Annotated in this window: 60 protein-coding genes, 2 tRNA genes and 1 other RNA gene (2 of these 63 running past the window's edge); 47 read left to right on the forward strand and 16 right to left on the reverse strand. The window is 36.1% G+C overall.

Features of this window, described 5'->3' with window-relative positions:
* The 10 genes from comGA to LACWKB8_RS03605 all read left to right on the forward strand — a co-directional run.
* Nucleotides 1-850 carry the 3' portion of a competence type IV pilus ATPase ComGA gene (comGA, locus tag LACWKB8_RS03565; RefSeq protein WP_038522085.1) on the forward strand. It extends 125 nt beyond the left edge of the window, so only the last 850 of its 975 coding nucleotides appear in the window; its start codon lies off the left edge, out of view; it ends in the stop codon at nt 848-850.
* Complete coding sequence (locus LACWKB8_RS03570; protein ID WP_038522088.1) at nt 816-1,820, forward strand: type II secretion system F family protein; 1,005 nt, start codon at nt 816-818, stop codon at nt 1,818-1,820. Before comGA ends, LACWKB8_RS03570 begins: the two co-directional genes overlap by 35 nt.
* Before the next feature lie 23 nt (nt 1,821-1,843).
* Nucleotides 1,844-2,191, forward strand: a complete 348-nt coding sequence (gene comGC / locus LACWKB8_RS03575) for a competence type IV pilus major pilin ComGC (RefSeq protein WP_038522091.1) — start codon at nt 1,844-1,846, stop codon at nt 2,189-2,191.
* On the forward strand, nt 2,184-2,600 hold the full coding sequence (locus tag LACWKB8_RS03580) for a type II secretion system protein (RefSeq protein WP_052059647.1): 417 nt from the start codon (nt 2,184-2,186) through the stop codon (nt 2,598-2,600). The genes comGC and LACWKB8_RS03580 overlap by 8 nt, the downstream gene beginning before the upstream one ends.
* Nucleotides 2,590-2,868 (forward strand): hypothetical protein, encoded by a 279-nt coding sequence (locus LACWKB8_RS03585; protein WP_052059648.1) that lies wholly within the window; start codon nt 2,590-2,592, stop codon nt 2,866-2,868. The genes LACWKB8_RS03580 and LACWKB8_RS03585 overlap by 11 nt, the downstream gene beginning before the upstream one ends.
* The gene (locus LACWKB8_RS03590; protein ID WP_082229331.1) at nt 2,828-3,349 is read left to right on the forward strand and encodes a ComGF family competence protein; all 522 of its coding nucleotides are present in this window, start codon (nt 2,828-2,830) and stop codon (nt 3,347-3,349) included. Before LACWKB8_RS03585 ends, LACWKB8_RS03590 begins: the two co-directional genes overlap by 41 nt.
* Before the next feature lie 183 nt (nt 3,350-3,532).
* Nucleotides 3,533-4,534 carry a class I SAM-dependent methyltransferase gene (locus tag LACWKB8_RS03595; protein ID WP_038522098.1) on the forward strand — a complete coding sequence of 334 codons (1,002 nt, stop codon included), beginning with the start codon at nt 3,533-3,535 and terminating at the stop codon, nt 4,532-4,534.
* A gap of 45 nt (nt 4,535-4,579) precedes the next feature.
* On the forward strand, nt 4,580-5,764 hold the full coding sequence (locus tag LACWKB8_RS03600) for an acetate/propionate family kinase (protein WP_038522100.1): 1,185 nt from the start codon (nt 4,580-4,582) through the stop codon (nt 5,762-5,764).
* Between the two features lie 193 nt (nt 5,765-5,957).
* Nucleotides 5,958-6,323, forward strand: a transfer-messenger RNA (tmRNA) gene (ssrA, locus tag LACWKB8_RS09125).
* A 373-nt stretch (nt 6,324-6,696) separates the two neighbouring features.
* Nucleotides 6,697-7,890 carry an MFS transporter gene (locus LACWKB8_RS03605; RefSeq protein ID WP_082229332.1) on the forward strand — a complete coding sequence of 398 codons (1,194 nt, stop codon included), beginning with the start codon at nt 6,697-6,699 and terminating at the stop codon, nt 7,888-7,890.
* Between the two features lie 62 nt (nt 7,891-7,952).
* On the opposite strand, the gene LACWKB8_RS03610 is transcribed toward LACWKB8_RS03605, so the two are convergent.
* Nucleotides 7,953-8,828 carry a LysR family transcriptional regulator gene (locus tag LACWKB8_RS03610; protein WP_082229333.1) on the reverse strand — a complete coding sequence of 292 codons (876 nt, stop codon included), beginning with the start codon at nt 8,826-8,828 and terminating at the stop codon, nt 7,953-7,955.
* A gap of 139 nt (nt 8,829-8,967) precedes the next feature.
* Between LACWKB8_RS03610 and glpK the strand changes: the two genes are divergently transcribed.
* The 6 genes from glpK (at nt 8,968) to LACWKB8_RS03640 (ending at nt 16,052) form a co-directional block, all read left to right on the forward strand.
* Complete coding sequence (gene glpK, locus LACWKB8_RS03615; RefSeq protein WP_038522105.1) at nt 8,968-10,479, forward strand: glycerol kinase GlpK; 1,512 nt, start codon at nt 8,968-8,970, stop codon at nt 10,477-10,479.
* A gap of 31 nt (nt 10,480-10,510) precedes the next feature.
* A complete protein-coding gene (locus tag LACWKB8_RS03620) occupies nt 10,511-12,256 on the forward strand; it encodes an FAD-dependent oxidoreductase (RefSeq protein ID WP_038522107.1) in 1,746 nt (581 codons plus the stop codon).
* Between the two features lie 231 nt (nt 12,257-12,487).
* Complete coding sequence (manA, locus tag LACWKB8_RS03625; RefSeq protein ID WP_038522110.1) at nt 12,488-13,456, forward strand: mannose-6-phosphate isomerase, class I; 969 nt, start codon at nt 12,488-12,490, stop codon at nt 13,454-13,456.
* Nucleotides 13,457-13,479: 23 nt separating this feature from the next.
* Entirely contained in the window at nt 13,480-13,875 is a 396-nt protein-coding gene (locus tag LACWKB8_RS03630; protein WP_038522113.1) for an SdpI family protein, read from the forward strand.
* On the forward strand, nt 13,872-14,591 hold the full coding sequence (locus LACWKB8_RS03635) for a response regulator transcription factor (protein ID WP_038522116.1): 720 nt from the start codon (nt 13,872-13,874) through the stop codon (nt 14,589-14,591). Before LACWKB8_RS03630 ends, LACWKB8_RS03635 begins: the two co-directional genes overlap by 4 nt.
* Nucleotides 14,592-14,600: 9 nt before the next feature.
* The gene (locus LACWKB8_RS03640) at nt 14,601-16,052 is read left to right on the forward strand and encodes a cell wall metabolism sensor histidine kinase WalK (RefSeq protein ID WP_038522119.1); all 1,452 of its coding nucleotides are present in this window, start codon (nt 14,601-14,603) and stop codon (nt 16,050-16,052) included.
* Between the two features lie 85 nt (nt 16,053-16,137).
* Here the strand turns inward: LACWKB8_RS03640 and LACWKB8_RS03645 are convergent, their stop codons facing one another.
* Both LACWKB8_RS03645 and LACWKB8_RS03650 read right to left on the reverse strand, forming a co-directional pair.
* Nucleotides 16,138-17,013 carry an SPFH domain-containing protein gene (locus LACWKB8_RS03645; protein WP_038522122.1) on the reverse strand — a complete coding sequence of 292 codons (876 nt, stop codon included), beginning with the start codon at nt 17,011-17,013 and terminating at the stop codon, nt 16,138-16,140.
* A gap of 39 nt (nt 17,014-17,052) precedes the next feature.
* Entirely contained in the window at nt 17,053-19,245 is a 2,193-nt protein-coding gene (locus tag LACWKB8_RS03650) for an LTA synthase family protein (protein WP_038522125.1), read from the reverse strand.
* A 144-nt stretch (nt 19,246-19,389) separates the two neighbouring features.
* Here LACWKB8_RS03650 and LACWKB8_RS03655 point away from each other — a divergent pair, with 144 nt between their 5' ends.
* The 6 genes from LACWKB8_RS03655 (at nt 19,390) to LACWKB8_RS09235 (ending at nt 26,573) form a co-directional block, all read left to right on the forward strand.
* Nucleotides 19,390-20,013: a VanZ family protein gene (locus LACWKB8_RS03655; protein ID WP_038522127.1), complete on the forward strand. Its 624-nt coding sequence runs from the start codon at nt 19,390-19,392 to the stop codon at nt 20,011-20,013.
* An 80-nt stretch (nt 20,014-20,093) separates the two neighbouring features.
* Nucleotides 20,094-21,443, forward strand: coding sequence for a glucose-6-phosphate isomerase (locus tag LACWKB8_RS03660; protein ID WP_038522130.1), 1,350 nt, complete (start codon nt 20,094-20,096; stop codon nt 21,441-21,443).
* A gap of 168 nt (nt 21,444-21,611) precedes the next feature.
* On the forward strand, nt 21,612-23,006 hold the full coding sequence (locus LACWKB8_RS03665) for an MFS transporter (protein ID WP_038522133.1): 1,395 nt from the start codon (nt 21,612-21,614) through the stop codon (nt 23,004-23,006).
* A 241-nt stretch (nt 23,007-23,247) separates the two neighbouring features.
* The gene (locus tag LACWKB8_RS03670; RefSeq protein ID WP_038522136.1) at nt 23,248-24,336 is read left to right on the forward strand and encodes a PTS sugar transporter subunit IIC; all 1,089 of its coding nucleotides are present in this window, start codon (nt 23,248-23,250) and stop codon (nt 24,334-24,336) included.
* A gap of 543 nt (nt 24,337-24,879) precedes the next feature.
* Nucleotides 24,880-25,890, forward strand: a complete 1,011-nt coding sequence (locus LACWKB8_RS03675) for an AraC family transcriptional regulator (RefSeq protein WP_038522139.1) — start codon at nt 24,880-24,882, stop codon at nt 25,888-25,890.
* 506 nt (nt 25,891-26,396) lie between these two features.
* Nucleotides 26,397-26,573 carry a hypothetical protein gene (locus LACWKB8_RS09235; RefSeq protein ID WP_162833769.1) on the forward strand — a complete coding sequence of 59 codons (177 nt, stop codon included), beginning with the start codon at nt 26,397-26,399 and terminating at the stop codon, nt 26,571-26,573.
* A 139-nt stretch (nt 26,574-26,712) separates the two neighbouring features.
* On the opposite strand, the gene LACWKB8_RS03680 is transcribed toward LACWKB8_RS09235, so the two are convergent.
* The 4 genes from LACWKB8_RS03680 to LACWKB8_RS03695 form a co-directional block, all read right to left on the reverse strand.
* Nucleotides 26,713-27,714: an SLAP domain-containing protein gene (locus LACWKB8_RS03680; RefSeq protein WP_038522142.1), complete on the reverse strand. Its 1,002-nt coding sequence runs from the start codon at nt 27,712-27,714 to the stop codon at nt 26,713-26,715.
* A 154-nt stretch (nt 27,715-27,868) separates the two neighbouring features.
* Entirely contained in the window at nt 27,869-28,879 is a 1,011-nt protein-coding gene (locus LACWKB8_RS03685; protein WP_038522144.1) for a serine hydrolase, read from the reverse strand.
* 135 nt (nt 28,880-29,014) lie between these two features.
* The gene (locus tag LACWKB8_RS03690; RefSeq protein ID WP_038522147.1) at nt 29,015-29,467 is read right to left on the reverse strand and encodes a DUF3021 domain-containing protein; all 453 of its coding nucleotides are present in this window, start codon (nt 29,465-29,467) and stop codon (nt 29,015-29,017) included.
* Nucleotides 29,464-29,907, reverse strand: a complete 444-nt coding sequence (locus LACWKB8_RS03695; RefSeq protein ID WP_052059649.1) for a LytTR family DNA-binding domain-containing protein — start codon at nt 29,905-29,907, stop codon at nt 29,464-29,466. The genes LACWKB8_RS03690 and LACWKB8_RS03695 overlap by 4 nt, the downstream gene beginning before the upstream one ends.
* Before the next feature lie 237 nt (nt 29,908-30,144).
* On the opposite strand from LACWKB8_RS03695, the gene LACWKB8_RS03700 reads away from it, so the two are divergent.
* The 3 genes from LACWKB8_RS03700 to LACWKB8_RS03710 all read left to right on the forward strand — a co-directional run bounded on the left by LACWKB8_RS03700 (nt 30,145) and on the right by LACWKB8_RS03710 (nt 31,029).
* Nucleotides 30,145-30,216: transfer RNA gene (locus LACWKB8_RS03700), tRNA-Glu, on the forward strand.
* Nucleotides 30,217-30,224: 8 nt separating this feature from the next.
* A tRNA-Gln gene (locus LACWKB8_RS03705) sits at nt 30,225-30,296 on the forward strand.
* A 349-nt stretch (nt 30,297-30,645) separates the two neighbouring features.
* A complete protein-coding gene (locus LACWKB8_RS03710; RefSeq protein ID WP_038522150.1) occupies nt 30,646-31,029 on the forward strand; it encodes a hypothetical protein in 384 nt (127 codons plus the stop codon).
* Between the two features lie 1,295 nt (nt 31,030-32,324).
* Here LACWKB8_RS03710 and LACWKB8_RS03715 read toward each other — a convergent pair.
* The 5 genes from LACWKB8_RS03715 to LACWKB8_RS03735 form a co-directional block, all read right to left on the reverse strand.
* Complete coding sequence (locus LACWKB8_RS03715; RefSeq protein WP_166484942.1) at nt 32,325-32,579, reverse strand: hypothetical protein; 255 nt, start codon at nt 32,577-32,579, stop codon at nt 32,325-32,327.
* 417 nt (nt 32,580-32,996) lie between these two features.
* Entirely contained in the window at nt 32,997-34,430 is a 1,434-nt protein-coding gene (locus LACWKB8_RS03720) for a phage/plasmid primase, P4 family (protein ID WP_038522156.1), read from the reverse strand.
* A 244-nt stretch (nt 34,431-34,674) separates the two neighbouring features.
* Nucleotides 34,675-34,941: a DNA-packaging protein gene (locus LACWKB8_RS03725; protein ID WP_038522159.1), complete on the reverse strand. Its 267-nt coding sequence runs from the start codon at nt 34,939-34,941 to the stop codon at nt 34,675-34,677.
* 3 nt (nt 34,942-34,944) lie between these two features.
* Nucleotides 34,945-35,196, reverse strand: coding sequence for a hypothetical protein (locus LACWKB8_RS03730; RefSeq protein ID WP_038522162.1), 252 nt, complete (start codon nt 35,194-35,196; stop codon nt 34,945-34,947).
* 10 nt (nt 35,197-35,206) lie between these two features.
* Nucleotides 35,207-35,407 (reverse strand): helix-turn-helix domain-containing protein, encoded by a 201-nt coding sequence (locus LACWKB8_RS03735; RefSeq protein ID WP_038522165.1) that lies wholly within the window; start codon nt 35,405-35,407, stop codon nt 35,207-35,209.
* 139 nt (nt 35,408-35,546) lie between these two features.
* On the opposite strand from LACWKB8_RS03735, the gene LACWKB8_RS08990 reads away from it, so the two are divergent.
* A complete protein-coding gene (locus tag LACWKB8_RS08990) occupies nt 35,547-36,218 on the forward strand; it encodes a helix-turn-helix domain-containing protein (protein ID WP_052059650.1) in 672 nt (223 codons plus the stop codon).
* A 117-nt stretch (nt 36,219-36,335) separates the two neighbouring features.
* The gene (locus tag LACWKB8_RS03745; protein WP_038522169.1) at nt 36,336-37,487 is read left to right on the forward strand and encodes a site-specific integrase; all 1,152 of its coding nucleotides are present in this window, start codon (nt 36,336-36,338) and stop codon (nt 37,485-37,487) included.
* Between the two features lie 402 nt (nt 37,488-37,889).
* On the opposite strand, the gene LACWKB8_RS03750 is transcribed toward LACWKB8_RS03745, so the two are convergent.
* The 3 genes from LACWKB8_RS03750 to LACWKB8_RS09240 form a co-directional block, all read right to left on the reverse strand.
* Nucleotides 37,890-38,774: a hypothetical protein gene (locus LACWKB8_RS03750; protein ID WP_038522172.1), complete on the reverse strand. Its 885-nt coding sequence runs from the start codon at nt 38,772-38,774 to the stop codon at nt 37,890-37,892.
* 255 nt (nt 38,775-39,029) lie between these two features.
* Nucleotides 39,030-39,482: a DUF3862 domain-containing protein gene (locus tag LACWKB8_RS08995; RefSeq protein ID WP_082229336.1), complete on the reverse strand. Its 453-nt coding sequence runs from the start codon at nt 39,480-39,482 to the stop codon at nt 39,030-39,032.
* Nucleotides 39,365-39,649, reverse strand: coding sequence for a hypothetical protein (locus LACWKB8_RS09240; RefSeq protein WP_052059652.1), 285 nt, complete (start codon nt 39,647-39,649; stop codon nt 39,365-39,367). The genes LACWKB8_RS08995 and LACWKB8_RS09240 overlap by 118 nt, the downstream gene beginning before the upstream one ends.
* Before the next feature lie 692 nt (nt 39,650-40,341).
* Here LACWKB8_RS09240 and LACWKB8_RS03760 point away from each other — a divergent pair.
* From LACWKB8_RS03760 to LACWKB8_RS03800, 9 genes are all read left to right on the forward strand, one after another.
* Nucleotides 40,342-42,366: a BglG family transcription antiterminator gene (locus tag LACWKB8_RS03760; protein ID WP_038522175.1), complete on the forward strand. Its 2,025-nt coding sequence runs from the start codon at nt 40,342-40,344 to the stop codon at nt 42,364-42,366.
* Between the two features lie 18 nt (nt 42,367-42,384).
* Entirely contained in the window at nt 42,385-42,873 is a 489-nt protein-coding gene (locus LACWKB8_RS03765) for a PTS sugar transporter subunit IIA (RefSeq protein ID WP_038522178.1), read from the forward strand.
* A complete protein-coding gene (locus LACWKB8_RS03770) occupies nt 42,866-43,174 on the forward strand; it encodes a PTS sugar transporter subunit IIB (protein ID WP_038522181.1) in 309 nt (102 codons plus the stop codon). The genes LACWKB8_RS03765 and LACWKB8_RS03770 overlap by 8 nt, the downstream gene beginning before the upstream one ends.
* A 4-nt stretch (nt 43,175-43,178) precedes the next feature.
* On the forward strand, nt 43,179-44,429 hold the full coding sequence (locus tag LACWKB8_RS03775; RefSeq protein ID WP_038522184.1) for a PTS transporter subunit IIC: 1,251 nt from the start codon (nt 43,179-43,181) through the stop codon (nt 44,427-44,429).
* Nucleotides 44,430-44,454: 25 nt separating this feature from the next.
* Nucleotides 44,455-45,102: a ribulose-phosphate 3-epimerase gene (gene rpe / locus LACWKB8_RS03780; RefSeq protein WP_038522186.1), complete on the forward strand. Its 648-nt coding sequence runs from the start codon at nt 44,455-44,457 to the stop codon at nt 45,100-45,102.
* A gap of 2 nt (nt 45,103-45,104) precedes the next feature.
* Complete coding sequence (gene hxlB, locus LACWKB8_RS03785; protein ID WP_038522189.1) at nt 45,105-45,674, forward strand: 6-phospho-3-hexuloisomerase; 570 nt, start codon at nt 45,105-45,107, stop codon at nt 45,672-45,674.
* Between the two features lie 17 nt (nt 45,675-45,691).
* Nucleotides 45,692-46,441 carry an SDR family NAD(P)-dependent oxidoreductase gene (locus LACWKB8_RS03790; protein ID WP_038522192.1) on the forward strand — a complete coding sequence of 250 codons (750 nt, stop codon included), beginning with the start codon at nt 45,692-45,694 and terminating at the stop codon, nt 46,439-46,441.
* Between the two features lie 266 nt (nt 46,442-46,707).
* Nucleotides 46,708-47,088: a YbgA family protein gene (locus tag LACWKB8_RS03795; RefSeq protein WP_038522194.1), complete on the forward strand. Its 381-nt coding sequence runs from the start codon at nt 46,708-46,710 to the stop codon at nt 47,086-47,088.
* A complete protein-coding gene (locus LACWKB8_RS03800; RefSeq protein ID WP_038522198.1) occupies nt 47,085-47,465 on the forward strand; it encodes a TIGR02328 family protein in 381 nt (126 codons plus the stop codon). Before LACWKB8_RS03795 ends, LACWKB8_RS03800 begins: the two co-directional genes overlap by 4 nt.
* A 93-nt stretch (nt 47,466-47,558) precedes the next feature.
* Here LACWKB8_RS03800 and LACWKB8_RS03805 read toward each other — a convergent pair whose 3' ends face one another.
* The gene (locus tag LACWKB8_RS03805) at nt 47,559-48,911 is read right to left on the reverse strand and encodes a Mur ligase family protein (RefSeq protein ID WP_038522201.1); all 1,353 of its coding nucleotides are present in this window, start codon (nt 48,909-48,911) and stop codon (nt 47,559-47,561) included.
* Nucleotides 48,912-49,057: 146 nt separating this feature from the next.
* On the opposite strand from LACWKB8_RS03805, the gene LACWKB8_RS03810 reads away from it, so the two are divergent.
* From LACWKB8_RS03810 to LACWKB8_RS03860, 11 genes are all read left to right on the forward strand, one after another.
* A complete protein-coding gene (locus tag LACWKB8_RS03810; RefSeq protein WP_038522204.1) occupies nt 49,058-49,657 on the forward strand; it encodes a thymidine kinase in 600 nt (199 codons plus the stop codon).
* Between the two features lie 17 nt (nt 49,658-49,674).
* Nucleotides 49,675-50,763, forward strand: coding sequence for a peptide chain release factor 1 (gene prfA / locus LACWKB8_RS03815; RefSeq protein WP_038522207.1), 1,089 nt, complete (start codon nt 49,675-49,677; stop codon nt 50,761-50,763).
* Complete coding sequence (gene prmC / locus LACWKB8_RS03820; protein ID WP_038522210.1) at nt 50,756-51,604, forward strand: peptide chain release factor N(5)-glutamine methyltransferase; 849 nt, start codon at nt 50,756-50,758, stop codon at nt 51,602-51,604. Before prfA ends, prmC begins: the two co-directional genes overlap by 8 nt.
* The gene (locus tag LACWKB8_RS03825) at nt 51,604-52,608 is read left to right on the forward strand and encodes an L-threonylcarbamoyladenylate synthase (protein WP_038522213.1); all 1,005 of its coding nucleotides are present in this window, start codon (nt 51,604-51,606) and stop codon (nt 52,606-52,608) included. The genes prmC and LACWKB8_RS03825 overlap by 1 nt, the downstream gene beginning before the upstream one ends.
* A gap of 84 nt (nt 52,609-52,692) precedes the next feature.
* The gene (gene upp / locus LACWKB8_RS03830) at nt 52,693-53,322 is read left to right on the forward strand and encodes a uracil phosphoribosyltransferase (protein WP_038522217.1); all 630 of its coding nucleotides are present in this window, start codon (nt 52,693-52,695) and stop codon (nt 53,320-53,322) included.
* Between the two features lie 117 nt (nt 53,323-53,439).
* On the forward strand, nt 53,440-54,153 hold the full coding sequence (atpB, locus tag LACWKB8_RS03835; protein WP_038522220.1) for a F0F1 ATP synthase subunit A: 714 nt from the start codon (nt 53,440-53,442) through the stop codon (nt 54,151-54,153).
* Nucleotides 54,154-54,171: 18 nt separating this feature from the next.
* Complete coding sequence (gene atpE / locus LACWKB8_RS03840) at nt 54,172-54,396, forward strand: F0F1 ATP synthase subunit C (RefSeq protein ID WP_034981200.1); 225 nt, start codon at nt 54,172-54,174, stop codon at nt 54,394-54,396.
* 42 nt (nt 54,397-54,438) lie between these two features.
* Nucleotides 54,439-54,951 carry a F0F1 ATP synthase subunit B gene (gene atpF, locus LACWKB8_RS03845; protein WP_038522228.1) on the forward strand — a complete coding sequence of 171 codons (513 nt, stop codon included), beginning with the start codon at nt 54,439-54,441 and terminating at the stop codon, nt 54,949-54,951.
* Nucleotides 54,951-55,499: an ATP synthase F1 subunit delta gene (gene atpH / locus LACWKB8_RS03850; protein ID WP_038522230.1), complete on the forward strand. Its 549-nt coding sequence runs from the start codon at nt 54,951-54,953 to the stop codon at nt 55,497-55,499. Before atpF ends, atpH begins: the two co-directional genes overlap by 1 nt.
* 14 nt (nt 55,500-55,513) lie before the next feature.
* On the forward strand, nt 55,514-57,025 hold the full coding sequence (gene atpA, locus LACWKB8_RS03855) for a F0F1 ATP synthase subunit alpha (protein WP_038522233.1): 1,512 nt from the start codon (nt 55,514-55,516) through the stop codon (nt 57,023-57,025).
* Between the two features lie 11 nt (nt 57,026-57,036).
* Nucleotides 57,037-57,671: the 5' portion of a F0F1 ATP synthase subunit gamma gene (locus LACWKB8_RS03860; protein ID WP_038522236.1), read on the forward strand. 328 nt of this gene lie beyond the right edge of the window; only the first 635 of its 963 coding nucleotides appear in the window; its start codon is at nt 57,037-57,039; its stop codon lies beyond the right edge, outside the window.

Below are 57,671 nucleotides of genomic sequence, written 5' to 3' on the forward strand. Positions count from 1 at the left end.
AAAGCATACCCAATATTCAGTAAATGAAGGAAAAGAACTAATCAATTTTTTAAAGTTCGCTGCACAAATGGATATTGCTGAGCATCGTAGACCACAAGTAGGTGCTTTTGAGTATGAATTTCAAGCTAAGACTTACTTTCTTCGGTTATCAAGTATTGGGGACTTTAACGACTGCGAGTCTTTAGTTATCAGAATTATCTATCAAATTGATAAGAGTAAGTACTTTTTTAACAGCCAGATTGATCAATTAAAAGCTTTAACTGAAAAAAGGGGACTATTAATTACTAGTGGCCCGACAGGATCGGGTAAAACTACAACAATGTATAATTTGGCTAAAATCGCTGGTCAAAATAAAGTTGTAATGACGATTGAAGATCCGGTGGAAATTCATGAAGCAAGCTTTATCCAAACTCAAGTGAACCTAACTGCGGATATTACTTACTCTGGACTACTCGAAGCAGCTTTAAGGCATAGACCTGATATTTTGATTATAGGGGAAATTAGGAATGCTAACACGGCAAGATTAGCTGTTGATGCTGCATTAAGTGGTCATCTTGTTTTGGCTACGGTTCATGCTAAAAGCACTTTGCAAACAATTTCAAGACTTGAGAGCTTAAATATCAGCACAGCAGATCTTTTTAATTGTCTGACGGCCGTTAGTTATCAACGGCTTTTACCGACCACCGACGGCTTTTCCTGCTTAATGGATATTGCTAGTGGTCCAGAACTTCAGGCAGACATCAATATGGCTAAGAGGGGCAATTACGTCGATTGGCACCAGAATTTAACCCAGCTGCAAAAGAAAGGAAAAATTAGTGCGCAAGTATGTTACCAATATCAGGAAGGATAAGTTAAATAATAAAGAACGGTTAGAATTTCTGGAATATCTTCAAAACAGTTTGGCAAACGGTTTTTCACTAAATGCCAGTCTGGAAATGATGCCGATAATATGGCCAAAACGTAAAAATTTGTTTGAGCAGTTGAATAAGCAAATTCAAGCAGGTAAAAAGTTGAGTACCGAAATGTTAAACTTGGGCTTTTCCAAAACAATTGCGACACAGATTGAATTATCTCTAGAACAGGGAAATTTGATTGAATGCTTGACACAAATTGCAACGCTAAATCGTTTGAAAAATGCGCAATTTAAAAAATTAAAATCTGAAATGACCTATCCATTTGTTTTAGTAATAATGATGATTTTTCTATTGCTATTTATGCAAACTTTTGTATCCAATCAATTTGCCGAATCAAACGAGCATACAGGGGACCTCATGCTTTTATTATTACTAGTATTTTGCCTGATCATACTTTATTTTATGAGTAAAATAATGATTTTATTAAGAAGACAGGATTATAGTGCTTTAGTTAAGCTTTCGCACTTTTTTCTTGTTGGTCCTCTAATCAGGATATACGTGAAATATATTTTGATTTATGACATAGGACTGCTATTAGCCAGCGGCTTTTCTCTACAAAAAATCTGTGATTATGCTGTTTCACAACTTGAGGGTTCTTTGCAGCATCATGTTGGATTAAAGGTAAGTAAACAGCTGGCTAAAGGAATGAGTCCGGATGAGATCATTAAAAAAGAGCAATTTTTACCTAATGAACTAATTTTATTAATAGAAGCAGGTTCAACAAAAGGCGACTTAAGCAAAAGATTTTTGCTGTTAGGTAGAGCACTTTTTAATGATTTAGCACAAAAAATTGAAAAGTTGATTGTTAATGTGCAACCAGTTTGTTTTATTTTGATTGGCTTATGTATTATTGGCATGTATTTAAAACTATTACTACCAATTTATGCCATGATGCAATCAATTTAAGATATTGAAATTAGGAGTAAATAATGAAAAATAAAAAAAGACGTAATTTTTTACGTTTAAATTTAGAAAATAGACAAGTACCAGGTTTTACCCTGATCGAAATGGTAGTAGTTGTTGCGATAATAGTTATGTTGCTAATTATCATAGCACCCAATTTGACCAAGCAAAAAGATAGCGCCAATGCGAAAACAAATGATGCTTTCAAAACGACTTTACAAACACAAGCTACTTTATATGAAGATGATAAGGATCGTGAAGGTAAGGAAATTACTTTCCAAAATATGTTTGAAGATGGCTATCTAACCAAAAAGCAATTTGCAAAATCAAAAAATTATACCGTAACAAATGGTGTGGTTAAAAAGAATGAATAAATACAAAGTTAAAGGGTTTACCTTAGTTGAAATGGTAATTACTTTAACTATTGTGGTCAGTCTAGTAATGCTGGGAACTATTGAAATCAAGCGGTATCGAGAAAAAATGATTTTAACTAATACCGCTCAAGAAGTTAAGAGTTCGATTGAACAAGCGGCTCGGATAGCCACAATTCGCCATGAAGCTGCCTATATTCGTTATTATCCGGGTTCAAAAAGCATCAGGATAACTAGCAAGGACTATTTACGCAGAATAAAAATCAATCCTCACCTTGAAATATATAATTTGTCAAATTTGGCAATATCAGCTAGCGGCTCTATGCCACCACATACAATTACGATTAGTGACCACAAAAATAGTAAAAGAATAAAATTACAAATGACGTGGGGTAGAGCAATTGCTGATTAATAAAAAAGTGAAAGGCTTCTTCATAGTGGAAAGCATGGTTGCCCTTATGCTTGCCTTAATGGGCGTTGCTACCTTAGCTTTAATTGTAGGTGAAAGCCGTCAAATTGAACGAAATATTGAGCATAAAACGGATTTTACTTATGCCTGGCATGTGATGCGCAAAAATAACTTAAAAAAGATCGTTGTACACGATCATGTTTATTATTTTACTGGAAAAATGAGCGTTTATGATGAAACTAATGAGAAGACATATCAAATTAGAAAATAAAGGGTTTTTACTTGCCGAGGCTTTATTTTCAGTTTTTGCCACTTTATTAGTAGTATTAATACTGCAGAATTTACTGAAAAGTACTACTTTAGCAAATAAAATAAATCATAAAACCGATGACGTGGTATTTTCATATGTTCAATTCAATCGTTTTCTTAAAAAACAAAAGTTCAAGTATTGTTACACCCAGCCCGCTGAATCTACGTTCAAAAATGCGGATTTTGAGATAATAAGCAAAAATAATGAACAAAAATTTTACTCTATCAATTTTTACAAAAACATGATTAGGGTTACTACCCCTGAAGGTGGACATATGCCTTTGTTAATTAATGTTTCCCGTGCTTCATTTTTTACTAAAGATGAGCAGATTAAAATTAAAGTGACTGAAAAGGATGGCAGGCAATCAGAAATATATTTAAAGTTTGATCCCAAACCGAAGAAAGAAAAGCGCAATGAGAAAAAGAAAATTGTTAAAAGCTAGTGCTTTATTAAGTAGTGTGCTGGTATTAACTACTTGTTTAATATTTTTGCAATTTTATCAGGAAATATATCGAAATAGTATGGAAAATGATTTTTTATTAATTGAATACCTACTTAATAATTGATTTCCTTGCTCTTAGGACCGTATTTCTATTAAAATATTTTAGAGATAAGGGGAATAAAAATGGATAAAATTGAAAATATTTTTAATAGTTTCTTGGACTGCGTTCAATGTTTACAGAAGGCGTTGAATGTATCTTTTGGGGATGCTCTGACAGAAACTTTTGATAATCTTGAAAATGGGCAGATTAAAGTTGAACTGGGGGCACCTGATAAAGAAACAGTCAAACAACTTAGTCAAAAATATGCCAAATTGAATTATGACAAACTGTCGAATAATACCAAATTACAAATATTCACTTATTTGACTTTGAAAGCAGTTACTGAAGATGAGCTTGATGCCAATCAAATGCCAACTCCACCAGCTATTTCTACTATAATTGCTATGTTTGTGCAAAAGCTGGTGCCTAAAGAGAAATTGGTAATCGCTGATCCTGCTATTGGCACAGGTAATTTATTGTTTTCTGTAATTCAGCAGCTAAAAAGCGCTAACCATTCAAAAACTAATTTTGAATTATATGGTATTGATAATGACGAAGAAATGCTGAGTTTAGCTGATATTGCAGCACATTTGAATAACATTGATATTGAAATGTTTTGTCAAGATGCACTGACTCCTTGGCTGTTTAAGAGCCCTAATGTTGTTATTAGTGATTTACCCGTTGGCTATTATCCTATTGATAAAAATGCTGCTAATTTTGCTACCAAATCGGAAAATGGTCACTCGTTTGCTCATCTTTTATTTATTGAACAGATTATTAAAAATCTCCAAGAAGGAGGCTTTGCTTTTCTTGTTGTACCAAAAGCAATTTTATCTGGAAAAGGTGGCAGTGACTTTATGCCATGGCTAACAGAGAAGGTTTTTCTGCGCGCAATTGTTGAACTTCCTGACAGTGCTTTTCAAAATAAATTTAATCAAAAAGCAATTTTAATTTTACAAAATCATGGCAAAAATATCGGAAATAGTGAAGTATTTCTCACAAAGTTGGACTCGTTTAAAAACGAAGATGACCTAATAAAGCTTAATGTTAAACTAAATGAGTGGTATACTAAAAACATTAATTGATTTGTGAAATAAATTTAAAGTGATATTTATGGAGGAATTACATATATGAAAAAAGTTTTAGCAATCAACTCAGGCAGTTCTTCATTTAAATATAAGTTGTTTGCTTTACCTGAAGAAAAAGTTTTAGCAGAAGGTATTGCTGACAGAGTAGGTATTGATGGTTCTTCTTTTGAAATTGAACTGGCAAATGGTGAAAAACACAGTGAAGATGTGGCAATTCCAGATCAAGAAACTGCAGTTAACTTATTACTGAAAGCTTTAAAACAATACCATGTGGTTGAAGATATTAATGAGATTGTAGGTGTAGGTCATAGAATAGTCGCTGGTGGTGAAGATTTTACTGACTCTGCGCTAATTGATAAAGAAAAACTACAAAAAATTTATGATTTAAAGGAATATGCCCCACTTCATAATCCTGCCGAAGGAAAAGGAATTGAGGCCTTTATGAAGCTTTTGCCTGGTGTACCCGAAGTGGGCGTTTTTGACACTTCATTTCACCAAACTTTAGATCCAGTTCACTATATGTATTCAATTCCTTATCATTATTATGAAAAATATGGTGTGCGTAAATATGGTGCACACGGGACATCGGTTCGCTACATTGTGGGTCGAGCTGCAGAAATGCTCGGTAAAGATGCCAAAGATTTAAAATTAATTGTTTGTCATTTGGGTTCTGGTGCTTCAATTACCGCTGTAAAAGGAGGTAAGTCCTACGATACTTCAATGGGCTTTACGCCACTGGCAGGTATCACCATGGGAACCCGCTCAGGCGATGTTGATCCATCAGTTTTGCAATATATCATGAATAAAGATCATATTGATATTAATGAAATGATTGAGATTCTCAATGATAAATCCGGCTTATTAGGTATTTCTGAGATTTCTTCTGATATGCGAGACCTAGAAAACAATTCTGATAAAAAAGCTGACCTTGCGCGTGCCATTTTTGTTAACCGTGTAAGGCAATATATTGGTGCCTACATGGTTGAAATGAAGGGTGCTGATGCTATTATTTTCACAGCTGGAGTTGGAGAACACGATTCAGGTATTCGTGAAAATGTAATGAAATCATTTGAATTTATAGGGTTAAAACCTGATTTAGAAGCTAATAAGACCAATGGTGAGAAGTTTATTACCAAACCAGATTCTAAAATTAAAGCTTTAGTTATTCCAACTGATGAAGAATTAATGATTGAACGTGATGTAGTTCGTTTGGCCCATTTGAATTAGTTTAAAACATAATTATTTTAAGCCGTTAAGATAACTTCTTAACGGCTTTTTTTCCTTAATTTAAACATTTATGTGCTTTTAAGCTGAGCCAATGTACTTTGGCAGCAATTGCACTTTAAAGCGGTTTAGGGTGAGGCTTCTTTAATATTAGTAAATATATCTATATTATGCTATAATTGTTTTTACCCAAAGCGGGGGTGTTTTGGGATTCGACAGGCGTAGATTCGCATTGACTGCGGTTCGTAGGTCACGGCTACGTAAAAACGTCACAGTTTTATAACTGCAAATAAAGAAAATTCTTACGCATTAGCTGCCTAATTTAGGCGCATGTGTTGCTTGTTTTCGGATTACTCACGTCTGAATCCAAGTATCAACTTAGTGAGTTACGTTTAACTACCTCATCTGAATAGTTAAAAAGAGTCATTCCAGGTTAGCTAGTCCATACTAGCCCTGTTATATGGCGTTTTGGACTAGTGAAGTTCAAATAATATAACTATGATCGTAGATGTTAGTGACGGAATGCGTTTGGACAGGGGTTCAATTCCCCTCACCTCCATAAATAAAAGCCTATAACCTTTGTGGTTATAGGCTTTTTTATTATTATTGGTCGCCGTTTGGTCGCCAACTTTATATTTAGCTATTTATGTTAGTTTTAGAAATGCTGCTATTAAGGCAATAATAAATATTTTTGCTATAAACTAGCTATAAATTTAGTATTTAATAAAATATATCAATAAAACCCTATGAATAAAGCATACATAGGGTTTTATTTTGCCTTCGCACGGCGTATGCACGGCATAAAAGGACCAAACTAATTTTATATAGGCATAATTCTAAGTTTTGCGTGATATTTATATATTTTCGATTAAGCCAATTTATCTGCGCTATAATAAATTTCATTAGGTATTAATAGATATAACAAAGAAATTACAATGAAAAATTTATCACAAAAAAACAAATTACTTTTAGGCTATGCTATTTCAGGAATAGGAGATCAGTTCTACACTTTTGCAATTCCGCTTTTAATGCTTTCTAGAACTCATTCATCAGTTATCATGGGACTTTTAACAGCAGTTGAATATTTGCCAACGGCGCTCTTTGGATTGACGATTGGACCACTTTTTGACATCTATTCCCGCAAGAAAATTATGATGTTGTCATTAGTCATGCAAATGGTTCTGATTGTCATTGCCCCATTTTTAGTAATAAAAAATTTTTCTATATATTGGCTTTTATTAGTAGTATTTCTGCTAGGCACATTTGATTTAATTACTTGGACTGGATATCAAATATTCATAGCTGAATCAGTTAAAAAAGAAGAACTATCATCTGTTTCTGGTCAAGTTGGTTTGATTTCTTCTTTACAAAAAACTTTTGGTCCTGGCATCGCTGCCATAGTCATTAATTTAATTAATTATCTCGGTGGCTTTTTACTCGATGCTTTAAGCTTCGGCTATTTGACCTATGTCGTTAAGGGCTATGAGCCATTACATAGGGAAAATAAGTTGCTGAAAAAGAGCAATTCGTTTATTAAGAGTGCTAGGAAGGGAATTTCTTTTTTATTTACTCATCACAATATTAAATGGTTAATTGCCAGCTTCTTTGTCGCTAATGTGGGTTTTCAAGCGGTCGTGCCTATGTTAACTTTTTTATTAAAGCAAAAAATGCAGGTTTCCGTTAATCTAGTTAGTATCTTTTTCACAGTCGCCGCTGTCGCCAGTATTATTGGCAACTCTGTCTATTTAAAAATAAATAAAAATCTGAAATTAGGTACACAAATGCTGATGATTGCTTCGCTGATAATGATTGGCTTTATAGTTATGCTTAATGTTCAGTCATATCTACTAGTTACTTTTGGTTATGCTTTAGTTTCGTTTGGTAGCGTCTGGTCACAAGCTAACTTTTTTACTGTAATTCAAGCAGAGACTCCAGACCGGTATAAAGGCACAATCACCTCAATTTCAACCTCTTTAACTAGAATAATTGGACCAATTATGTCGTTAATTAGCGGCTTTCTAATTAAGGCAGAAGTGCATGCAATATTTATTGTTGCCGCTATTTGCATGTTTGGCTCCATTTTGATTACTATATTCAGCGGTTTGAGCAAATTAGGCAAGGTGGAATAGTGAATATTTAATCATTGCCAAAAGTGCGATTGCAAAAATTAATTTATCATGATTAGAGTTTGCTAATCAGTTGCACGTTCCAAAATATTGGCGAGAGCCGGATTTTTATAAATAGCCACCACGTCATATTTCAGTTCAGGCAGTTGAGGTAAAAAGCAGAGACAATCATCATATTTTTTTGGTATTGATAATTCTCGCGGATAAATTGCCAGACCATGATTTAAAATAACATTCGATATTGCTGCGTCGAAACTGTCTAGATAAATGATTTGAGAGTAGTCAATGTGCATGTTACGCAGAATTATTTTAATTTTTGATTGCACGTCATTACTATCTGTAGCAGTCCATTTTTGTAAAAAAAGGGGCTGCCTTTTTATAGTCTTTTTGCTTATGTTGCCATTTTTAGTTAAAGAACTCTGATTAAGTAAAATGCTAAAATTGGCTGTTCCTATTTTTTTAACGTGAATATCTTTGATTTTGCTCACAGCCGTTGAAAAACCAATCAGAATGTCATAATCTCCTGCATCCAACTTTGTAAAACTTGTCGCAAAATTCTCTGTGTCTAATTGTAATTGTAATTTGGGGTTAGATGTTAACAAAGATTGTGCTAATTTGACTGTCCAAAAACCAAATCCATGAAGATAATGAATTTTTAAGATATTAAACGAATTATTTAACTGGGTTATTTTCTCACCAAATTCGTAATACTTATTTAAAAGAGGGATGGTGCAGTGATAGAGATTGCTACCTGCTAAAGTTACTTTAAAATGAGAAGTCGAACGGTCAATTAGCTGCACTCCAAGTTGCTTTTCCAAATTTTTAATTGCGTTGCTAATCGCGGTTTGAGAAACAAAATTTCTTTTGGCAGCCGGGGTAAATCCTTGAGTTTCAACTACATCAACAAAATATTTGTATGCTAACAAGCTGTATTTCATCATGTATCATCCTTTTCTTTATAACTTTAACTAATAAGTTATCACCATTATATGTTAGCGCTTACTAAAAAGCGAGGGTAAAATTGAGTTGTAACAACAGTTACCTATACTATTAGTTTTATGGCTAAAAGGAGAAAGTATAATGGCTGAAAAATATATTTTAGCGATTGATGAAGGTACTACTAGTACACGAGCAATTATTTTGGATCATGCAGGTAAAAAAGTAATTGACTCACGTAAAGAGTTTAATCAGTATTTTCCTAAACCAGGCTGGGTAGAACATGATGCCAATGAAATTTGGAATTCAGTGTTATCTACAATTGCCAACTCGTTTATTAATTCTGGGGTTAAACCAAATCAAATTGCGGCTATCGGTATCACCAATCAACGTGAAACCACTGTAATTTGGGATAAGAAAACAGGCTTGCCAATTTATCATGCGATTGTATGGCAATCACGTCAGACCTCTGATATTGCCGATAAAATCATTGCTGACGGCTATTCTGATATGATTCATGAAAAGACCGGTCTGATTCCAGATGCTTATTTCTCTGCAACCAAAATTCGCTGGATTCTTGACCATGTTCCGGGGGCTCAAGAAAGAGCAGAAAATGGTGAATTGCTATTTGGTACTATTGACTCTTGGTTGGTTTGGAAGTTAACCGGCGGCAAAGTTCATGTCACTGATTACACTAATGCCAGCCGGACAATGTTGTTTAACATTACTAAACTGGATTGGGATGATGAAATTCTCAAGTTATTAAACATTCCAAGAAAAATTTTGCCAGAAATTCGTTCTAACTCCGAAATATACGGTACTACAGCAGAATATCATTTCTATGGCAGTCAGGTTCCAATTGCCGGTATGGCTGGTGACCAGCAATCAGCTTTATTTGGTCAATTAGCTTTTGAACCGGGAATGGTTAAAAACACTTATGGTACCGGTGCGTTTACTGTGATGAACACTGGTGAAAAGCCAAAATTCTCGGCTAATAACTTGTTGACTACTGTGGCTTACGGCATCAATGGCAAAGTAAATTATGCTTTGGAAGGTAGTATTTATGTTGCTGGTTCGGCTATTCAATGGTTACGTGATCAATTAGGTATTATTGATGATGCTCCACAATCAGAAGAAGCAGCAAAGCGCTCAAAAGATAACAACGAAGTCTTTGTAGTTCCTGCTTTCACAGGTTTAGGTGCTCCATACTGGGATTCAAATGTCCGTGGTTCTGTCTTTGGTTTAACTAGAGGTACGACAAGGGATGACTTTACTAAGGCAACTTTGCAATCCTTAGCTTATGAGAGCCGTGACGTTATTGATACTATGCACGAAGATACTAAAATTAAAATCCCTAAGTTGAAAGTTGACGGTGGTGCTGCTAATAACGATTATTTGATGCAATTCCAAGCTGATATATTGGGCATCAAGATTGAACGTGCTGCTAACCTTGAAACAACGGCGATGGGTGCTGCCTTCCTTGCAGGATTAGCTATTGGCTTCTGGAAAGATGTCGATGAGATTAAGAAGATCCAAAAGGTAGGTAAGACCTTCGAGCCGCAAATGAGTAGTGCAGAAAGAGATCACTTATATGAAGGCTGGAAAGCTGCAGTTAAGGCCGCTCAAAGCTTTTCATACAAACCATATCAAAAGTAATTAATTTTATTAGAGAGAAAGAGGCTAAATCATGGCGTTCTCAATTAAAACGAGACAAGAAGAAATTGAACGTTTAAAGAATGAAAAATTAGATTTGCTGGTTATTGGTGGCGGCATTACTGGTGCTGGCGTTGCTTTGCAAGCTAGTGCAGCTAAAATGAAAACCGGCTTGATTGACATGCAAGATTTTGGTGGAGGTACTTCTTCTCGCTCTACCAGATTAGTACATGGTGGTATTCGCTATCTTAAGACTTTTGACGTTCAAGTGGTTTCCGATACCGTTAAGGAACGTGCAGTTATCCAGCACATTGCACCACATATGACACAACCAGACCCGATGATTTTGCCAATTTATGATGAACCTGGCACCACATTTACTATGTTTTCAGTCAAAGTGGCTATGGATTTGTATGATCATCTAGCTGGTATTGAAGGAGATTCACCTTTAATCAAATATGCTAACTACATGATGGATAAAGAAGAAACTTTAAAGCGTGAACCACAATTAAATAGTGAGAATCTGCAAGGTGCGGGTGTTTATTTAGACTATCAAAACAATGACTCAAGGCTGGTTGTTGAAAACGTTAAAAAGGCACATGATTTAGGTTGTTTGGCTGTTAGTCGCTTGAAGTGCATCGAAATTTTACATAACGATCAAAAGCAAGCAAATGGTGTGCGCGTTCACGACAATTTAACCGGTGAAGAATTTGAAATACACGCAGATGTAATTATTAATACTTCTGGTCCTTGGTCTGATTTAGTACGTCAAGAAGATAAAGAGGTTTACAAGAAACCACGTTTGCGTCCAACTAAAGGTGTGCACCTTGTAGTAGACCAATCACGCCTGACGGTGCCACAACCAACTTACTTTGGTTCAGGCACGGCAGATGGTCGTATGATTTTCACAATTCCAAGAGAAGGTAAAACTTACTTTGGTACTACAGATACCGACTTTACCGGTGATTACGCTCATCCAACTGTTGAACAAAGCGATGTAGATTACTTGTTAAACATTATTAATAAAAAGTATCCTGCAGCCCATTTGACAATTGATGATATTGAAGCCAGTTGGGCAGGAGTTCGTCCTTTAATTGAAGTAGAGGTTGAAGGAAACGAAGCAGCTGATGCTGCTACTGGAGCCAGTGTTTCTGACAGTACCTCTGCTCCGTCTGCTGTATCACGTGGTAGTTCACTAACTGAAGCTGAAGACGGTTTAATTACATTAGCTGGTGGTAAATTGACAGACTACCGCATTATGGCTAATGGAGCAATGAAGAAAATACAACAGAAATTACATGATAAGTTTTCTAAGAACTTCACTTTGCAAGATTCTGCTGAAATTAAAGTTGCTGGTGGTGACTTTGATTCTGATCATGCAGAAGAAGAACTGGCACGGATCGCTAAAGATGGTGTTGCTGCTGGTTTAGCTTCTGAAGATGCAACTGAAATCGCTAACCTATTTGGTTCTCAAGCAGAGCAAATATACGACTATGCACAAAAGATTAAGCCGGCAGATGGTTTAAGTTTAGGCGAAACGGCTGCACTGGACTATTCATTAAACGAAGAAATGACTTTGACTCCAGTCGATTATCTTTTACGCCGCACTTACCACATCTTGTTCAAGAGTGACACCTTGAGCCAAGTTAAAGATGGTGTAGTAAAGCATATGTCTGATTACTATGGCTGGGATAAGGCATTAAAAGAGCAATATGTTAATGACTTAGACCATGAAATAGCAGAGTCACGACTGGAGGGATTAAAGAGTAAAAATAAATAGAAAAAAAATTGTCGAGTAGTAAATTGTTTCCCCGAAAAGCTCAGCAGAATTCTCTCTGTTGGGCTTTTTTCTTGTGTTTTTAATTTCTCATATTAAAATAAAATAAATCAAAATGTAGTTTTATTTTGTATTGGAAATCACTTTTAAAATAATAACTTTTGTTTTCATATTTGAAAAAATAGTTTTAAATTTGCACTTTAAAAGATTACACTAATAGTGAGGTGAATTATGATGGAACCAATATTTTTAACGCCATACTTTAGACCTAAAATTTGGGGTGGGCGCAAATTAAAAACTATTTTTAATTATGATATTCCAGATGGTCAAGTCGGAGAGGCTTGGGTTATTTCTGGGTATAAGGATGACGCTTCAACTGTTTCTAGCGGTCAATTCAAAGGACAAAGCTTACGGCAAGTGTATCAAGAAAATCCAGAGCTTTTTGGCAATCCAAAAAGTAAAGAATTTCCTTTACTGGTTAAATTCTTGGATGCCAATGACAACTTATCTGTGCAAGTTCATCCTGATGACGATTATGCCCGCAGAGTAGAGAATGACAGCGGCAAGACCGAAAGTTGGTATGTCTTACAGGCTGACCCTGGTTCGTATCTGATTTATGGTCATACCGCTAAAACTCGCGCTGAATTGGCAGAAATGATCAAAAAAGGGGAATGGGATAAGCTATTGCGTAAAGTCCCAGTCAAAGCTGGAGACTTCTTTTACGTTCCCTCAGGTACAATCCATGCACTTACAAAAGGAATATTAGTAATTGAAACCCAGCAATCAAGTGACGTAACTTATAGACTGTATGATTATGACCGAGTTGATCAAAAGACAGGTCAGAAACGCGAATTACATACACAAAAGTCAATTGATGTTACTCAGGTTCCTCACGTTGATCCCCAACTTAAGATCAAGACTAAACGTGAACAGGATGCTATTATCAAAACTCTAGTTGAGCCACCAACTTCACCTCATTTTTATTTGTGGCAAATAGACCTTAATGGTCAATGGCAAACTGGCTTAAATAGTCACCCGTACTTATTAGTTACAATCATTAATGGTTCGGGTAAACTCGAATTTGCAAATAAGACTTACGATTTAGCATTAGGAACAAATTTGATTATTCCTAATGAAATGAAGAATTTTAAGTTTGAAGGTAATATGAAAATAGTTATTTCAACACCAGGAAACGAGAATTAAATCTATCAGAGAAAGGAAAAAGTATGATTTATATCGCATGTGGTGCAATTATGTTAGTAATTGGACTGCTATGGCTAATCTCGCCTGCAAAAAGACAAATTCCATTTTACGGGTATCATTCATACTTGGCCCAAGTTAATAAAAATAGTTTCAAGTTTGCTCAAAAAAGAGCAAGTTTAAATTTTATTGCTTTTGGTTTAATTCAATTATTGTTGGGTATTGGAATACATTTATTTAAATGGGATCGTTATTTTTTACTTTGGCTGCTGACATTTTATCTTTTCATTATCTTTCCAATCATGGCTACGGAAAAAGCCTTAAAAAGCTACTTACAAAACCGTCATGAATTGCCGGCAGATTATATAGATCCTGACAAAGTAAAAAGGGAGAGAACAAAAGGATTTAGGGACCGAAAATGAAACTGAAAATTTTAATGGTCGAGGATGATCAGTCAGTTGCAGAAATGATGGGAATGTTCTTTGAAAAAGAAGGTTGGACCATGGATGTAGCTACTGATGGGGAACAAGCCGTTAAAATGTTTGCCAAAAATCCTGACCAGTATGATTTGATCACGTTAGACCTCAATCTACCTAAAAAAGATGGCATACAAGTTGCTAAAGACGTATGTGCGATTTCACCGCAAATTCCAATTATTATGTTAACTGCTCGCAGTAGTGAGGAGGAACAGATTCAGGGATTTAATGCAGGTGCAGATGATTATGTATCAAAGCCTTTTAGTCCTTTAGCTTTAATTGCTCGTATCAAGGCGCTGCAACGCAGAATTAGAATTGATGATCATAAAGAACAATCAAAAGAAACTAAAGAAACCGAAAAATTCGATGTCGAGACAGCTCATACCAAAATTTCTAAGAGCAGACGTGAAGTACTATATGACGGAAAATACGTTCAAAACATTACACCAAAAGAATTCGATTTACTATATACTATGGCTCAAAAACCTAAACAGGTATTTTCCCGTGAACAATTGTTAGAAGCTGTCTGGGGCTACGATTATTATGGTGAAGACCGAACAGTTGATGCTCATATCAAAAAGTTGCGTCAAAAATTGGAAACCGTGGGTGCAGATGTTATCCAAACTGTTTGGGGCGTTGGCTATAAATTTGATGATTCGTAGGTTTTTATTATGAAGTTGATTTATCAGCACATGCTTAGTTTTTTACTAATCATTCTTACTACGGTATCAATAATTGGCTTTTCAGAAATTAATAACGTCACTAAGCAATCTTATGCCCATAACTATCAGAGAATGGAAGATTTTGCTTCTGCTCTGGGAACTTTGGCTGCTAGTGAAGAAAAGAATGGCTCAGCAATGCTTAACCCCAAGTTTTTGCATAGACTGCAGTTTGTCCTTCACAGCGATAAAGTGTATTTTAGTGTTTTTAATACGCGGGGCAAACAGATTTATCCCAAAAGAAATAACAAGATTAAACTTTCTGACAAGCACTTTGCACAAGTAAAGCGTGGAAAAAAGCTGCATATCAAAAACAACAATCAAATAATTTCGCAAACTGGTCATACTAAAGACACCTGTACTGGAGTGCTTTTGCCTTGGCGTGATCAGGGTAAATTTATTGGTGCAATTTGGCTGGGAGTTCGGGTGTCAACCGTTGAACGACCAATAAGAAGTGCCAAACAAAATTTGTTCAGTGCTTTGGTGACTGCATTAATAGTTGGCTTAATTTTAAGTTTTATCTTGTCGTTTTATGCAACTAATAGGATTAAAAAATTGTCTCAAGCTACTCAAAAAGTTGCTGCAGGAGATTTTGATGTACAGGCTAATTACAGTGGTAATGATGAAATAACTCAGCTTGCTGATAACTTTAACCAAATGGTGCGCGCATTAAAGAAATCAAATCAAGAAGTTAAGGCACAAGAAAAACGACGGGATCAGTTTATGGCTGATGCTGCGCATGAAATGCGGACACCGCTAACTACAATCAACGGTATTTTGGAAGGGCTGCAATATGATGCAATTCCGGATAAAGCCAAGCCGAAGTCTATTGCTTTAATGAGCAGGGAAACAAAAAGGCTTATCCGCCTCGTAAACGAAAACCTCGATTATGAAAAGATACGTAATAATCAAATAGATTTAATTAAAACCAAGTTTAATGCTAGAAAAGTATTAGACGATGTTACAATGCAGCTTAAACATAATGCTGCTAAGGCAAATGATAAAATTATTATTTCAGCACCTATAGATTTGCCAATTTATGCCGATAGAGATCGCTTTACCCAAATTATGGTCAATTTAATTCAAAACGCTATTCAGTTTACTACTAATGGTAGAATTGAGATTACTGGCTATCGGGCTGCCCATGCCACCATCATCAGTGTTAAAGATAATGGTATTGGCATGAGTCATGAGCAACTTAAGTATATTTTTGAAAGATATTTTAAGGCGGATCCATCGCGCACGCGTTCGGGTAAAGGCGAATATGGTTTAGGCTTATCAATTGTTTCTTCTTTAATTAAGCAGCATGGCGGCAAAATTCGCGTTCAGTCTAAGTCAAATCAAGGTGCTGTATTTACTATAATTTTATTTGATAAAGGCTATGAACAATATCTTGATAACTAAAGCAGTGCGAATAAAATTCTGCTTGCAATTAAAAAGGCTAATAAATCATCTTAAACTGATGATTTATTAGCCTTTTGTGTATTACTTATTTTTCTAATTCATTGTCAGTAGTGGTTTTGTGCCAGACTTTAGCAGCAGCTGGAATTGAACCTAGATTAGTTACATTATCCTTATCGACTACTATAAGGTTATTGGGTCCTTTTGCCAAATTATTGAAACTGTCCAGACTTTGATTTTTAAAGTAGCCGTCGCTTGCTTTTGCGAGACTTGACTGCAATTGGTTGATCCGATAAGCTTCCGCATCGGCTTCTGTTTTGACCGCCTCAGCTTTGGCTTTAGCTGTAGCGATCAATGCTTCGTTTTTAGCCTTAGTCGTTAACTCAATATTTTTAGCTTCACCCTCGGCTTTTTCAATAGCAGCAATTTTTTCTCTATCAGCTGTTAATTGCTTATCCATTGCTTTTTGTATTTCAGTGCTAGGCAATAGTTCGTCAATATTGACGCGGACGACCCGAATGCCGTAAATATCAGTGAGATCACCTATTGCTTCTGATAGCTGCGAGTTAATGCTGCTGGTGGAACCTAACGCATCATTTAAGTCCATCCGACCAATAATATCCCGTAAATGCCCTCTGATTAATTCAACCATTGATTTAACGGAGTCGGTATTGTTGTAAAAATATTTGTATGAATCAGTCACCAAGTAGTTTAGGGTCAAGCTGGTAGTAATTTCTGCATTATCTTTGGTAATAATAGAATATTTGGAAATTTCCGCCGGAAACATGGCTAGAGAAACTTTACGTAGTCTTTGAATTACTGGGATAATAAGAACTAATCCAGCTTTAACAGTTCTTGAGTATTTGCCCAAAGTTTCAATTAAGCCCTCGTTGTTTTGCGGGACTACTCTACAGCATGCCAGCACTAAAACTAGGATTATCATAATTAAAAATAAGTATTTCATGAAAGTCCTCCAAAAAAATAATATTTTATTCTATATTTATTAATTATAGGACTTTTTATGATTTTTACTAGACTTGTTTTCTTTTTCTGTTAGGTGATTACCAGATACAGATTCTGGAATCGTTGTAATCTCATATTCTCGTCCTTTTAACTCAGCTGCATCTGTTTTGTAAAGACTGGTAGTTGATCTGCGGTGTTTGGTTATTAAAGCAGTAGACTTATTTCTTAAACGGTATCTGAGATTTTCCATTTGAATATAATTGGTTAAATAGTCAAATTCACTAGGATCAACCGGCTTGAATCCCTTTGGAGTATAGAAGCGGAGCAGATTATGGTTATTCAATAAATCGGAATATTTCAGCGACTGTTTTCCTTCTTTTGCTAATTTGGTGATTTCGTATTTTTCCTTCGCGGTAAAATTAATAATCTCTTTACCGCTTTTACGGTCATAAACAACACCCTTAAGCCCCTTGCCGCCAATAATGACGTATTTTTGACTAACAATAGTCCCATTTCTAAAAACCAACCATGGGCGGTATTTTGGCGCTAAAAGATCGCTGCCAAATTGAATATAATTCTTGTTGGATATTCCTAAAAGATGCAGCAGAGTTGGTAAGACATCAATTTCTCCTGCAACTTCATGCTTAATTTTTCCTTTCAAATTGGGCGAATAGATCATGAAAGGTACGCGCTGCATTTGCACGTTATTATAGCTGTTCCAGGTGTCAGAGCTTTCTCCAACAATTGGCGCTAGAGTTTCATTTTCAGAATTAGTCAGGCCATAGTGGTCGCCATAAATTACTACCATGGTATTTTTAATTAAACCCGATTTTTTTAAATAAGTGAAAAATTCACGAATTGCCTGATCAAGATAATGGGCAGTTTCAAAATAATTATTAATGGACTTATCCGTTGTATCACTGGTTTTAAAATTTGGATCCAGATCTTCTTCATCCATATCAAAAGGGGTATGGTTAGTTACGGTGATAAATTTTGTATAAAAGGGCTGCTGCATTCTTTCTAAGTACTTAATACTCTCTGCAAACATGACCTTGTCTTTGATACCATAACCAATATGGTCATTTTTATCATGGCTGAAATAGTTCTGGTCAAAGAAATAATTATAGCCCATGTTTTTGTAAACATCATCACGATTCCAAAAAGAACCGACATTGCCATGAAAGACAGCAGAAGTATATTTACCATGTTGCCGTAAAATTTGTGGTGCAGCCTGAAAAGTATTGGAACTGCCCATTGCAGTAAACAAAGAACCATCCGAAATGCCGTAAGTTCCTGTTTCCAGCATATTTTCGGCATCACTGGTGCGGCCAATACCGACTTGATGGTAGAAATTAGCAAAACCTAAGGTATGTTTATCATGGTAAATAGAATTAAGAAAAGGCGTAACTTCTTTACCGTTAATCTTGAGATCAATTAAAAATTGTTGGAAACTTTCCAGATGGATCACGATTACGTTTTTACCCTTGGCCTTACCAAAATATTGCGGGTTTACTGGCAATTTATTCTTTTTAGTGTAAGTCAGGATTTTATTTAAATCGGCAGTATTCGCATTCTTGTTTACTTGTTCTGTTTGTTCATTTTTTATGCCGTCATAAACGGTATAAGTATCAATTCCCAGATACTTTACGATATATGACCGGTCAAAAGTAGTACCTAAAAGTCGTGGTCTAGATGACTCAGCCATAAAAATATTGAGAACTAAAACAAAGGCCCCAACAGAAGTTACGGCAAATGGTGTCAGCAAACCATAGGATTTTTGGTCAATTTTTATTTTGTGCGCTACTAGTAAGCCCGTTATTACAATTAAATCCAGCCATAATAAAAGATCTGACGGCTGGAGCAGAGCGACAGCACTTTTTCCCAATCCCGGCGCTACTTTACCAGCATTATTAATTGTTTTTACAGTAATAAAATCTGAGAATTGCCGGTAATACAAAATATTGGCAAATAACAGACCTGAATTTGCGACGTCAAGTAAGAGCATAGCGCAGTATGAAACTATTGGTTTAGAAAAATAAAGTCCAATACTAATTAACAAAATTGCGCTGCCAATGGGGCTAATCCACATGATGATGTGTTGATATGGATCTGAAATACCCAGATTAAAATCATGATACGCAGCAAAAATGTATTTTAGAGTAAATAAAAAAACTAAAAGGCAAAAAAAGCCAGTACGAGTCTGAATGAAATTGGTCAGATTTTTTTTATTCAAAATAAAAACTCTCCCTTATCTGACTATTTTAAAAGTTTCTGGGGTTTTAGACAATCTTTTTCGTATTGTTAGTCCTTTTTTAAGAATTAATTGACCAAGATTGAGTATAATTTAAATGAACGCTATTTTAGGAATTGAATGAGAATGATATTTTTAGGACCACTATATAACCTGCTTTCGCAACTTTATGCTACTAAAATTAATCATTTTGCTTTGATTAAGCTGATAATGTTGGCACTTGATAAAACGATGTTTTATTTTTTGTTTTTCATGGTAATCCGTTTGATCTGGCTAATGACTATTAGAAGTAGGCGGACAATCAAGTCAGAAGCAGCAGTATGGTTATTTGCTTTTTACTTAATCTTAGTATTAATGTTAACCACATTTCGCAATACTTATTTCCCGTGGAATTTGACATTTAACTTGCACAGACCACTTAATGAAATCAATTTTGTATTTTTAAAAGAAACTTGGAAGATGTACCATGCGCAAAGTCGGTTAGATTTTGTCTACAATTCCTTTGGTAATGTCCTATGTTTCGTTCCGTTTGGCTTTTTATCACCCTTTGTTTTTGCGAAAAAACAAACTTTTGGTCGGGTACTGCTTGCGGGGCTGATATTTTCGTTATTTATAGAAACAATGCAATTTTTGCTTGAAACTGGTGTTAGCGATATTGATGATGTCTTTTTCAATAGTTGCGGGGCAGCGATTGGCTACTTCTTGTATTGGGTTGTCATGCTAATTAGAAGAAAGTCGAAAACTATTTAAAAGCACTGGTAATTGCAAATTAAGATTGCTAAAATATTCTTGTGAAATAAATATTTAATTCAGTAAGGAGAGCGTATTTTATGAGTTTAATAAAATTTGATAGCACTAAATTAACGCCGTTTGTCCACGAAAATGAACTAAGTGAAATGCAGGCTATGGTTAATGCTGCTGATAGTGAACTAAAAAACGGTACTGGTGCAGGTAGCGATTTCCTAGGATGGGTTAACTTACCAGTTGATTATGATAAAGATGAGTTTGCCAGAATAAAAAAGGCAGCAAAGAAGATTCAAAGTGATTCTGAAGTTCTAGTTTGTATCGGTATCGGCGGCTCTTATTTAGGCGCTCAAGCCGCCATTGAATTTTTAAATGGTGCTTTCTACGGCAGAGGCAAAGATAAGCATACTACTGTTGTATTTTGTGGTAATTCTTTGTCAGGTTCATACCTACATGACTTGATTGAATGGCTTGGAGACAAAGATTTCAGTGTTAATGTTATTTCTAAATCTGGTACTACTACAGAGCCAGCCGTTGCTTTCCGTATTTTTAAAGATAAATTAGTTAAAAAATATGGTGCTGCAGAAGCTAAAACCAGAATTTTTGCTACCACTGATCGCGCCAAAGGTGCATTGAAGACTGAAGCAGACGCCGAGGGTTACGAAGAATTTGTTGTGCCGGATGATATTGGTGGCCGCTACAGCGTTTTATCAGCTGTTGGTCTTTTGCCAATCGCAGTTTCTGGTGCAGATATTGACCAATTAATGAAGGGTGCTGCCGATGCCAGAGCAGATTATAGCTCTACAGACTTAAGTGAAGCTACTCCTTATCAATATGCTGCTTTACGTAACATACTTTACCGCAAGGGTTACACTACAGAAATTGTGGAGAATTACGAACCAACATTGAGAATGTTCAGTGAATGGTGCAAGCAATTAATGGGCGAGTCCGAAGGTAAAGACGGTAAGGGTATTTGGCCTGCAAGTGCCAACTTCACCACTGACCTTCACTCATTGGGTCAATACATTCAAGAAGGTTTGCGTAATCTGTTTGAAACTGTCATTAGGGTTGAAAATCCTGCAAATGATGTGGAAATACCAGCTGATGACCGTAATTTAGACCAATTGAATTTCTTGTCAGGCAAGACCTTGAACTACGTTAACGAACATGCATATGAGGGCGTAGTGTTAGCTCATACTGATGGTGGTGTTCCGGTTATGACAGTCAATATTCCTGATCAGACTGAATACACTTTGGGTTACTTAATTTACTTCTTTGAATTAGCTATCGCAATTTCTGGTTATCTTAATGGTATCAACCCATTTAGCCAACCAGGCGTTGAGGCTTATAAGCGTAACATGTTTGGTTTATTGAACAAGCCAGGCTATGAAGAATTACATGATGATCTTGTAGCTCGCTTTAAAGAAGAAAAATAATTAGATAATTGCTAATTTCATGAATTAATACTATTATTATATGGAACCTATTATTGATAAAATTAGTTAGTATTATTCATCCTGTACATTTTAAATTATTGATGTCATACCAATTATGGAAAGGGTAAAAGTTTAGGCTTTTAACCCTTTTTTATTAAGGAGAGAAATATGGAAGCAAAAAGAGAAACGCCAAAGCGGGTGCTGGCTATAATCAGTTGTGCTTTAATGGCATTTGTGTCGATTTTGACTGAGACCAGTTTAAACGTCACTTTTCCTACACTAATGAAGCAGTTCCATATTAGTTTAGGTCTGGTGCAATGGACTACAACCGGTTACTTATTAACAATTTCTGTAATAATGGTGTCAAGTTCATATTTAAATGACCGCTTTTCAGCTAGACAGCTGTTTTTGACCGCCGCCGTGGCTTTTATCGCGGGCTCAATAGTTGCGGGGCTTGCTCATAATTTTTGGGTATTACTCGCTGGACGCATAATATCATCTGTGGGAGCCGGTCTGTCAATTCCGTTAATGTTTAACATGGTCGTAGAATTGATGCCGCAGGAAAAATGGGGCTTTTACATGGGTCTTACTGGTCTAGTAATTATTTTAGCTCCATCTTTAGGACCTACATTTGGTGGTACTGTGGTTTATTACTTCGGCTGGCCTTTAATATTTGAAATTGTGGCCGTCATTGCTGTAATTATCATGGTTCTGGGTTTGTTTGTCGTTGAACAATATCATGAAAAAAAGCATCCCAGTTTTGATTGGTTAAGCTATATTGTGATTGCAAGTGCTATGATTATTTTTAATTTAGGTTTCAATCGTATTAGCAACGGCTTAACAGATTGGGGCTTTTGGCTAAGCATGGTCGTGGTTGCGCTTTTGCTATACGTATTTATCAAATTGTCGCGATCAAGTAAAAAGAAATTGATTAACTTAGACATATTTAAAAATAAGCCCTTTATTTTTGCCATGATTTCTTACCTGCTTTTGCAGTTTATTAATATTGGTACCAGTTTTGCAATTCCTAATTACGTCCAAATTGTTAATCACGCTACTTCTTTAATTGGAGGATTGGTTTTGCTTCCCGGCTGCATTATCAGTGGTCTATTGAACCCTTGGTTTGGGCATATTTACGATAAAAGGGGGCCACGTTTGCCACTTCTTACCGGAACAATCTTTTGTCTAACAGCTTGTCTGCTTTTTGCTATTTTTAGCTTGAAAATCAGTACGTTAATGGTCGGCGTTTTTTATGGCATTATGATTATTGGCAGGCAAATGGCCTTTAATAATACCATGGCAGAAGCGTCCAAATTGCAGCCAGAAGAATTACATACAGATGCCACAGCGGTTTTTCAAACTGGACAGCAATATGCTGGCTCAATGGGGACAACCGTCATGGCTGCCATCATTTCTTCTTGGCAAAAGAGACCAGGCAATTATGCTGCACTGACAGCACAAGGTAGTCAAGAAGCGTTCTTGTTTTTAACTTTTGTTAGTGTAATTATCTTGCTCAGCTACTTAAATTTATTTAGACTTGAGAAAAAAATGAACATCAATTAAAGTGAAAAATTGCGGCAACCTAGTTATCTAGGTTGCTTTTTTTAGCTAAAATTAAATATAATTAGAAAATATTAAGTTTTTTGTGTACTTTTTTAAATAAAATGATAAAATACTTAATAATTAAATTTAAGGAGGAAACAATAATGCGACGAATTTCACTTCACCATATTTTGATTTTGTCCCCAATTATTTTGCGGACAAAGCGTACCTAGAAAAATCTGAATTTTAAGGAGTATGAAATATGGCTGATTCAACCAATTCTAATAAACTAACAGTAAAAACTTTTCTTAATAAAATACTAGCTGGGACGGCAACAGGAATTATAGTGGGTTTAATTCCCAATGCCGTACTCAGTGCAATTTTGAAATTATTTGGGCAAAACCCAGTAGCAACTTCATTAAACCAAGCTTTGTTAATTTTCCAGTGTGCAACACCATTGCTCATTGGTGCCTTGATTGCTATTCAATTTAAAATGGTGCCTTTGGACGTGGCTATTGTAGGAGCCGCAGCTTATGTTGGCTCCGGCGTGACCAAGTTTGTGCCGCAGATCGTAAATCCAGCTACAAAAGCTCAAGGTGTATTTGTTTCTGCAGGAACCGGTGATTTGATTAATACGATGATTACCGCCGGTCTGGCTGTGGGGCTTTTGCTACTAGTGGGTCAGCATTTTGGTTCGATTAAAATCGTTGCCGCACCAATTTTAATTGGTGGTGGAGCCGGTTGGATCGGCATGCTAATTTTGCCTTATGTTAGCAAGATTACGACTTGGTTAGGTACAGTTATCAACTCTTTCACAAATTTACAGCCTATCTTTATGTGCATCTTAATTTCTTGCATGTTTGCAGTGTTGATTATTTCCCCCATTTCAACAGTTGCAATTGGTATGGCTATTCAATTAAATGGCATTTCAGCTGGTGCGGCGGCAATGGGAGTAGCTGCCACCACATTGGTTCTGGTAGTGCATTCGTGGCGGACTAATAAGTCGGGTGTGACCATTGCTATTGCATTAGGTGCAATGAAGATGATGATGCCCAATCTTTTCAGACATCCAATTATTCTCCTACCGACATTAATTACTGCTGTCGTTTCAGCTATTCCGGTGGCCCTATTCCATGTTAGCGGTACGCCAGCTTCAGCGGGTTTTGGTCTTGTTGGTCTAGTCGGGCCGCTAGCTTCTTTAGACGCTGGAAAAGCCAGCATTAATTTTGTATTGGCGCTAGTGGTCTGGATTGTAATTCCTGTAGTAGTTGCACTTATCTGCCGTTTTCTTTTTGAAAAAATATTCCATGTTTACGATGAAAATGTAGCCTTTGCATATTTAGGCGAATAGTTCTTATTAAATATCTGTCATTACACTTACATCAATTTATTTAAAATTAAAACCCGTGAAAAGACTTTTCAGGGCTATGGGGTGCTCCATAATAGTTAGTCATTAATCTGACTATTAGGGGGCACTTTTTTAATGACTAAGTATTTGATTATTTTGAAAGTTGCAGTTGCTTGTAAGTATCTAGCAGGCCGAAACTTTTTTGAAGTCGAACAAAAACCGTAACTTTACGTCACTTAATTGGTACTTCTGATTTAATTTAGCTAAGTTTTTTGAATTTTATCTTTGCTAATGACAAAGAACAGCTGTCAGATGTTTACGGCAGGTGATGTGCTTGTCACCTTATTTTTAACGAAACCATTTTGCGTGCCCGTTAAGTTGTGAGCCTTAAGACCTAGTTCTGCGATATTTTTCTTTCAAAAAATCTTTAAACTGTCTTGCTTTGTTCTTCATTTTAACTTAATGTAAAAAGTAAATTATTGTTAAATTACATGAAAAAATTGTCTATTTCACAGAAGTTATAACACGAATAAAAAGGTAGCCCAAATGCACGAAAAAATTATCCAAATGTTGCGTCAGAATAATGGTTTTCGAGATTGGAATATGGTCTTGCAGAATTTTAGATCTGGTGAATTCAAATTAAAAATTGCTGGTCATATCGACAGCGAGCCAATTTATGAATTTTTCAATACTTATTCTGATAATTTTGTACTAAACAGCAGCTCAATCACAATTTCTGTTCAACCTGTAAAATCATACATTCCGTTTCATATTCATAATTATGTTGAAATAAAAATTCCCTTGGTAGGTAATTGTGTGGTGGTAACAGAACATGAGCGGATTAAGGTGAAACAAGATAACATGATTTTTATCGGTATCAAAACCCCTCACAAGGTGGAACCGATTGATGAGAAAGGGGTAGTTTTAAACATCGCACTTCGTACTTCCGCTTTTTCCTTAAATCTGCTCGATTTTTTACAGTCTAAGGGCAACGGCATATCTATTTCTAGTTTGCTTTTTTCCTTACTATCCGATGAAGATCACGGTGAAGGCCGTTACAGTTTGTTTGAGATTGATCATGACCCTAAAATTACTGCAATAATCTACGATATTATTGCTGAATATTATGCTGATAAAATTCAAGCGGACCAGATCATTAAATTAGAAATGTTGACGCTGTTTTCTTTATTAATAAGAAAAGCCTATTACCGTCAACCGCCAGTGACTGGTTCGAAAAATAAAAACAATAATTTATTGTCGTTACTTCTTTACATTGAAAAAAACTATTCTGAGATCAAGTTAGAAGAAATGGCACAACATTTTGGCTTTAATCCCAACTATTTGTCCGATCATTTAAAAAATGAAACCGGTTTGTCATTTATTAAGTTAGTGCAGTTGCAAAGAGTGAATGTAGCTGCCAAATATCTAAAGTATACCAAGGTTTCAATTGAAAAAATTGCTACCAGAGTAGGATATGAAAATGCGTCCTATTTTTATAAAATTTTTAAGCATTATTTTGGTATTTCTCCGGCAAAATACCGTTCTAACGCGAGATGAGAAGGTGCAATAAATTATGGTAAAATAATTGCTTGGTATGAAGAAATGCCTCAATAATAGTTTTTATTTTTACCAGAAAGTAATTGCTGGGAATGGAAAAGTCGTGACTTAGAAAAAGATTGATGAGTAATCTTTAATTGTAAAAGGTTATTTTGTAAAAACTTTTCTGAATAATATTTAAATCGCGTCAAAGAGTACTTGCGGTAATCCAATTAATTTTTAAATAATAAAAGAACTTTAAATTTCTGTACTTAAAGTTCTTTTTTATAGTTGCAAATGCAATTAAATTACATAACAAATAAAAAATGGTAAAATGCTTTCAGCGAAAAAAATATTTTTAAAAAAGTTAATTAATGCTTACGAATGTAAACATTTTTATATAATAACATTTATTGTAGATAATTTTGGTAAAACAACTTTTAAGTGATTAAATAACTAAAAATAGCCCCAATTTTTGTCTAAAAAAAGGTATAATTTGAAATGAATTGAAGGGAGTTTTTTTACAAATGATGTGTGATAATTTGTTTTTTAAAATTTTGTGGGTAGTCGTTTACGCTATTACCGCTTATTATACCTTTACCGGCAATATGATGATGGGGATGTACTGGATGGCAGGCGGTATGCTGGCTCAAGCAGTAGTTGACCTTGTCTATCATTTTTGGCCAAATCGTAAAAAGTGCTAAACAAGGTTTAAATTTTAATAGCGCAAGTTTATTAAGGATTAATTTTTAACTCAGTGGGTAAAGAATTGTCCTTTTTTGTTTTCCTTGATAATAAAAACCCCGAAACTTATCCAGTTTCGAGGTTTTGTTCTTAGCAAATTTAATTCTTAGCAACATTCACTTTGCGGATGTAACGGTTTTTGCCAATACGGTAGAAGGTTTTCTTCTTAATACGGTAAGTTTTGCCGTTGATTTTGACGTATGAGCCTTTCTTAAGCAGTTTCTTAGATACACGTTTACCCTTGCGAGTATAGCGGTAAGATGCTTTACGCAATCTTACTACTCGTGACTTAGATTTGCTTGAAGTGGATGAACCAGATGAATTTGGCGTGTTGCCACTAGTCGATCCGTTATTACCATTAGATGAGTTAGATGAGCCAGAGTTACTGTTATTGCCAGAATCTGAATTACCACTTACGAGGTGACCAGTCTTCTTGTAGCTAGCAACGGCATCATTGATTTCTTTAGTTAGAGCATCAACACTCTCCTGAGTTGCACCCATAGCTTTAGCAGCATTATAACGGTCTGTAAAACGATAAATTTTTTCACGATCTTGTCCAACCACGGAAGATTTACCAGCAATTCTTGTCAAATCAGCGTATGCTTCTTCTAGCGCATCAAGATTTGCACAAGGTACATCAGGATTGCTACTATCTACAGGATGAAAATCACTAGATTTTAAATCATTGTAATCTTCGGTATTTTGTACTAATACGGTATAATCTGATGGATAATCAATTTCATGCCAGTCTTCATAATTAACATAAGCCTCAGCAATCTCACCGCCACCAACGTCTTGTAATAGCTGATTGCCGGGAATGCCACCAATAACAAGTGTCAAATAAAATGGACGACCGTGCATTGAAATAGGTGGCTTAGCATCGTCACTAAGTTCACGTACTACTTTAGTACCAGCAGGATATACTCTACCTGATGGCCCTTTTAAAGCATACTTTAAAGTACCATATTGGAGCCAAACTTTGGTTCCTTGGTGGTTGGCTGAAACGGTTTGAACATTGTCAAAGTTGAAGACTGCTGTCATTGGCGCAGCCAGACTTAAAGCGGCAATTGTCGCAAAGATTATGCGTTTATTCTTCTTCATTTTTTCACTCCTTATAACAAAAAAACTATTGCTTTACTGGCAGAACTGATATCAACGAACTGGGAGTAAAATTCTGTCTTCTTCTACCAGTATACTACAAGCTAATTTTGAAAAGGAGTGCCAACTTCAGCTGTAATGCGATTAAACTATTTTTTTATTGATCGTTTTCTTTTAAAAAACTCTGAATAATTCTTTCTCTCATAGTTAGAAAGACCTGATTATGACCAGTAGGGTGAATACGATTGGTTAAAAGAATTAGACCAGACTTTTTTACACGGTCAAGAAGCATAAGAACACCAGTGAAGCCTGTATGCAGAATTAGGGGGTAATGCAACTGAGGGTCAAAGCGCAAGTCCCAGCCCCATGAGCGCGGTTTGACGCCCGCCGGATTTTTATTATCGAATAACATTGCGACAAGTTCTTGACTGAAGGGCAGAATTTGTTTATCTAAGCCCAAGTAACCTTTACTTAATTTAACCAAGTCATTCATTGTGGAGAAAAGTCCTGCTGAACCGCAATCACTGCCAAGCTGGCGTGCTTTAGGATCGTGCGGCTCACCCTGCAAAACTTTCCCTTGGTAAACAGCAGTGGGCACACATAAGTCCTTAGGGGGATTGAATGTCGTGTTTTCCAAACCAGAAGGCTCGATTATTAATTTTTGACCAACTTCTTGAACTGGCTGCCCAAATATTTTTTTAACAACCAACCCCAACAAGATAAAATTCGTATCGGCATAGCGCATTTTATGTTCAAACTCGTCTGTGACAGGTAAATGAATGATGGCATTGATTAATTCGTCGTGGGATAATTGATCACGCTTTTCAATCCAGCCACGGATTCCGCTGGTGTGGGTAAGCAGATGAAAAAGGCGGACACGTTCATCTTTAAATTCGGGAATAAAGTCGTGCAGTGGTTCAGTAAAATTGAGCTGTCCATCTTGATATAATTTAAGCAAAATATTTTCAGTAATAATTACTTTGGTCAGACTGGCTAAATCATAAATAGCAAACGGGCTAAGTTGCGTAACTGTCGGATAGGTACTTGCAAAGCCGACGGTTGAAGTGAAAACTTGGTCATTTTTAAAAAAAGCATAGTTTACGCCCGGTACAATGCGTTCCGTAACCATTGATTCAATTAAATTTTGGGTGTTTGAGTAGTCAATCATAAAATCTGTCTTTCAGTTAATATTTCTAATTATATTATATCTAACTAAATGACATTTATTATCTTTTCACGCAGTTTGGTATAAAAAAACTTGAAAGCCAGTCAGCAGTCAAGTTTTTAAATACTACTATTATTTTTATTTAGGGATTTTTTCGTTTAATTGCTCAACCATTCTACGAGAAAAGAACATGGTGGCAAGCCAGATTATGAAGTAAACTACGCAGTAGTTGAGGTTGTAACCCAAAAAAATTGTGAGATTAAAAGGCATTCCCGCAAGGATAGACAGGGGCGTCACCAACATATAGGTAATGAGAAAATGACTAACTGTTTGGCGGGTAATGCTCCATCTTTCTTGTTCAAAAATTACGGAGCTGCCACCGTAAATCGCACCCATTAGCGCCCAAATAATCATGGAGACAAAAGTTGCCTGCACCGGATTAGCAAATAAACTAACAAAATTTTCAGTAGATGGGGTAAATTGTGGTAAGTTGTTTACTTGACAAAATATAAGTGCAAAAATTAGCCCAATAGTTACTCCGATCGGTGCAGAGATAAGGGAACGGCTAATTATAGATTTGAGATTTTTCATGATAAATACTCCTTTTTGATTTTTTGCATATAACGGCGGGAAGTGTAAGTCATTTTGCCGTTTTTGAGAATAACTTGATAAATTCCGTTTTGAGCCATTGCAAATTCTTGAATGTAGCTGAAATTAACAATTTCTGAACTGGATATTTGTACAAAAAGTTGAGTTGGAAGCAAAAACTTGACTTCATAAAGACGTTGCTTTATTCGGTACACATCTTGCTCAGTTTCGCAGACGACTTCCTTGTTTTGTGTATGAATTGAAATAATTTCGTGAAAAGCAATAATCTTTTTCCGTCCAGACTTAAAACCAATAAGGATTTGCTCATTTAAAAAGCGATCCAGATTATCACGCAGATTAGTGCTGTTCTCATCAATTTGTGGTGTATTGACTGTCACGAACAATTCTCGCAAGTGAGAAATTGCTTTTTGATTTACTAGCATGGCTTAGTTTCCTTTCCTTAGCATTTAAGATAGCAAGGGAGCATCATTTTGTGAACAAAATTTGTGTAACTGGTCGTTTTTCTATGACAACTGGAAGATGGGGGATAAAGCTAAATACGGCAGGCTTTATCGTCTTTATTCAATCAGAATTGCTAAGAGGTTAGCAAAATCTTTCTTTTAGAGTAAAAAGCACTTGACATCGACCTTCTCTTCAAGCATAATAATTACTGTTGATTTTGCCCGCTGGTCAAATGGTTAAGACGCCACCCTCTCAAGGTGGAGTTACGAGTTCAATTCTCGTGCGGGTGATTTAACACTGGGATATAGCCAAATGGTAAGGCACAGGTTTCTGGTTCCTGCATGTTTCGGTTCGAGCCCGGATATCCCAATAATTACATTTTTGCCTTTATATCAGGTGGTTTAAACACTGGTATAAAGGCATTTTTGTTTTTTCAAATTTTCTGAAACTAGCTCAAAATGGGCTAAAAAACTTCATATTAGACTTCATATTTTAAGGCAGACGTGCAAGTGGGCTAATCTTAAATATTTAGCTAAATTGGTATAGTTGGTTAATGGGAAACGTTAATTTTTAAGTGATTTAAAGGGATACCAAGTAAATTGAAAGTTCTTTAAGAAATGTTAAATTAAAGAGTAGTACTAGTAAAAAGACTTCATATTTTGGATAGAACTGCAAACTGTAGTTAAAAATAAAGTGTTAACCAAAAAGAGGAACATAAAATGGAGTATAAAGAAGACGTGAGAACTTTTCTTAAACGTGATTTCAGCGTCTTTGCAGCTCGTTCAGGGCAACATAAAGCTGATTTAGTAAAAGGTCCCGTAGATAGATTTAAAGGCGTTAAAACAAACAATAGAATTGAGTATGCTAAGAATATTACCACATGTACTGTTAAAGCAATTAAGGCTTGTTCAGAAAAATCAAGAAAAATCTTAACTGGGGTGTATATATTTGATAAACCTAATCGTGTAGTAATGGGGGATGTTGGTTGCAAACAATCACGCTATTATGATTTAAAGCACATAGCAATTGATGAGTTTATGGAAAATTTTGCTAAAATCCAAAAGGAAATGAATCTAAACCCGTCATTTAAGTTTATAAAATAAGCTGCAGTACCATTCTATGTACTACAGCTTTTTATTTAGACTGAAAAGTTTGATTTTGGAAAAGTGTTCAAGTTTTTTCAGGTTTTTAATCTACTATTAGGCGACCATTTCAACTAGTTAAAAAGAAATAATCCTAGCAAATACTAGCATTTACTAGGATATTTATTTAACAAAAACTGTCAAAAATGCTGATATATAGCGTATTTTGTCGCTGCACACTTTTTTGAAAACTGCACACTTTTTTATGAATTATTCAAAGGGGTGAACGAAATGGACACTCCTTTTTAATCATAGAAAAAGCCAAAATTGGATTGTCCTAGTGCTTTCACAGTAGTTATTGCAATTGAAATAAAATTTAGGTTGTTTAACTTATTTTGCACCCCAAACCAAATGTGGATTGGGCATAAAAATTAGCATGATTGCTAAATATTTTAAAACCAAAACTGGTTTTTAAGTGATTAAACTGTTTAGAGCATTTTTTAATTACTAAATATAATAAGGGGGCCCCACGTTAAGGCTCCCTTTCTAGTAACCGAATTGTTTACAGTCTTGATTGAAGAACAGCTTTATATTATGTAAACTCTCTTTAGAAATAATGTTATACGGGACTTATTAAGATATTTGAGTAATTTCACGTTATCATTTAATCCAAAAATATCTGTAACAATAGAGTTTCAACACACATTTGACATTTTGGCATCCCTGACATTAATAATTAGTTACTGCTTCTGAATAAAAAGCAAACATTTTCCAACATTTAGGGTGCAAATGAAATCACAACCAGTACCATTGTATAGGCATTTTTACAAATAAAAAGATGTGCAAAGCTGCACACAAAATTTTTGCCGCTACTGCACTCAGAACTCGTATCATTGTACGAAAGGTCTGTCTGCAATTTTCTCTATACCATTCTTTGCGGTGAGTTATTGGTTACACAGCTAAATAAATCGTGAATAAAGTTAGCATTCGTTAGCATAAACAAACATATTCGTTTTTACATGTTTTCCGTAATTATTAAGCCAGTTAGGTACTGTTTCAGGCACCATAGAAGCCGTTAAATCAACCTTTGTCACTTTTACCCCCCTTACCAAAAAAATTTGGAAATTAGGTCTGTCACGCAAGCGAACACCACATGTTGCGGCTCCTGTAAATAAAAAAGAGTAGGGGGGCTATAAATTATACCTGCGGTACTGATTTGATACCGCAGCATCCCTGCTAGTAAACCATTGATAAGGTTAGCATTTGTTAGCATAAAAAATGCAGCCGTACTTTACGACTGCATCCTGATCTACTTACTAAATATTTTCTAGTTGCTTGACCTCACGTTTAATTTGATTACCTTTTATGGTGTAGATATAAAATGTCTTATTTGAAAAGGAACCACAGAATAGTGTAGGGGTACCATCATGTTCAACGGCTATCCTTGACCAACTTAGCTTATCGTTCATTTCATCAAAGTAATCGCTGTGTTCAGCTTTTTTTAAAATTAATGTCATACAATCGCAGAAATGAATAGCAGCATGTTTACCAGATTTTCTTTCAATCTGCATAACAAAATCTAATTTATTAAAGTTGTTTATATCTTCAAGTGAGTAATACATAAATTTAATTCCCTTGCTTTCTATAAAAGGTAATTGACCATTCACGCTTTTTGAAACTGATTAGCGAATGTATAGAGGTGTTTGTCACAATTATTTTTGTGCTGTCACAAATTTAAAAACAGACCTAAGCCTTACAGTATCAAGGTTGGGAACAAGGAACAAATTTTTTTAACGATTTTAGCCACGCACGTATATATAGTATATATATTATATATATCTTCTGCTGTTTTAATATAAGAGTGTTCCTTTGTTCCTTACTTAGTTATTCAAGCGATTTGGTCATTTTGAATTTTGTTCTTTAATTGTTCACATGGGTTCCTTTGCTGATATGTCAGTGCTTATGAGGATTGTTTTTTGTTCCCTTAGTTATTTAGCTTTGATATTTTTGTAGAAATAAAGGCGTGGTCTTTTGCCGTTTGATAATCTCAATTGTTTGCTAATTCGTACTATCCCTTTTCTTTCTAATTCGTTTTTGAGTTTAGTCATTGTGAGGGGATGTTTAATTCCATTGTCATCACACCAATTTTTATAAGTCTGATATAAATTTTCTTGGTTTACTGTTGAACCCTCACTTTGAATGTAATTTTCATTAATAAATTGCTGAACTAGATCGTTGTCAGTTAGCCATTTGTTTCTTGCTTTCAAAATTGATAAAGTTTGGGTGAGAGTATGTTTAGCCATGGCTTTCTCTGCTATGTAAATACATAAATAAACAAATTTACCACGTTCTTTTCTTATTTTTTCAGTATCGATGGCTTTATCAAAGTTTTCTATTCGCATGAAGTGAACTATGTTTGCCCTGCGCTTAAAGCCATTGCTGGTATCGGAAAAGCTAGGTTCTTCGTTACCAATAAAAAGCAGTTTAGCATGGTTAGAAAAGGTGATATCAGCTTTGTTTTTTACTGGAGCGTTCATTTCACCGCCACCTGTTAAGGTTTTGATAATAGCTGGGTTCTTAATAAAGGACTTTGAAATATCATCATGGATATTTAGCCATTTACCAGCTAGCTCTGAAAGACTGAAGTTGTTGCTCTTATCATCTGTCAAGTTCTCTAGAGAAACATGAGCAACGTTTTCCTGGCCTAATAGCGTCTGCAGGTAATTGGCAAAAGTTGTTTTACCGTCACCACCATTACTTATTATCAAAACAAAAGCTTGAATGGGCTTGTAACTGGGGTAGAAAGAATAACCGATCAATTCCATTATTGGAGTTATGTTTTCGCCAAACGATTTCCAAAGCCACTTAGTTGTTTCAAATTGCGCTGCTTTTTTATTCTTGATATTAGTTAACTCTTTTTCTACATCAAAGGGGACTAAGTCATAATCAACACATGATGTAAAATAGTACTTAGGCGAATGCTCTTGCAATTTGAAATCATCCCAATTCCAAACACCATTTTTGAAGTTGAAATAATTACCTTGTTTTTTGCCAAACGTATCTTTCCATTTAACACGCTTAATGCTGTCACAAACAAAATGAAAAGCATCCCTGGCTACTCGATCAGTCCACACGTTATATCTGTTTAAAAGCTCTGTAATAACGCTCTTAATGCTTTTAATGTTTCTAAGCTCCCAGTACCCTTTTACTTCGTTATACTCGTAAAAATCGTCTTTATTGCCGTTCTCAACGATAATGCAATTATTTACTTCAAGAATAGTATTGCCTAACTCAGAAATATTGACTTTAGATTTGCCATCTTTATCAATTATTATCCAACAAACAGTTTTATTGATTAATTGTTCATATTTTTCCTTTAACTCAGGGTCTATGGTAATTGCTCGTGGTTTATTATCAGACAAATTTGAAACCTCTCTTTCTAGAATACTGTATTAGTAATCGACACAAGCTGTTATAATTTTCAGACTTTTAAGTGAGCTATTTATATCTTTCAGACTTTGGTTTATTTCATTTAAACATTTGATTAATTCTTCGTTGTCTTGACTCATAATTTATTTCCTTTTCAGTTAAACATCTAAGATTAATTCACTTGCACGTTTCTAGATGTTATAATTATCTAAATACCGTTTTCTTTTTCGTGGTTGTCTAAGAAACGGTTTTTTCTTTGCTCTGAATCCATTTCGTGATGGATTGCTTACCATATAGTTTGCGACCATCAATGATAGCCACTGGCATCCCCAGAGAGGCCCAATAAGTTATAGTAGATGGAGCTACACCAAAGTACTTTGCAATCTCTACACGGTTTAAATATGGCTGCTGAGGGGATGCTACTTTTTTAATACTGTCTTTAATCAGACCACAAACATAGTTTTGTAGGTCTGTTTTTTGTTCTTGATCTAATTTGAATTCCATGGTTTATTCCTCTCCACAATAAGTTAGCATGTACGAATTATTCACTAAGTCGCTGTAACGCTTAGTAAAACTCTTAATTACATTTGTTAAAGCAGATATTTCGTTTAACTGATTTAGCGTTAAGTCGCTAGGACTTTCTATTTCAGTTATTTTGTCTGAAAGGATAGTCAGACAATAGAGAATATCCAAGCTTTCTGTTGCCATTTGAATAAACTTATTGTCGAATTCACTGGTTACTTTGATTTTTCTTTCCATAGCTTTTCTCCTATCTGATTGTAGTGTACTGATCAATTAGCCAATCCTTTACTTTCTCAATAGTAGTAGAGGACAAATTTGGTTGACTCTTAATAATTCGACTGATGGTCCATCGACTAACGCCAACTTGTTTTGCTAGTTCTTTAATACTTAAATTTTCTTCTCCTCGTTTACGTTTAAGTGCCAAAATCTGTTTTTCTGTTAACTTCATGGTTCCCTCCTTAGCAACAAATTCGTTTACAAAAGAATCATAAAGCATTCTCGTTATCTTGTCAACAAAATTGTGGCTATTAACAAAAATGTTGCTACAAAATGCAAATAAATGTAAAATTGCCTTAAAGGAGACAATCATGAATAGCAAAATTCGTATAAAAGAATTACGTCAGTTAAATAATGTGAGCCAAGGTGACCTAGCTAAAGCGACTGGGCTTACTCGACAAGCTATTAGCAATTATGAAAACAACGAGAGAATGCCTAATAAAGAAATATTGGAAAAATTAGCGAATTTTTTCAACGTATCAGTACCATACATACTGGGTGCCTATAGCAAAGAGGAAATTTTAGAAGTCTTAAAAAATAGTTATATCTCTGAATCTAAGAAAAGTTCTTTAGGTTATAGTGAGAAAATCTCCGAAGTTTCATTCAACGTGGATTTGATATGCATAGCACAAGGCTTATTGCCATATGATGAACCAAGATTTAATCTATTATCCGAAAAAGAAATTAATAATATTGATTTTTGGAATGAAAACTTCTCGTTTATCTTTAATAGTATTGCGGTTAAATGGTTAATTACTAAACCTTTAGATGCTACTAAAGAGGATATAGTAGATGCTCTCAGGGATGCGCTTGCTACTAAATTACTTAAGTTAGAGAGGGACAATAAGGATCAAAAAGATGGTAAAGAATGGTTAGAATCACCAAAAGAGCTTTTACAAAAAAGACAGGAATTTATCAATGAACATATTTTTATAGATGAAGATGGAGAACCATTTATAGATTTTAGTAAAACTAATTACTAATTTCTTTAAGTAACTTAGTTGTGAAATGATACTGCATAAATATAATAACCACATGTTAAATATTTAAGATTAGTTCACTTGCACGCCTTCTAATGTTTAGGAGGGAATTAATTAAACATGGATAATGAAATTAAAGAGTACACCACACCCAGTGGTCAATGTAGATACGGATTTAATATTTATGTAGGTAAAAATGATACGACCGGTCATACGATTCAAATAAAAAAACAAGGCTTTAAGACCAGGGATGCAGCAGAAAAGTCATACTATGAATACAAAATAAAAGTCCTTAATGGTGAATATGAACCACTTACCAAAAGGCGCTACACCATGAAGGACTTGTTTAAATTATGGTCTAAGACCTATGAAACTACGGTTAAGGAAAGTACATATGCTACCGCACTTAGAATTTTCGATAATCATATTCTTAAGGACTTAGGTAATATTTATATAGATAAGCTTACCATTTTCCAGTGTCAAAGTGCTGTAAATAAATGGTTTGAAGTGTCTCATAAAACTTACAAGCGGTATATACGTTATGCATCCCGCATGCTAGACTATGCTGTTGATCTTGAATTAATTGATAAGAACCCAATGAAAAAAGTTGTAAGACCAAAGTATATTGAGCAACCCAAAGAATTTGATAATTTTTATTCTAAGGAAGAATTAAAACAATTTCTATGCTGTGCTAAGAAAAGAAATTTTATGTATTATGTATTCTTTAGATTATTAGCCTATTCAGGGATGCGTAAAGGCGAGGCATTGGCTTTAAAATGGGATAGGATAGATTTTATGCATAATAAAATAAAAGTTGATAAATCGGTAAGCAAGGGCATTAATAATAGACTTTATATCTCTACACCAAAAACACGTGGTAGTGTGAGAACCATTCAAATGGACAAGCAGACTATGGGTATGTTAAAAGAGTGGAGAACACGTCAACAAAAAGAAATGCTGAAACTGGGGTATAATTTTATTAGTACAAATAACTTGGTTTTCCCGACTTGGCAAAATAAGCCTAATCAACCAACACAGCCTACACAATGGAATAATAGCATCTGTGAGCATGGCCATCTTAGACATATTACAGTTCATGGATTTAGGCATACTCATGCATCCCTGCTATTTGATTCTGGTGCATCAATGAAGGATGTACAAAAAAGGCTTGGGCATTCATCCATGAAAACCACAATGGATATTTACACTCATGTAACCAAACAAAGCGAACAGGAAACCGTGACAGAATTTGAAAGGTATATGGAAGGCTAAAATCGACTTCATATCAGACTTCATATTCCGAGCAACCTGTTTAAAATACTGATATAAAAGGCATAACGGGTCTAATAGTTCGAGCCCGGATATCCCAATAAAAATAGCTCAACGGCAAGGTTTATGAGAGTTAAAAATCAGATTTGCCCATCATTTGTCCATCAGAGCGTTAAGAAAAGCTAGATGAATATGATTCATCTAGCTTTTTTTCTTTGGTTTTATGAATTAGCTCAAATGGGCTAAAACTTTAATTTTTTAAATTGATCAGTAAGTAGACTAATCTATTAGTGTTTAGCTAAAATAAAATTCTCAAATTTGTTTTAAATTTAAAAGCTATCTCAAAGTGTAAAATTAATATCTATTTATCGATACATGGTTTTTATTAATATGCGAAATATCTTTCTAATTGAAAAATAGCGCAAGTCCAAAAATTAGTATTACTGTTAAGAAACTAAGTGCAGACCAATTAAAAATTTTTTCCTTTTTATCTATTTTCTTTTCTTTTTTATCATCTTTATCAATTTTATCATCTTTTGTTAGATTGATTTTTGAAATCCAAATAAAAAGTATTTCAATAAGTCCCCACAAGGTAAAGCCGAAAACGGAAACAAGAATTAGAGCTTGACCTAATGAAGCATGTGTACTTCTCATATTTTGGAATAAGTTGCTAAGTAAGCTCATTCCACCGAAAATGGCAAAAGTAATAGCGGTGAAGATACCGAGAATTGCAATGAATTCTGGATAAAGCTCCTTTTTAATATTGTTTTCTGCTTCTATAATATTATTTTTTATATTATTTTTTGCAGCTATACTATTGTTTTTGACGCTTAGCTCTACGTCATCCAGTCGTTCCTTAATATTAACCAAATTCCCTTGTTTAGTTATAACACCATAATACCGTTTATATGAAGCAACTACATTATTATAAAGGTCTTGATAAAGGTCTTGACTTTCAGAATCTGTAAGATCCTTTAATTTCCCTAGGTAAAGTGGTAAGTTATTTTTATTAACTGGCTCCGAATCTGGTTTGTCAAGTTCATCATAGCAATTTTTTAATATTTCCTTGAATCCTTTATCATTACCAATAACAGTGCTATAAATAAGATTTTGAATATCTAGATCAATGTACTTTAAAGCGATTTCATTATCTTTGAGATTTTCCGCAAGTTCCACTAGGTTAGCGTCCTGCGTATCTGTTTTATATTTACCTGTAAATACAAGATCAACAAAATCCCAGGCTTCCTGTTCAATATTTGTATCTTTATTTTTTTCTGATTTTTCACTCATTTTCCTCACCTCAAAAATAATTATACATTAATAAATATCATTTTTTAATGAATATTTGGAATAGTTGTTTACATATAGTAAAGTAATTAATAAAAGAAGTTTTGTCAATTAAATTTTAATTATTGCCCAATTGTGTAGAAAAGATATTAGTCCTATTTTCTCACTCTCAATTAAGACTCTTGAGACCAAACAATTAAATTTGCATAGATTACTTAATAAAAAACTAGATGAGTTTTGCTCATCCAGCTTTTTTGTTTATTTTAAATTAGTTTGCGTTTTAGATAACAGTTTATCGTCAGTAAACGAAAAACTGGCACTTGCACCAGCATTCTTAGCTTTAATTCCAGTGAAGTAAACTGCGGTGACATTTTTCTTACCCAAAACTACATTTTCACTCAGTCCGTCAGGTTCACCATAGGTGTTTACGACAGTACTGTAAGAACTGCCGTCTTTCAAACTATTAAATGCTTTAAGTGATAGCTTATTGCTACTGCGAGTCCATTTAAAACCCGAAACTGTCTTAGTGATAGCCTTTTTATGACTGAATTGCACCAAAATAGTAGTGTCATATTTGGTCCAAGAATATGATTTCACCTTAAAACCTTTAACTGCAGTAGATGAAACCGACTCAGGCTGACCCAAAATGCCTTTAACATCTTTAATGGTGCTGCCACCGTTACCTTGTTGCGTGACATCACCAACTTTAATTTTGTTGTATGATTTCTAAAAGAAGTTTTTTGAGTATTAGTTTTCTTTACTTTCTGGCTACTTTTGGGCTTACTGCCGCCAGATTTACTATTATCAGAACAGCCAACCAATGATAAGGCAATCATGCCAGTTGCTGCCACTGTCAAAATCTTCTTGAACTTTTTCATTACTTCCTCCTGAAGTGCTATTGCCGTAGGTTTAATGTCACTGACGTGGTGGACAAAACAGAAATTAATGTTTGCTCATAGCATTAATGAAATATTTTTGAATTCAAAGCCACATTTCATCATCAATTTCTAATCCGGTATAGTTTAATTTTATCCTAGAACCCTATTAAGGTAAATAAGTCAAAAGATCATTTTGGTAAAATTTGGGACGATTAAATTCTCGGCTAGAATAGGTCTAACAGCAGTAATGAAGGGGAGTTTAGCTATTAGTGCCTTTTAAAGAATTTAAGATAAAAGCTAATGAAAAGATAAACAAAAGTTATAATCTGTAAAAATTGGAGCTGATTTTAATTAAAAAGCGGAATATCTTATCGCTGCCGTATCTCTGTAACTAAAGATAGTAATTTTGCTTTCTGATGAGATAGGCGGGCCAGAGCGTATCTAAAAGCTGCTCTGGAAGAAGATTTTGGAAAAAAGTTTGGTTTAACCAAGCTGAAGAAATAACTAAAAAGTGTCAGGCTGTTTGGTCAGTCTGGCACTTTTTATTTCAAACAAAATGATAAACAAAAATATTTAGAGTTAACCGTAAAACACAAATTCACTAATGAGCATGACATAAATTGGACTGATTTATTGATTTAGCAGTATGTGTAAGCGCTTATAATCGAATTGAGCGGAAGGAGGTGAATGAATTGAGCAGCCAGAATAAAGAAATTTTATTAAGAATAGCGAAAGAGGGCACAGTTACTAAAAAAGAGCTTAAAGAACAGTTCAAGTTGACGGATAGGCAGGTTAATTATGCTATTGCCAACATCAACAGCAATCTTAAATTGCAGAAGTTACCATTAATTGTCTTAAAAAATAAAACTTATTTTGCCAAGAGAGAACTAGTTAATTATTTTGCTAATCACAAAGAAAAAAATAATTTACGTACTTTTTTACCTGACGAAAGAGCGTGGCTTCTACTAACACTGATCTTGAGCAGAACTAGTCCAATCTCACTAAACGATTTTGTTTTTGAATTTCATGTTAGCAAGAACACCGTTTTAGCCGATCTTAAGCGGACCCGCTCCCAAATTGCAGACTTAGGTCTAAAGATTACTTTTTCCCGTAAAAACGGCTATCGGCTAATAGGACACGAATGGGATAAACGCATGCTGCTGTATAAATGTATTTTAAAGATTTATACGGCGCTGGGTTTTGATACCTGCCTCCAGCTGCTGCCAGACATCAATGATAACTACCCTGCAGTTGAAAACAGCTTGTTGAAAATAGAAGAACAGCTCGGGAAAAAATATACTGATGATGACTTCTTCCTTCTAATTTTGTTTTTAACAGCAGTCACTAATCGGATCAAGCAAAATAAAAATTTGATCGCTAATGAACTGGCTAGCGATGAAGAAATTAAGCATACAGCAGAATATCAGGCCCTCGAACAAACTTTTTTTAATAAATTTTCACTTCAGGAAAAAAGTTTCGTTGCTCTTTTTATTTTAGGGGCAAATGTTAAGCAGCAGCAAAAAATATCCGCTTCCGTGCAAACAAGATTGATTAACGCATTGTGGGAATTTTTGAATGAATTTGAATTAAAGTCATTTATTGTGCTGCCGAATAAAAAGGATCTGTTAAAAAAACTGATTGATCATTTTAGACCAGCTTATTACCGCATTAAATACAAACTGCCAGATAACAATCCCATGTTTAAGGAAATTACCGCTAAATATCACAGCCTATATGAGATTGTGGCGCAGTCAATGACACCTTTAAATAATTTTTTTGGTACTCAAATTTCGCCTGACGAAACTGCTTTTGTGACTATTTTTATTGGCGGTCACCTCCTAGAAAATAAGGTTAATGACCGCAAGAGAAAAATTGGCCGGGCAATACCGGTTTGTCCTAACGGAGTTTCAACTTCAAAAATACTGGAAAATAATCTGAGGGTTGCTTTTCCTGAGTTATCGTTTTATCCAGCTTGCTCTGTGCGTGAATATAAAAATTTTGTTTTGCCTTATGATGTGGTTTTTTCAACAGTGCCGCTTAAGTCAGAAAAAACAGTTTTTGTTATCAATGAAATTCTAAATGAGCACAGTATTACCAAACTAAGAAATGATGTTTTTAAAAAATTGTTGAACTTAAACTTCTCTAATATTGATATTCCCCAAATCATGAAGGTAGTTGCTGACTTTGCTGAAATAAAGGATAAAAAAGGTCTTGAAGACGGTTTGACTAAGCTGCTAATACCGGAAAGTAATTTATTTGACGAGATATCACAAGAACAGTCAAAGAGCAAACCTTATATTAAGGTCATTTTTACCCACCAGCAATATTCTTGGACAAGGTTAATAGCAAAAATTTCGGAGCCAATGATTAAAAGCAAAATTGTGAATGACGCTTTCTTCCTAGCTTTGAAAAAAGAGTACTGTGATCAACCCGACTACATTTTGTTAAATAGGCAGATACCATTGTTACATTTAGATCCAGACGTTTATCCCCAACAATTAGGACTGACACTATTAGTTTCCGCAAATCCCGTCAAATACGGGTCAGCCAAGGTCAATGTTGTCGCTCTGTTGACCACACCGAATAAGACAGATCATTTACCTTTACTTTATCAAGTTAAGAATATGGCAAAAGATACGACCTTTATTCACACGCTGTCTCAATCTGCGAATACCAAGGAAGCAGAAAAATTAGTCCAAAAGTTTCTTACCGCTTAAGAAAGGAGCAAATAAGTTTTGCAATTAACCGATTATGTTAAAAAAGATACGATTTTTTTGAATTGCCAAGCTCAAAGTAGGGCAGAACTCTTTTCAAAAGTGTCAGACAAGCTTTTGAATGAGGGTTATGTCAAAAAAGGCTTTTTAGATTTTATTAATCACAGAGAGGATAACTATCCTACGGGGCTGCAGCTGCAAAACCATACTGTAGCAATTCCGCATGGCGATCCCCAGTTCATCAACAAGCCCTTTGTAGCTGTTATTACATTGACTAAACCAATTACTATGAGACGCATGGATGATGCGACAATCAAATTACCCGTAGACACACTATTTACGCTTGGTCTCACTAATGGTAGTGATCACCTTGATTTACTTAAAGAAATTATGAAATTACTGCAGACCGATTCATTTGTTCAGCAAATCAAAAATTGCACAAATAAAGACGAAGTGGAAACAGTAATTCGCGTTGCAGAAAAGAAGAGAAAGGAAAATTCTGATGACTGAAAAATTAAATATTTTAGTTGCTTGCGGCAGTGGGGTAGCGACTTCAACTATTGCTGCAGACGATATTGAAGATGTTTGCCGAGAATATGGGATTACTAATTATGCTATTTCCAAATGCAGCATGACGGAAATGCCCAGTATGAGTCAAAACTATGACATTGTTTTTACCACCAATAATTACCGCGGCAAAATTGATACGCCCTTAATGAGCGTCACCGGCTTTATTACTGGGATTGATACTGCAGAACTAAGGCAAAAAGTAGGCGAAAAATTGCTTTCTTTAACAAAGGATAGGGAGTGAAATTATGGAAATACTAGGACAAATTTTTAAGACCATTATCAATATTGGCGCTACAGCTCTACTGCCAATCATCATTTTCATCTTGGGCTTGATTTTTAGAATGAAAATCGGGGATGCAATTAAGTCTGGTCTAACTGTCGGCATCGGATTTATGGGACTTACTTTAGTTGTTAATCTCTTAACTGCTTCATTAAAACCTGCTGTGGACTATTATTCTAAGTTAGGTACCGGCTACACGATTACTGATATTGGTTGGCCAGCGGTCGGTGCAGCTTCGTGGGTAGCACCTTTTGCCGGCTTGGCAATTCTATTAGGAATAATTATCAATATTGTTTTGGTGCGAACCGGTTTAACAAAGACAATGAACGTTGATATTTGGAATTACATGCACTTCTTAATACCAGGTTCATTAGCTTATGTTTTATTCAATAATTTTTGGATTGGTTTGCTGGTGACGGTGGGCATGTCAGTTATTGCGCTTTTCATTGGTGATAAATTAGCACCAAAATGGCAAAACTACTTCGGTTTAGATGGCACCACCTGTACTACGATTATCTATACTGCTTGGGTCATGCCTTTTGCTTGGCTAATCAATAAATTAATTGATTTTATTCCCGGGCTAAATAAGGTTGATCTGAGTTTAGAGAAAGTAAACAAAAAGTTAGGTGTTTTTGGCGAATCTTCCGTTATCGGCACCATAGTCGGTATTTTACTCGCACTTTTAACCCGCCAAAATTTGGCTCACACAGTTACTATGGCGATTGGAATAGCCAGCGTTATGGTTTTGATGCCAAAAATGGTGGGAGTGTTAATGGAAGGTATTTCTCCAGTTGGCAAAGCGGCACGTTCAACAATGACGGAACAAATGGGTAAAAAGGCAAACTTGAACATTGGGATGGATATTGCTTTAGGCTTAGGCGATCCAGCCACTGAAACTGCCACTGTCATCACCATTCCGCTGGTGATTCTCTGTGCTTTGTTTTTGCCAAATATTAGATTGTTCCCAGTGGGCCTTTTAATGTCAATTATTTATATTTCGGTTGCGGGTACTTTAATGACTAAGGGCAACTTGTTTAGAACTATTTTGATTGGTGTGATTTTCTGTAGCGTAACCCTGTATTTGGAAGCTTATGTTGCCCCCGGCGCAACCAAAATGATTCAAACCGGCGGCGTCCATGTCAGTGGATTGTCATCTGACCTGACACTGTCGGAGCCGTGGAATGCACTAATTTACTGGTTAAGTACTATTTTTTAAAAAGATATATGGGGTTATCCAAAATATGAGTGAAATATTACCGTCAATTTTTGGCGCAGATATTCTTAATCTGCAAAAGGAAATTGACATTTTAGAAAGTGAAAACGTTAAGACTTTGCATGTAGACATGATGGATGGCAATTTTGTTTCCAACATTGCTTTTGGTCCTAATCAGGTTCAGGCGCTGAAAGAATACAGCAAGATGAAATTTGATATTCATATGATGCTTGCCCATCCGTTGGCACATTTAGATGATGCAATTGCTACAGGTGCGGAAATGATCTGCGTTCATTATGAATCAACACCGCACATCCATTTTGTTTTACAGCAAATTAAAAAAGCCGGCTGCAAAGCTGGTGTTGCTTTAAGTCCCGGAACGCCGGAGGCAGTATTGAAATACCTCTTAGATGAAATTGACTATGTATTGGTCATGTCGATTAATCCTGGTCAGCCTGGGCAAAGATTTATTCCGCAAACCGTTGACAAGATTAAAAACGTACGGGAAATGGTCAAGGGACGCGACATCAAAATTGAAGTGGATGGTGGAATAAATGATAAATATGCCGCACAGTGTGCTGCTGCAGGAGCAGATATGTTGGTAGTAGGTGGTTATTTATTTAATGGTAACCAAGTGAAACAGCAACTGCTTAAGCTCAGAAATGCAGTCAAATAGTGATGAAAAGAGAAAAGAAATTGCAAAATTACACCTTAAAAATTTTAAACCAGTTGACACATTATGCGGAACAAGAAGATACAGCTGATATTGCTTTAGTTGTGACTGAAATATTGCATGCTAATCATATATTTTTAGCAGGTGCTGGCCGTTCTGGCTTGGCAGTGCGGGGCTTTGGCAATAGGTTGTTGCATTTAGGATTTGCAGTTAGCATCGTCGGAGAAATCAGTTCTCCGCATTCACAGCCGGGAGATTTATTAATCATCTGTTCCGGCTCCGGAGAAACTACTAGTTTAAAGGCCTTAGCGCAAAAAGCTGCAGCCGCTAAAGTAAAAATCATCTTGTTTTCTACGACTAAGGAATCTACTATTGCGAAACTTGCTAATCATACAATGATTATTCCGGGAAAAACCAAGACAGTGCAAGATAAAACTACTGGTTTTACGCAACCAATGGGCTCGGTATTTGAACAACTCTCATTTTTAACTTTTGACGGCATAGTAATGAATTTAATGGATCAGACCGGTGAAACTTCAGCTTCAATGTTTCAAAGACACGCGGATTTTGAGTGAGAGAAAGGATAGATAATATGAAAAAGTTTGACGGACAGGTTGTACTGGTAACAGGCGGCGCTAACGGTATTGGTAAAGGAATAGCAGAAAAGTTTGCCGCAAACGGTGCGAATACGGTCATTGTTGATTATGACAGTGAAAAGGGAAAGCAAACTGCGGCAGAGATAACAAATAAATATCAAAAATCTCTTTTTGTTAAAACGGATGTTTCTAACTATCAGGATTTACAAAACGTTCATGACCAAGTAATGGCTGAATTTGGTAGAATTGACGTCCTTGTACTTGATGCAGGCATTGCCTACGCTGATAAAGTATCCGAAATAACACCGGCAGAATGGCAAAAAGTGCTTAATATCAACTTAAGTGGTTACTTTTACACCGTTAAAGCCTTTTATCAAGAATTTCTGGAGAACAAAGGAAGTATTGTATTTATCAGCTCTGGTTCGGCTCTTAGTGGAACTGGCGGCGGAGTAGCTTATCCTGCTTCAAAAGCCGGCGGAGAAGGACTGATGCGCGGTCTTGCCAAGGAACTGGGACCAAAAGGGGTAACCGTTAATGCTATTGCACCGCGGGTAATTGACTCCGGCTTGTTAAGCGTGCATTATCCTACTAAGGAGAGTTTGGCGCCTTTGCTAAAACAAATTGCGGTTAGAAGAATTGGCACAGTTTCGGACGTTGCCAATCTGGCATACTTCTTAGCTAGTCCTGAAAATTCGTATATTCAGGGTCAAACAATTTTGCTTGATGGCAACAGAACGGTTAGATAATTTAGTTTTATAATACCCCCGAATTAAAAAGAGATTTGGGGGTACTATTGTGCCTATATTTTCAGGCGCTAACTAAAAAGGGAATTATTAAAAACATTTAGTTATAGCAAAAATCTTAGTTAAATTTGCAAATCAACCTGTTAGACTTAATCATTTGTACCAAATTTATATTTAGCCTAAAATGCAGTCAGTTAGAATTTTCACTATTAAAGTGATAACTATATATGCACCTTTTATAATAAGTTTACAAAAATGGAGTTAGGTAAATGATTAAATGGCAGGAAGACTGGGCTTATAACAAATACTGGGTAATGGCTCACTCTCAAGCATGTTATGAGCAGATTCGATTGTTAGCTAAAGATAATATGTGGTCAGAACAAAAAGAAGCTGAATTTGAGCAATTGTTAGCACAAGCAGCTAGTCAAGCGCCCACTACTAAAACATTAACCAATGCCTATCAGCATGTCTGGGGTTATTTTAAGAAAATTTGTACACCACAAGAAAAACAAACTTATTTACTCTTATTACAAAAATTGACGCCGCAAGACGATGAATTAGGTCCGTTTTTAAGCGATCTAACCAACAAATATCAAGTTACCTACTTATTAAATTCGCGGTTAATGCAGGAGGCTCAAGCACAATCATGAGGTTATGGCACCAAGAACTAATCTGGCAATTGCCCCGGCAACAATTATTAGGGCAACACCGTGAAATTGCTGCTTTGCGTGGTCGTGGCTGGGGTAAACCTCATGCCACTGTTAACTATGTTTTTCAATATTCGCCCTATAAACTCTATCAATTTCATTTATTGGTATTAGCTGAAATGGCAAGGCGCCACTATCATCCGGATATTAAATGGTTTGATCCATATTATCGCGGACAGTATTGTGCTAGATACGAAAATTTAGCTGCTATTCCTTGGACAGATCCCATCTATCCGGAGCATGATGCTGCCTATTTAAAAGCTTGTTTGGCTAATTTGCACGAAAAGGGCATTGACTTAAATATAGGTAGGGACAATTAGTTTTAACCATTCAAGTGTTCTAATTAAGTTTAAAAATAAAAAATATCCGCAAAACATACAACCAGCGTTTTGCGGATATTTTTACTTAAATAATTACATGCCTGCCTTAACGATTTTCTTTTCAGCCATAGTTTTACGTAAAGAAAGCATAGCAGTATAAGTAGATAAAATGTAAACTTTTTTAGTTGGCAGATTGGCAATATTGGCGATTAGTTCCTCATTATCTGTGCAGGTAACCATTTTACCGGGGTCAAAGCCGGCGACTTCAAGACGGAAGCCCATGTCATGCCAACGCTGTCCACCAACCAGAATTTTTTTAATTTGATCGTGATTTAAGTCTTCAAATTGACCGTCCCATATCCAAGAAGTGTCGATGCCGTCAGCGTGATTAGCATTAAGCAGGGCAACTAGGGAGTAGTCATCTTTTTCTGTGTTAAGCATGTGGAGTACTTCGTCTAATCCCACCGGATTTTTAACCAAGATCAGATCAATTTCTTTTCCTTCATATTCAATTAACTCTTGTCTACCAAAAATACGTTTATTTCTGGCAAAAGCTTGCGCAATTTCATCTTCGCTTAAGCCAAAGTGACTTGCCACAGAATAAGCTGCCAAAGCATTATAGATGTTATAAGTACCACCAATGTTTATAATGTAGTTTTTGCTACCCATCTGAAACTCAAGTTTATTCGGCGTTTGTTCAATAATCTTGTTAACAGAATATGTCAACTCCGGTCTGTGGTATTGGCAATTGGGGCAGAAAAAATCACCGAGATTGGCGTAAATGCGCTCGTGATAGTGCAAAATATGATCGCATTGAGGACACAGGATACCGTCAGTATTAACGGGAGCCTTCATATCATTTTGCGGATTATCATCTGGCAGTTTAAAGCCGTAATAGATTTTTGGATTAGGCAAGTCAACGGAAGAAAAGATACTGGCATCACCATTTGCAATGATGGTTGCTTCAGGTGCTAATTTAATTCCAGCAACAATTTTTTCGTAAGTGGTATAGATTTCACCATAGCGATCCATTTGATCGCGAAAAATATTGGTTAAAACAAAAACGCTGGGGTGAACCAGTTCCGTTACCATTTTGACGTTAGCTTCATCAACTTCCAGTACTGCTATTGGCCTTTTGGTCCTTTTCTTCTTGTGTGCCAAAAAAGCGGTAATGATTCCCTGTTGCATATTCGAGCCGGACGGATTGGTCAAAACCTCGCCGTATTTTTCCCGCAGTGCTGCTACGATTAATGCCGTTGTCATTGTTTTACCATTTGTTCCGGTAACAATAACCGTTTCGTAGCCATCAGCTAATGTTTTCAAAATTGCAGGATCAATATCCATAGCTAACTTGCCGGGGAAACTGGTTCCTCCTTTAAGTACATTATGTAAAAACCAGTAACTCGATTTGCCGGCAACTTTAGCAATTCCAGATTTAAAACTCATATTCTTCCCTCGCTTTAAAATCATTAACAACTATAGCATAGCCACGAACTGAAAACGAGTTTTTAGCGACTATTTAACTGCACTTATTTTATTTTTACATTATACTAGATGAGTTAGGTGAATTTAAATGAAACAAAGGAGCAAGAATGGCACAACTATTTTTTGAGTATGGCACTATGAGCAGTGGCAAAACTTTGGAAATACTGAAAGACGCTCATAATTATGAGGCTCAAGGTCGGAAAATTGTTTTATTAACAAGCGGTATTGATAATCGCAGTGGAGTCGGTACCGTGGCATCAAGGATTGGGTTGCACAGAAACGCAGTTCCTATAGATCATGACTTTGATATTTTTGCTTATATTAAGGAAGTAAACGAGCAGGAGAAAGCGCGCGGAGATGGTGAAATTGCCTGCGTGTTTGTTGATGAAGCGCAATTTTTAGAACGGCATCACGTAGTGGAATGTGCCAAAATAGTTGATGATTTAGGTATTCCGGTAATGACTTTCGGCTTAAAAAATGACTTCCAAAACAATTTATTTGAAGGAACGAAAAACCTGTTGATTTTTGCTGATAAAATTAAAGAAATAAAAACAATTTGCCACTACTGTGGTAGAAAGGCTACAATGAATCAACGGATACATAATGGCAAACCGGTTTATGAAGGAGAACAGGTACAAATAGGTGGGGATGAAAGCTACTACCCAGTTTGTCGTTTTCATTATTTTCACCCAAGTCAATCAAGATAGAGAGGGATTAATAGAACATGGATAAAATTATGGCGCAGCTTGAAGGTCTTGTTGCTCATTATGATGAACTGCAAGAGATGATGGCCGATCCAGAGGTTATCAATGATACCAAGAGGTATATGGAGGTATCAAAAGAAGAAGCAGATCTGAGAGATGTGGTTCAAAAATACCGCAAGTTTAAGGCTGATAAAAAAGAAATTGCAGATAATAAAGATATTATTGCAAGCGAAAGCGATTCTGATTTGGTAGAAATGGCCAAAGAAGAAAATAACGATTTGGAAGATGAAATCGCCCAACTTGAAGATGAAATTAAGATCTTAATGCTGCCAAAAGACCCTAATGATGATAAAGACATTATTATGGAAATTAGAGGAGCAGCAGGTGGGGATGAAGCTTCTTTATTTGCCGGTGATTTGCTCAGAATGTATGAAAAATACGCGGAAAGACAAAACTGGCAGGTTTCTGTAGTTGATAGCGAACCGACAGAAGTTGGTGGTTATAAGCGGATCGCGATTATGATTACGGGCGATAAGGTTTATTCTAAGCTTAAATATGAAAATGGCGCTCACCGTGTGCAAAGAGTTCCTGTGACTGAATCACAAGGTCGTGTGCATACTTCAACAGCAACTGTAGCTGTTATGCCCGAATACGAACAGGTTGACCTTGATTTAGATCCAAAAGATATTCGGGTTGACGTCTACCGCTCAAGTGGTGCCGGTGGTCAGCACATTAACAAAACTTCCAGTGCGGTCCGCATGACGCACCTGCCAACAGGTATCGTTGTCGCAATGCAAGACCAACGTAGTCAACAACAAAACCGTGAAAAAGCAATGCAAATTTTGAAATCACGTGTTTATGATTATTATGAAAGTCAAAACCGGGATCAATATGATGCTAAACGTAAAAATGCTGTCGGAACTGGTGACCGATCAGAACGGATTAGGACTTATAACTATCCGCAAAACCGTGTTACCGATCACCGTATCGGTTTGACACTGAATAAGCTTGACCGCATAATGAACGGCGAACTTGATGAAATTATAGATGCTTTAATTTTATATAATCAAACTAAGCAATTGGAGGAGCTGGCCGAACAAAATGTCTAAAATTGACACTTTAAAAAGTCTGCGGATATGGGCAGCTGAAACAGCACCAGAAGCAAGACCTGAGGATATTGACTTTTTACTGGCTGAAAGGCTTGAGTTAAATCCAAGCGGGTTTCAATTGAAACAAGATCTGCAGCTTACTCTAGATCAGGTTAAGCAAGCGCAAAAAGACGTTAAAAAGCTGGCTAAAGGAATTTCACCCCAATATATTTTGGGCTACTCGTGGTTTTTAGGCTATAAAATTTTGGTTCAGCGGGGAGTTTTAATTCCGCGCTTTGAAACTGAAGAATTAGTAGAATGGGCTTTAGCAGATTTAACTACTGGTGATAAGGTGCTTGATTTGGGTACTGGCTCAGGCTGCATTACGGTAGCTTTAGCTAAAGAAGCAGCCAAAAAGAATATTACAAAGCTTGATTTATATGCTTCTGATGTTACTGATGCTGCTTTAAGAACGTGTGAGGAAAATTTCTTAATTCATAAAGTTGATGTGACAGTACGCAAAGCAAATATTTTAATTGGTCTGGAAAAATTCGATAAAATCATTTCCAATCCTCCTTATATTAAGGAATCGGAAAAAGATATTATGGATCAAAATGTTTTGCAAAACGAACCGCAAGAGGCACTTTTTGGCGGTCAGAATGGGATTGAATTTTACCAGAAATTTGTCAAACAGGTGCGTGATCACCTCAATACTGGCGGCGAATTTTTCTTGGAATTTGGCTTTAGTGAAAAAGACCAGCTGGCAGAACTATTTGCTCAAGAATTACCTGATTTTACTATTGAGTTTAAAAACGATTTGTCTGGCAAGCCGCGGATGGTTAAAGGGAAGTGGAATAAATAATGGAAACTAAAATTTTTTCACAGAATCAAATTGATGATGCAGTAAAATTACTCGCTCAAGGAGATTTAGTCGCTTTTCCCACTGAAACAGTTTATGGCTTAGGTGCAATTGCTACTAACGAGCAAGCTGTTAAAAATGTTTATGCAGCAAAAGGTCGTCCCAGTGATAATCCGTTAATCGTCACTGTTTCTGATGCCAGTATGATGGCTCAGTATGCTAAAGAAGTTCCAGAACGTGCGCAAAAATTAATCAGAAAATTTTGGCCTGGTCCATTGACTTTATTACTTTACGTTAAACCTCATAGCTTGCCTAAAGCTGTGACCGGTGGACTTGATACGGTAGCTTTTCGGTGTCCTAAGGATAAATTAACGCATGAACTAATCAGTAAATTAGGCTACCCAATAGTCGGTCCTTCAGCAAACACTTCGACTAAACCAAGTCCCACTACTGCCGAACACGTATATCACGACTTGAAAGGTAAAATTGCTGGTATTATTGACGGCGGGCCAACAGAGGTAGGATTAGAATCAACCATTATTGACTTGTCAGTAGCAACTCCTATTGTTTTACGTCCCGGTGCTATTACGCCTGAAGAATTAAGTGCAGCTTTAGGAGAAAAAGTTTTGATTAATACGGGCAAAGTTGCCGATAAAGATGTACCTAAGGCTCCCGGTATGAAGTACCGTCACTATGCTCCTAGTGCCCCAGTTGTCGTTGTTGATGATCCCAAGGATTTTGCTCATCTTAATTTGACTAATGAAACAGGGGTAATGGCATTAAGTAAAATTCTCAATGAGATTGAGTTGCCAGCTGCTAATAAATTTAATTTGGGTAAAAATTTGGCAGATGCTGATCATAATCTTTTTGGAGGATTACGTTACTTTGATGATAAATCTAATATTAAACAAATATTTGTGCAGGGTTTTTCTGGCAGTGAAGATACTTTAGCTTACATGAATAGGCTGAATAAAGCCGCTGCTGGTCATCACTATATGCCAAAATAAAAATTTGGTAGCAAAGGACTTTAAACCCTTTGCTTTTTTTATTAAAATACTCGTAAACGTAATTATGTTTATAGGAGGAAAAAGATGGGCAAATTTACGGTTTTGAATCATCCGTTAATTCAACACAAGTTAACAATTATTAGGCGTAAGGAAACAAGTTCCAACGAGTTTAGACGCATTGTTGGTGAAATCGGTGGGCTAATGACTTACGAGATTACCAGAGATTTGCCACTAAAAGATGTTGAAATTGAAACACCAATTGGCAGGACCACTCAAAAAGAGATTGCCGGTAAAAAGCTGACTATTGTGCCAATTCTGCGTGCAGGTATTGGTATGCTTAACGGTGTAATGGAAATGATTCCATCAGCTAAAGTAGGAGTAATTGGCATGTATCGGGATGAGGAAACTCTTAAGCCGCACGAATATTTCTGCAAGATGCCTAAGGATGTTGCAGAACGTGAATGCTTAGTGGTTGATCCAATGCTTGCAACCGGTGGTTCTGCAAATATGGCAATTGGTGCTTTGAAAAAGCGTGGAGTAAAAGATATTAAGCTTGCAGTTTTGGTTGCCGCACCTGAGGGAGTTAAGGCTATACAAAAAGAAAATCCTGACGTTGATATTTATACAGCAGCAGAAGATGACAAATTATTACCAAATGGCTACATTACTCCCGGTTTAGGTGATGCTGGCGACCGGTTATTTGGCACTAAATAAATTTTTTTGCGTAAAATAATCGTATAATTCGCTTTCATTTTTCACAAAATTATTGAATGGTGTTAATATTGTATGAGTGTTCGATAATTTGGGCACGAGAAGGGAGGTCACGAAGTATTGGAGAGATCATTTGTGTTTAAATTCCTGGGTCTTAAATTTGATTTAACAGGAATTATAGGCTCAACATTGATGGCAGCTGTGGTTTTGTTCGTTTGCATTTGGCTTTCGCGCAAAGTTGAAATGAAGCCGAATAAAAAGCAAAATGTGTTAGAATATCTGATTGATTTTACTGATGGTATTGTTAAAGACAATGTCAGTGATCCTGATGCCAGAAGGCACCTTTCACTTTATGCTTTTGTTCTGTTTATCTATATTTGGTTTATGAACCAACTGGGACTTTTCTTGGAAGTTAAAGTAGGCGACACTATGATTGTTAAATCACCTACGGCAGACCCAGTGACAACAATGTCATTTGCAATGATGACCTTGCTTCTTTCATTCACTTTCGGAATGCAAAAATTCGGTACTGGTGGCTATTGGCGCAATTATGCCGAACCTGTTAGTTTCCTGTTTCCAATCAATATGATTGAGGAGATCACTAACTTCTTGACATTGTCTTTGCGTTTATATGGTAATATTTACGCTGGTGAAGTGTTATTAACTTTAATAGGAAATAGCTTTGCTCCCAGCTTTGGTGTTACCACTTTGGTTTTAGCAGCACCGTTAGCTATGATCTGGCAAGGATTCTCTGTCTTCATTGGCTCTATCCAGGCATATGTTTTCGTAACTTTATCCATGGTCTATGTCGGAAAAAAGGTTACAAAAGAATAATTTTTTGGAGGTTTAAACATGTCACAAGCTTTTAAATATATCTCAGCAGCTATCGTAGCTGGTATTGCTGCTTTAGCAGCTTCTTGGGGTAACGGTAAAGTTATTACTAAGACAGTTGAGAGCATGGCTCGTCAACCAGAAAGCGCCGGTAACTTAAGATCAACAATGTTCATTGGTGTTGGTCTGATTGAAGCCGTTCCTATTTTGGCGATTGTTGTTGCTTTCCTGATTCTCTTCGTTTAATTTTATTTAAAATAATTTAGGTAAAAGAGAGAAGGGCAGTAAATGACATTTCATAACTTATTTGCAGCCTCAGCAGGTCATATTTATTTAGGTAATACTTTGTGGTACCTGATTGTTTTCGCAATTTTGCTTCTTTTGGTTAAACATTATGCTTGGGGACCAGTTTCCGACATGATGGAAAAAAGGCGCCAAAAGGTAATTAATGATCTTGATTCAGCTGCAGACAATCGCAAAAAGGCCGAAGTTTTGGCTAATGAGCGTGAAGCTGCCTTGAAGAACTCAAGACAAGAAGCAACGCAAATACTTACTGACGCAAAAGCAAATGCGGAAAAAACAAGTACGCAGATTGTGGCAGAGGCTAATAATAATGCTGCTTCAATTCATGAAAAGGCAAAAGCCGATGCTGCACAAGCAAAAGCTGATGCGTTAGATGAAGCTCGTGCACAAGTTGCAGATATTTCTGTGACGATTGCGGAAAAAGTAATTGCGAAGAATTTATCTGCTGATGACCAAAAAGATTTAGTCGATCAATTCATTAAGGGGCTGAATAAATAATGGCCTTAAGTAAAGCAGAAATTGCTGCACGTTATGGTACTGCACTATTTGATTATGCACAGGATATGGATGCTTTAACAGCTGTTCATGCAGATTTGCAGGAACTGGCAAAAGCCATTTCAAACTATCCTCAGATCCTGAAAGTTTTTAGTGATCCAATTTTTAATAGCGCAGAAAAAGCTCACTCACTTTCTGTAATTGCAGAAGGTCTGACTAAGGAAGTTCAAAATTTTTTGAATTTACTGTTAGATTATGACCATTTTTTGGAATTGCCTGCAATCATTGATTGTTTTAATAGTCTATACAATCAAAAAGAAAAAATTGCAACTGGCGTGGCTATTTCAGCCGTTGCGCTAGATGAGCAGCAATTACAAAAATTGGGTGCTGGCTACGCCCAAAAATATGGCCTTAAAAAAGTCATCCTTAAAAATGAGGTTGATCAAGGTCTGATCGGCGGCGTAGTTTTAAAAGTTGGTGATTGCGTAATTGATGGTTCAGTCAAAAATAAACTGAATAAGATTCGTGCGCAGTTAATTAATAAAAATTAAAAGAGGTGAAACCATTGAGCATAAAAGCAGAAGAGATTAGCTCTTTAATCAAGCAGCAGCTTGAACACTATGATGATAAACTCGACATCAATGAAGTCGGAGTTGTAACATACATAGGTGATGGTATCGCCCGGGCTCACGGATTGAACAATGTTTTGGCCAACGAACTATTGGAATTTGATAATGGTTCTTATGGTATAGCACAAAACCTTGAATCAAATGATGTTGGTATCATTATTCTAGGCAATTTTGATGATATTCGTGAAGGTGACCAAGTCAAAAGAACCGGTCAAATTATGCGTGTACCGGTTGGTGATGCACTAATTGGTCGCGTTGTTAACCCATTAGGACAGCCGGTTGATGGACTTGGCGAAATAAAAACGTCTAAGACTCGTCCAATCGAGGCTTCGGCACCGGGTGTTATGGAACGCCAGTCAGTTAATCAACCGCTGCAAACGGGTATCAAGGCTATCGATGCTTTGGTCCCAATCGGTCGCGGTCAACGTGAATTAATTATTGGTGACCGTAAAACTGGTAAGACTAGTTTGGCAATAGATACTATTTTGAACCAAAAGGGCCAAGATGTAATCTGCATCTATGTCTTTATCGGTCAAAAGGAATCAACTGTCAGATCCCAAGTAGAAACTTTAAAACGCTTTGGCGCAATGGATTATACGATTGTTGTTGAAGCCGGACCAAGTGAACCAGCACCAATGCTTTATATAGCACCGTATGCTGGTACGGCAATGGGCGAAGAATTTATGTACAACGGTAAGGATGTTTTAGTGGTCTTTGATGACCTGTCCAAACAAGCCGTTGCTTACCGTGAACTTTCTTTGCTTCTCCGTCGTCCGCCTGGTCGTGAAGCTTATCCTGGTGATGTTTTCTATTTGCACTCACGTTTACTTGAACGTAGTGCCAAGCTAAGCGATAAACTGGGTGGCGGTTCTATGACTGCCTTACCATTTATTCAGACTGAAGCGGGAGATATCTCAGCTTATATTCCAACCAACGTGATTTCAATTACCGACGGACAAATTTTCTTGCAGAGCGACTTATTCTTTGCGGGAACTCGTCCAGCCATTGATGCAGGTAACTCAGTTTCCCGTGTTGGTGGTAGTGCTCAGATTAAAGCGATGAAGAAGGTAGCTGGTACCTTGCGTACTGACCTTGCCGCTTTCCATGAGCTAGAGAGTTTTGCCCAATTCGGTAGCGACTTGGATCAGGCAACACAAGCAAAATTGAACCGTGGACGCAGAGTTGTAGAAGTATTAAAGCAACCACTCCACGCACCTATTCCAGTTGAAAAGCAAGTTGTTATACTTTACGCTTTAACTCACGGATATCTTGATTCAGTTCCTGTTGATGATATTGCCAAGTTTGAAAAAGAATTATATGACAATTTCGACAGCAACCATGCTGATCTGCTAAAACATATCCGTGAAACTGGTGAATTGCCGGATGAAAAAGAATTGCAAACAGCAATTGAGAAGTTTGCGGATAGTTTTTCACCAAGTAATAAATAGGAGGTAGCTTTATGCCTGCATCTTTACTTGCGTTGAAGAGAAAAATTGCTTCAGTTAAGCAAACTGGTAAAATCACTGAAGCCATGAGAATGGTTTCCGCGTCAAAGTTGAACCAAACGGAAAAGCGGGATAAAGGCTACACGATTTATAATGATCATGTGCGGCAAACTTTATCGCGTTTAATGAGTGCCGAGGTTGTAAACCACTTGCATAAGGCAAATGTGGCAATCGACAATGAGAGCATTAGCAAAATCGATTATGAAAATGTTTTCGGCTTAGGTATTGTTTCCGATATGGTTCAAGCACGTAAAAAGGTTAATTCCACAGGTTATTTGGTTATCACTGGTGACCGTGGTTTAGTTGGTTCCTATAATAGTGCTGTCATTAAAAACATGATGGGATTATTTGAAGACTCTCGTGCTGAACATAAAGATATCAAAGTTTTGGCTGTAGGGTCTGTTGGGGCTGACTTTTTCAAGAAAAATAATCTGAATGTTGTCTATGAAAATGACAATATTGGTGACGTGCCGACCTTTGATGAAGTTTTACCAATTGTTTCAACTGCGATCAAAATGTATTTGAATGGAGTATATGATGAGTTATACGTTTGTTATACTCACCATATTAACTCTTTGTCATCTGCATT

Origin of the sequence: Lactobacillus sp. wkB8 (genome assembly GCF_000761135.1) — a bacterium.
Classification (GTDB): domain Bacteria; phylum Bacillota; class Bacilli; order Lactobacillales; family Lactobacillaceae; genus Lactobacillus; species Lactobacillus helsingborgensis.

Bases quoted from the DNA above. Each gene is read 5' to 3' on its own strand.
- comGC (WP_038522091.1), top strand. From the start codon at position 1,844: ATGAAAAATAAAAAAAGACGTAATTTTTTACGTTTAAATTTAGAAAAT.
- LACWKB8_RS03580 (WP_052059647.1), top strand. From the start codon at position 2,184: ATGAATAAATACAAAGTTAAAGGGTTTACCTTAGTTGAAATGGTAATT.
- LACWKB8_RS03590 (WP_082229331.1), top strand. From the start codon at position 2,828: ATGATGAAACTAATGAGAAGACATATCAAATTAGAAAATAAAGGGTTT.
- LACWKB8_RS03595 (WP_038522098.1), top strand. From the start codon at position 3,533: ATGGATAAAATTGAAAATATTTTTAATAGTTTCTTGGACTGCGTTCAA.
- LACWKB8_RS03600 (WP_038522100.1), top strand. From the start codon at position 4,580: ATGAAAAAAGTTTTAGCAATCAACTCAGGCAGTTCTTCATTTAAATAT.
- LACWKB8_RS03605 (WP_082229332.1), top strand. From the start codon at position 6,697: ATGAAAAATTTATCACAAAAAAACAAATTACTTTTAGGCTATGCTATT.
- LACWKB8_RS03610 (WP_082229333.1), bottom strand. From the start codon at position 8,828: ATGATGAAATACAGCTTGTTAGCATACAAATATTTTGTTGATGTAGTT.
- glpK (WP_038522105.1), top strand. From the start codon at position 8,968: ATGGCTGAAAAATATATTTTAGCGATTGATGAAGGTACTACTAGTACA.
- LACWKB8_RS03620 (WP_038522107.1), top strand. From the start codon at position 10,511: ATGGCGTTCTCAATTAAAACGAGACAAGAAGAAATTGAACGTTTAAAG.
- manA (WP_038522110.1), top strand. From the start codon at position 12,488: ATGGAACCAATATTTTTAACGCCATACTTTAGACCTAAAATTTGGGGT.
- LACWKB8_RS03630 (WP_038522113.1), top strand. From the start codon at position 13,480: ATGATTTATATCGCATGTGGTGCAATTATGTTAGTAATTGGACTGCTA.
- LACWKB8_RS03635 (WP_038522116.1), top strand. From the start codon at position 13,872: ATGAAACTGAAAATTTTAATGGTCGAGGATGATCAGTCAGTTGCAGAA.
- LACWKB8_RS03640 (WP_038522119.1), top strand. From the start codon at position 14,601: ATGAAGTTGATTTATCAGCACATGCTTAGTTTTTTACTAATCATTCTT.
- LACWKB8_RS03645 (WP_038522122.1), bottom strand. From the start codon at position 17,013: ATGAAATACTTATTTTTAATTATGATAATCCTAGTTTTAGTGCTGGCA.
- LACWKB8_RS03655 (WP_038522127.1), top strand. From the start codon at position 19,390: ATGATATTTTTAGGACCACTATATAACCTGCTTTCGCAACTTTATGCT.
- LACWKB8_RS03660 (WP_038522130.1), top strand. From the start codon at position 20,094: ATGAGTTTAATAAAATTTGATAGCACTAAATTAACGCCGTTTGTCCAC.
- LACWKB8_RS03665 (WP_038522133.1), top strand. From the start codon at position 21,612: ATGGAAGCAAAAAGAGAAACGCCAAAGCGGGTGCTGGCTATAATCAGT.
- LACWKB8_RS03670 (WP_038522136.1), top strand. From the start codon at position 23,248: ATGGCTGATTCAACCAATTCTAATAAACTAACAGTAAAAACTTTTCTT.
- LACWKB8_RS03675 (WP_038522139.1), top strand. From the start codon at position 24,880: ATGCACGAAAAAATTATCCAAATGTTGCGTCAGAATAATGGTTTTCGA.
- LACWKB8_RS09235 (WP_162833769.1), top strand. From the start codon at position 26,397: ATGATGTGTGATAATTTGTTTTTTAAAATTTTGTGGGTAGTCGTTTAC.
- LACWKB8_RS03680 (WP_038522142.1), bottom strand. From the start codon at position 27,714: ATGAAGAAGAATAAACGCATAATCTTTGCGACAATTGCCGCTTTAAGT.
- LACWKB8_RS03685 (WP_038522144.1), bottom strand. From the start codon at position 28,879: ATGATTGACTACTCAAACACCCAAAATTTAATTGAATCAATGGTTACG.
- LACWKB8_RS03690 (WP_038522147.1), bottom strand. From the start codon at position 29,467: ATGAAAAATCTCAAATCTATAATTAGCCGTTCCCTTATCTCTGCACCG.
- LACWKB8_RS03695 (WP_052059649.1), bottom strand. From the start codon at position 29,907: ATGCTAGTAAATCAAAAAGCAATTTCTCACTTGCGAGAATTGTTCGTG.
- LACWKB8_RS03710 (WP_038522150.1), top strand. From the start codon at position 30,646: ATGGAGTATAAAGAAGACGTGAGAACTTTTCTTAAACGTGATTTCAGC.
- LACWKB8_RS03715 (WP_166484942.1), bottom strand. From the start codon at position 32,579: ATGCAGATTGAAAGAAAATCTGGTAAACATGCTGCTATTCATTTCTGC.
- LACWKB8_RS03725 (WP_038522159.1), bottom strand. From the start codon at position 34,941: ATGGAATTCAAATTAGATCAAGAACAAAAAACAGACCTACAAAACTAT.
- LACWKB8_RS03730 (WP_038522162.1), bottom strand. From the start codon at position 35,196: ATGGAAAGAAAAATCAAAGTAACCAGTGAATTCGACAATAAGTTTATT.
- LACWKB8_RS03735 (WP_038522165.1), bottom strand. From the start codon at position 35,407: ATGAAGTTAACAGAAAAACAGATTTTGGCACTTAAACGTAAACGAGGA.
- LACWKB8_RS08990 (WP_052059650.1), top strand. From the start codon at position 35,547: ATGAATAGCAAAATTCGTATAAAAGAATTACGTCAGTTAAATAATGTG.
- LACWKB8_RS03745 (WP_038522169.1), top strand. From the start codon at position 36,336: ATGGATAATGAAATTAAAGAGTACACCACACCCAGTGGTCAATGTAGA.
- LACWKB8_RS03750 (WP_038522172.1), bottom strand. From the start codon at position 38,774: ATGAGTGAAAAATCAGAAAAAAATAAAGATACAAATATTGAACAGGAA.
- LACWKB8_RS09240 (WP_052059652.1), bottom strand. From the start codon at position 39,649: ATGAAAAAGTTCAAGAAGATTTTGACAGTGGCAGCAACTGGCATGATT.
- LACWKB8_RS03770 (WP_038522181.1), top strand. From the start codon at position 42,866: ATGACTGAAAAATTAAATATTTTAGTTGCTTGCGGCAGTGGGGTAGCG.
- LACWKB8_RS03775 (WP_038522184.1), top strand. From the start codon at position 43,179: ATGGAAATACTAGGACAAATTTTTAAGACCATTATCAATATTGGCGCT.
- rpe (WP_038522186.1), top strand. From the start codon at position 44,455: ATGAGTGAAATATTACCGTCAATTTTTGGCGCAGATATTCTTAATCTG.
- hxlB (WP_038522189.1), top strand. From the start codon at position 45,105: ATGAAAAGAGAAAAGAAATTGCAAAATTACACCTTAAAAATTTTAAAC.
- LACWKB8_RS03790 (WP_038522192.1), top strand. From the start codon at position 45,692: ATGAAAAAGTTTGACGGACAGGTTGTACTGGTAACAGGCGGCGCTAAC.
- LACWKB8_RS03795 (WP_038522194.1), top strand. From the start codon at position 46,708: ATGATTAAATGGCAGGAAGACTGGGCTTATAACAAATACTGGGTAATG.
- LACWKB8_RS03800 (WP_038522198.1), top strand. From the start codon at position 47,085: ATGAGGTTATGGCACCAAGAACTAATCTGGCAATTGCCCCGGCAACAA.
- LACWKB8_RS03805 (WP_038522201.1), bottom strand. From the start codon at position 48,911: ATGAGTTTTAAATCTGGAATTGCTAAAGTTGCCGGCAAATCGAGTTAC.
- LACWKB8_RS03810 (WP_038522204.1), top strand. From the start codon at position 49,058: ATGGCACAACTATTTTTTGAGTATGGCACTATGAGCAGTGGCAAAACT.
- prfA (WP_038522207.1), top strand. From the start codon at position 49,675: ATGGATAAAATTATGGCGCAGCTTGAAGGTCTTGTTGCTCATTATGAT.
- prmC (WP_038522210.1), top strand. From the start codon at position 50,756: ATGTCTAAAATTGACACTTTAAAAAGTCTGCGGATATGGGCAGCTGAA.
- LACWKB8_RS03825 (WP_038522213.1), top strand. From the start codon at position 51,604: ATGGAAACTAAAATTTTTTCACAGAATCAAATTGATGATGCAGTAAAA.
- upp (WP_038522217.1), top strand. From the start codon at position 52,693: ATGGGCAAATTTACGGTTTTGAATCATCCGTTAATTCAACACAAGTTA.
- atpE (WP_034981200.1), top strand. From the start codon at position 54,172: ATGTCACAAGCTTTTAAATATATCTCAGCAGCTATCGTAGCTGGTATT.
- atpF (WP_038522228.1), top strand. From the start codon at position 54,439: ATGACATTTCATAACTTATTTGCAGCCTCAGCAGGTCATATTTATTTA.
- atpH (WP_038522230.1), top strand. From the start codon at position 54,951: ATGGCCTTAAGTAAAGCAGAAATTGCTGCACGTTATGGTACTGCACTA.